Here is a 56,244-nt window from a genome sequence, read left to right as displayed (position 1 = left end):
CCAGGAGCTGCTTCTGGTAGCGCGTGCGGTGCGGTACGACGACCGCGTCGACGCCGGCGAGCGCCCCCTCCCCCAGGGTGTCCTCGAGGACCGCCAGACGGCCGAGGGCGTCGTACAGGAAGTGGTAGTAGTTCTCGGACGTGCCGCGGGCCGTGAGACTGAGCACCGTGCCGGACACGTGCTCGGTGGGGCCCAGCGTGGGACGCAGGAAGATCGGGTGCTCGCGCCAGTCGAACACGCCGAAGTAGGTGCTGGTCTCGTGGTCGAGCACCTTGGTGGGCGTGGTCGCCGCGGCGTAGTCGCCGGTCAGCCGGCCGCCCGCGATCTCGAGCGTGAACGTCGCCGGGACCGTGGTCGCCGGGACCCTCGGCGTCGGGACGGTCGCGGCGTGGATCGCCTCGAACAGCCAGTGCCCGGCGGGCTCGCCCTCCGTGGCCGGCCGGACCCAGGGCTCCTCCGGTCGTCCGGGGTGCAGCACGACGCCCGGCTCGGCGGCCGTCTCCGTCGCGTGCGCGGTGGCGCGCCGTGGCACCCCCCGCGCGCCGAGCAGGGGGGAGATCGCGCGGAAGGCGTGGCCGAGCAGCCGGGTCAACAGCAGGTGGATGCGCTTGAAGAGCGGCCACCACGGGCGCAGCCAGGCGGGGAGGCTCATCGCGTCACCGCGCCACGAGGCGGCGCACGACCGCCCAGACGGGACCGAAGCGCACGACCCGGCCGATCAGCACCCGCATCCACAGCGGCTTGACGATCCGCTTCACCGCGCGCGAGAGACGTCCGTCGATCTGGAGCAGGACCAGCTCCAGCTCGGCCTCCGCCTGCTGGTTGAGCTCGACTCGCGCCGGATGGGCCAGCGGCATCGGCATCGCCTGGGCCGGCATCGGTGCGCGGGCGGTGCGGGTGTGGGTCGCGTCCGGGCCGAAGCCGTCGTTCTCCACCAGGTTGAGCGAGGGCGTGATGGACAGGCCTCGGCGCGACATGATCGTCACCCACCAGTGGTGGTCCCAGCCCCGGGAGTCGCCGTCGCGGTCGCCGGCGACCTGGGTGAAGTGACGCAGGGCGGCCTCGGTCACGAGCGCGTCGCGATCCGGCAGTACCTCGACCGGGCGGACCGCGTCCGCGGTGCGGGGCCGCTGGCCGACCCGCTCCTCGGCGCCGGCGTGGTCGCGCGGGAAGACCGCGCGGTGGGCGTGCCAGCGGTCGGCCCAGGTCGCCCAGCCCCACACGCTCGCCCAGGTCGTGAACGCATAGCTGTCGGCGCCGAACATCGCGCGCGGGATGCCCTTGTTGTCGCCGGCGATCTGCCACACGCGCGTCTCGTCGGCGTACCGGTCGAGCAGCTCGACGCAGAAGTCGAAGAAGGTCGGATGAGGGATGCAGTCGTCCTCGAGCACGATCGCGCGGTCGACCTGGCCGAACACCCAGTCCAGCCCGAGCTCGACATTGGCCTCGAGCCCGATGTTGCGCTCGACGAACCGGGTGTGGACGCGCCCCGGCCAGGGCGCCGAGGTGAGCAGCTCGCGGACCTCCGCGCACCGCGCCGCGTCCTCGGGATGCGTGGCGCGGGGCCCGTCGACCACGAGGAAGACGTCCTCGGGTGCGGCCGCGAGGACCGCCTCGACCGTGCGCCGTACGACGGCGGGGCGGTTGAAGGCGATGATGACGACGGGTGTCCGGAGCTGGGGGGCGGACGGCTCAGGCACGACGGCTCTTCTCTCCGAGTTGGCTGACGAGGCGGTGGGCGGCGGTGGCCGCGCGGCTGTTGACCGCGGTGCGCGCCGCGTGCCGCAGCCGCGGCGAGCGGACCAGACGCCGAGCCAGCGTCGCGGCACGTCCCCCGACCCGGTTGAGCACCAGCTCCAGCTCGCGCTCCACCTCCGGGTGGAGGGCGACCTCGGCCGGGTGGCGCAGCGGGAAGGCCATCTCCTCCGCGGCGTGGTCCCGCTTGCCCGGAGCGACCCCGTGGGTCGCGTCGGCCCCCCAGCCGACGTTCTCCACCAGGTTGACCGCCGGCGAGATCGCGAGACCGCCGAAGGTCATCATGGTCAGCCACCAGTGCTTGTCCCAGCCGTGGGTCACGGTGTCGTCGGACATCGCCGCCTCGGCGAAGTGCTGCTGCGCGGAGCGGGTCACCAGCAGGCCCGGCTGCGGCACGGCGGGGACGGTGCGCACCGGGGCGTCGCCGTCGGCGTGGTCGCGCGGGAACACCTCGCGGTGCCGCTGCCAGCGGTCGGCCCAGGTCGCCCAGCCCCACACGCTCGCCCAGGCGGTGAACGCATAGCTGTCGTCGCCGAAGAGCCGGCGCGGTACGCCGAGCCCGCTGCCGGAGACCTGCCACACCCGCAGATCGGTGCGGTAGCGCTCGAGCAGCTCCTCGGCGTAGCGGAAGAAGGAGGAGCCCGCCTGGCAGTCGTCCTCGAGCACGATCGTCCGGTCGACCCGGCCGAGCACCCAGTCGAGGCCGAGCTCGACGTTCGCCTCGAGACCGAGGTTGGTCTCGGCGTACCGGCGGTGGACCTCGCACGGCCAGTCGACGTCCTCGAGCACGGCGCGGACGGCGGCGCAGCGCTCGACGTCGTCGGCGTTGCCGGGGCGCGGGCCGTCGGCGACGAGGAAGAGCTGCGTCGGCTGCGCGGCCCGGATCGCGGCCAGCGTCCCCGCGGTCAGCTCGGGTCGGTTGAAGGCGATCAGCGTCACGGGGGTGGTCAGCAAGCGGATCCTCGGGGGTGCGGATGCAGCGGTTGGCCGGCGGTGGGGCGTCGAGCGCGCCCGTCGCGAGCTCATTCCACCAGATGCAGAACGACCCGCGACGGATGCGGTTACAGTTGCCCACCGTGCCCCCGATTTCTGCTGACGCGCTCGTCGCCAAGGCCCGCCGTGCCAACCCCGAGCTGGTCGCCGGATGGCTCCGCCGCCGCGCCAAGTCCGGCGCCGCCCGCGCCGGCTTCATGGTCAGCCGCATCGACGAGGAGGGTCGCCGCTACGTCGCGGTGACCCACAACGACGAGGTCGCGCTGCCCCCAGGTGCGGAGGCCGAGCTGCGACAGGACAACCCCCGCCTGGTCGAGCTGCAGGCGACGTACGACGCCCTGGACCTGCCGTCCGCCGTGCACACCCAGTGGCGCCAGGGCTTCTTGAAGAAGAACCTCTCCCTCGCGTGGTTCCGCGGCGACAACGCCTATGTCTGGCAGTTCCGCCAGCTCGGTCACGCGGCCCGCATCCGCATGTACCTCGCGATGCTGGACGTGCAGGAGCGCGACAGGCTCGGGCTCTTCGACAAGCTCGCCGAGGACGGCCTCTTCGGCGCGTTCACCTTCGAGTTCGGCACCCGGCCGCCGGTGAGCCGCGACCTGCTCGACAGCATCAACGAGATCAACTACCTCGACGAGCAGATGGGCCTGTCGTCGATCCAGGGACTGCGGGTCCTCGACATCGGCGCGGGCTACGGCCGCCTGGCCCACCGGATGGCGACGGCGTTCCCCGACCTCGCCGCCTACGACTGCGTCGACGCCGTGGCGACCTCGACCTTCCTGTGCGAGTACTACACCCGCTTCCGCGAGCTGCCCGACACGGTGCGCGTCGTGCCGCTGCACGAGCACGAGAAGCTCGCGGAGCGCTACGACGTCGCGGTCAACATCCACAGCTTCTCGGAGGCCTCACACGAGGCCGTCTGCTGGTGGCTGGACCGGATCGCCGAGCGCGACATCCCCTGGCTGCTCATCGTCCCGAACACCCCCGACGAGCTGCGCAGCACCGAGCTCGACGGGTCGATGAAGCCCTTCCGCCAGGACGTCCTCGACCGCGGCTACGAGCTGGTCGACGACCGTCCGATCCACCAGTCCGACGAGCTGCGCGAGCTCATCGACCTGCACGACCGGTTCTACCTCTTCCGCAAGGTGGCCTGACGCCGCTCCGGTGGTCGAGGTGCGAGGCGCCCCACGGCCTCTCCGGTGGTTGAGGTGCGAGGCGCCCCGCGGCCTCTCCGGTGGTTGAGGTGCGAGGCGCCCCGGCGCCGAGCCTCGAAACCACCACCCCCTCCCCCGGAGGTTTCGAGGCTCCTCGCTAGCGCTCGTCGCACCTCAACCACCGGGGATCGCTGGCGCTCGTCGCACCTCAACCACCGGGGGTCACTGGCGCTCGTCTCACCTCAACCACCGGGGAACCGCCGGGTCACAGCGACCAGGTCGCGAACGCCTGTCCGGTGAGGGCGCGCAGGCGGTCCACCTCGGGCTGCAGGCTGGCGCGCAGCGCCGCCTCGGTGGCGGGGCTCAGCTGCGGGCGCTCGATCCGCTCGCCCGTACGACGCCACGCGAGGTGCACGAGCCGGCCCGCGGCGGGCAGCCGTCGGACCGCCCGCACGAGCGGTCCCCGGCGCAGCGCCATGAGCCACGGCGGGAGCGCCCGCTTCTCCTCGAGGGTGTTGTAGCGCCCCCACTCGTCGGCGCCGATCGCCGGCCGGTCCAGGCCGAGGAACTCGAAGACGCGGCCCATGGTGCCGTCGACGTCGGCACCCAGGTCGGCGAGGTCCACGACGAGCACCCGGTCGGGCCCGAAGCGCTCCCGGTAGGCCTCGACCTGGGTGGCGTAGCGGCTCGACGCGACCAGCGGGCTGGTCGGCTCGTCCGGGTCGGCGAGCTCCTCCTCCAGCGGGCGCTCCGCCGCGTTCCACGCGACCATCTCGACGTGCTCGGCGATGATCCGCTCGACCGGGTCGCGCACCAGGTAGATGATCCGCGCGTCGGGCACCAGCTCGGCCATCCGCTCGGGGACGCCCGGGTAGCAGGGAGCCTTGGAGTAGAACGGCGTCGACTCGAGTCGGTAGCGGGTGCCCGTCGCGAAGCGGTCCTGGTAGGCCCCGACCCAGTCGCGGCAGTCGGGGTCGGTGAAGAAGCGCATCTCCTTCTCCTCCGAGGCCGCGACCTCCGGGTGCACCGCGAGGTAGTTGTGCATGCTCGTCGTCCCGGCCTTCGTCGCGCCGACCACCACGACATTGGGCAGCCGGGCGGGGTCCGGCTGCTGCGGGACGGCGTCGCGGCGTCGTACCCGGTGGCGGGGCGCGACCCGGGCCGTGCAGTTGGGGCAGGCGTCGACGGGACCGCCGTCGGCGGCCAGGGTCCATCCGGTACGGCGCAGCCAGGCCGGGGTGGCGATGGTCAGGACGGGTGGGATGCACAGGTCGCACTGCATCGACACCCGGCCGTGGGCCAGGGGGGTGAGAAGCACGCGGCAGACAATAGGCCCTGTCCGCGGTCTCGATGATCGGCTCCGGCGAAGCGGTGGGCTGTGTAGGCTGCGCCGCGTGCGCCAGGCCCTGACGACCCTTGTCTTCCTCCTGCCGCCGAGCCGGCTCAAGAACCGGCTCCTCCGCCGGCTGGGACATGCCGTTCCGGACACCGCCGTCGTGGGCATCAACCTGGTGCGCCGGGTGGACCGCTTCGAGCTCGGCGAGGGCGCGCTGATCCACCACTTCAACATGTTCCGCGACCTGCGCCTGGTGAGGCTCGGCGACGGCTGCCGGATCATGCTGTTCAACCAGATCGTGGGCGACTCGGGCTACGAGCCCGGCGCCACGCAGACCGACGACCTGCGCACCCTGCGCTTGGGCGACGACTCGCACATCATCAGCCAGCACTACCTCGACTGCGGCGGCGGCATCATCCTCGGCGACAACACCTGGGTCACCGGCATCCGCTCGACGCTGCTCTCGCACGCCTTCGACCCGACCAACGGCGGCGTCATCCTCGAGCCGGTGACGATCGGCGACCGTGCGGTCGTCGCGACCTCCTGCACCATGCTGCCCGGCACCGTGGTGGGCGAGGGCGCCCTGATCGCAGCCGGCTCCACCACGTGGACCGGGCAGGAGGCGAAGGGCGCCCACCTCCACGGCGGCGTCCCGGCGCGCCGGCTCGCCCCGATCGACATTCCCCGGCACGTCTACAACCGCGCCCGTTACCAAGGACCCCGTGGCGTCGTTGGCCCTGCGAACCCCCCATCTGAGTAGAGGTCGGAATGAACGAGATTGAGCCCAGGATCGTCACGATCGTCAAGGACCTGCTGGAGCGGTCGGACCGCGAGGAGACCAGCGTCTCGCTCGGCGCCACGCTGCACGGTGACGACGGACTCGGGCTGGACTCCCTGGAGACCGCCGAGCTGTCGGCCATCCTCGAGGACGAGTTCGGCACCGACCCCTTCGGTGCCGGACTGCTGCCCGAGACCGTCGCGGACATCGTGGCCTTCTACGCCGACGCGACCGCTGCTTCCGCATGACGGGACCCCGCACGGTCATCGTCACCGGCGGTAGCCGCGGTCTCGGCGAAGGCATCGTCCAGCACTTCCTGGACGCCGGCGACCGGGTCGCCACCTGCGCGCGCAGCGAGACCGACGCCGTCCGCGCCTGGCAGGCCGACCCGGCGTACGCCGACCGGTTCCTGTTCCGCAAGGCCGACATGGTCGACCGCGAGCAGTCGACGCGCTTCGTCAAGGACGTCCTCGCACAGTGGCGCTCGGTCGACGTCCTCGTCAACAACGCCGGGGTCGCTCGCGACGGCATCCTCGCGATGTTCAGCGACGACGACTCCGACACGGTGATCGACCTCAACCTGAAGGCGACCATCCACCTGACCAAGCAGGTGGTGCGCAACATGCTCGCCCACGGCGGCGGACGGATCGTCAACATCTCCTCGATCACCGGCCTGACCGGCTACCGCGGCCTGAGCGTGTACGGCGCCACGAAGGCCGCGCTCGACGGCTTCACGCGCGGGCTCGCCCGCGAGATGGGCTCGCGCCGGATCACGGTCAACAGCATCGCGTCGGGCTACCTGCGCACCGAGATGAGCCACGGGCTCGACGACGACCAGCTGAACCAGATCGTCCGTCGTACGCCGGCCGGCCGGCTCGGCGAGCCCGCCGACATCGCCCGCGCGGTCGCCTTCCTCGTCGACGAGCGCAACGACTGGATCACCGGCCAGGTGCTGGTCGTGGACGGTGGCCTGACCGCCTGACGGCGCCTGCGGTGCGGCCAGGGCGCGAGCCCGGCGGGCGAGGCGGGAGGCGCGAGCCCGGCGGTCGAGGTGCGAGGCGCCCCGGCGCCGAGCCTCGAAACCACCGGGCTCGCACCCACCTCAGCCGGTCGGCCCGGCGGCCTCCTCGGCAAGCCGCCGCAGGATCGCGCGGTAGCCCCGGATGAGCGCGTCGCGCTGGTCCGGCGCGACCCGGTTGTCGTCGGTGGAGAAGGTGTGCAGCAGCCGGCCGCGGTAGCTGTTGATGGCGAGGAACACCATCTGGTTGGGCGCGGCCGCGAGCTGGCCCTGGATCGCGGTGAGCCATGCGGGGTCGGTGCCGGGGTCGGTGACGCCGAGGTTGCTCACCACGACGCACGGGTGGCCCGAGGCGAGCGCGCCGGACACCAGGTCGCGTCCGGCGTCGAGGTCCACGACCTTCTCCAGCCGCGCGAGGTGGAAGAACAGCTCGCCCTCGCCGCGGGCGCGGGCCTCGTGGACCGTGGCCCGGATGTCCGCCGACAGCCGCCACAGGTCGGTGACGTCCACCCGATAGGGCTGCGCGAGGACGGCGATCGCCATCGCCTGCGCGCGATCGGGGTCGGTGCTCGGCGCGGCGATGTCCGCCGGCGCCGCGAACTGCAGGGTCACCTCCGGGGCGTCGTCGCGCGCTCCCCCGAGCACCCGCGCCGTCGACGTCAGCAGCGCGGCAGCCACCGTGGAGAACAGGTTGGCCCCGTGCGCGCGGCCGGTCGCCACGAGGGGAGCCACCTCGTCGGGGCCGAGCGCGTCCTGGCGCATCCACGAGCGTCGGGGCACGGACGCGTCGGGCCAGGTGGCCGGCCCGGGCTCGCCGTACGTCGCGTTGCGGGTCTTGAGCTCGCGCAGCAGGTCGATCATCGCGCTCCGGCTCTGCTGCCACGGATGCGTGGCGACCGGCTCGGGCTCGGCGGCGAGCTGCTGCTGCTCGGGCACCTGCTGGCCGTCGAGGAGCCGGACCAGCCACTGCAGCTCGGTGACGCCGATCCGCCCGTCGATGATGGCGTGATGCCCGACCAGCACCACCCGGGAGGTCCCCGTGGCCGGGCTGGTGACGTACCAGCACTGGACCGGCGTGCCGAGGTCGTAGTGCGCGTCGGACAGCTCCTCGATGATCGCCGGCCACTGCTCGGGGTCCGCCTCGCGGGTGCGGAAGACCGCGCCGTCGGGGTCCGGCCCGGGGTCGGCGATGGTCAGCTCCTCGGTGGCCACCGCGCGGGCGACAACGCGTCGCACGCGCAGCTCCTGCCAGGCGCGGGCGACCTCGGCGGGGTCGAAGCAGCGGTCGAGGTCGGCGCTGATGACGGCGTTCACCGGCCAGCGCCGGTCCAGGAAGGTGTAGTACTTCTCCGGGACCGTCATCGGCCGATGGGCACCCACGCGCTCTCCAGGCTCTCGCGACACAGGACGATCCTGCCTCCTGCCTGCGGATCGGCGGACTCCGGGTGGCGCACGGGCGACATGCGCGATACTCGGCGCGGCGCGCCGTTCCCCCCATGCGCGCTCGCGAGAGGAGTCGACACCGATGATCGGGTTGCTGGAGAGGGCCGCTGCCGACCGGCCGGAGCAGGTCGCGGTGGTGACCCCGGAGGTCACCTTGACCTACGCCGCGCTGCGCGACGGCGCGCGCCGCGTCGCCGCCGGCCTCCGCGCACGCGGGATCGAGCGCTTCGCCGTGCTCGAGCCGGACGCAGCCTGGATCCTTCGCCTGCTCAGCGGGGCCGCCGCCGTCGGCAGCGAGCCCTGCCAGTACCAGCCCGACCTGGACGCCGCCCAGTTCGCCGAGCAGGCCGCGGCGCTGGGCCACGACACCGTGGTCACCCGGCGCACCGACCTGCCCGGCTCGCTGCGGGTGGTCCGGCCCGAGGAGCTCGACGCGGACCCGGCCGGCCTGGCGCCGTACGACGGACCGCAGCCGCTGATGATCCGCACGACCGGGACCACCGGGCTCCCGAAGGCCGCACGCCACGACTGGGCCGTGCTGGCACGCCGGAGCGCCGCCACCTCCCCCCGGCCCGAGCAGCGCTGGCTGCTCGCCTACGGACCGCAGCAGTTCGCGGGGATCCAGGTGCTCCTGCACGTGATGGCGGCGCAGGCGACGCTCGTCGCTCCCTTCCCCCGCCAGCCACGTGACGGCCTCGCCGCGCTGCTCGCCGGCGAGGTCACCTGCGTGAGCGCGACGCCGACGTACTGGCGCTTCCTGCTCGCGGAGGCGCGCAGCACGAAGGCCACGCTGCCGCCGCTGGCGCAGGTCACGCTCGGCGGCGAGGCCAGCTCCCCTGACCTGCTCGCCGACCTCGAGGCCGCGTTCCCGACGGCCAGGATCTCGCAGGTCTACGCGTCGACGGAGTTCGGCTCGATCGCGTCGGTCCGCGACGGCCGGCCCGGCCTGGCGACGTCCAGCCTGTGGAGCCCGGAGAACCCGGAGGCGGTGCTGCGGGTGCGCGACGGCGAGCTCCAGGTGCGCGCGGGCACGGGCATGCTCGGCTACGCCGGCGACACCGCGGACGCGCCCGAGGAGGTCGACGGATGGGTGTCGACCGGCGACATGGTCGAGGTCGTCGGCGACCGGGTGCTCTTCCGGGGGCGCTCCTCGGAGATCATCAACGTCGGCGGCGTGAAGGTGCACCCCTTGCCGATCGAGGAGCGGGTCGCCGCGGTCGCGGGGGTCCGGCTCGCCCGGGTCCACGGCCGCAGCAACCCGATGGTCGGCGCCGTCGTCGCCGTCGAGATCGTGCTCGCCGACCAGGCCGAGGAGCGGGAGGTCAAGGAGGCCGTCCGCGCGGCGTGCGCGGACCTCCCCCGCGCCTGGCAGCCCCGCAGCATCAAGGTCGTCGACGAGGCCGAGCTCGCCACGGCGACCAAGGGCGGCAAGATGGTCCGGGGCTGAGCCTGAGCCGCGCCGTCAGGCGCGGTGCTTGCCCGGCGCGACCTTGACCCGGCGCGCCGGGGCGGGCGCGTCGGCCCCGTCCTCGCCGGCCCCGTCGGCCCCGCCGACCTGGCGGAGCTGCGCGGGGAGCTCGGGCAGCGGGCCGCGGCCCTTCCAGATCACGGCGATCCACCAGCACACGGTGGACACCCCGGTGCCCACGGCCATCGCCCACAGCGCCCCCTCGGCGTCGCCCCAGGCGGCGCCGACGACCATGCACGCGCCCACCAGGACGATCGCGACGACGTCGGTGACCATGGCCGCCTGGATCCGGTGGGTGCCGATGAGCGAGGCGCGCAGCCCGCTCTGCGCCGCCATCAGCAGCACCTTGAGGCTCACCGCCAGCATGAGGGGCTCGACGATGTCCCACGCCTCGCCGAGCACGGCCCGGCCGATGACGTCGGGCAGGAACACCAGCACGACCAGGTTGAGCACGCCGACGACGGTCGCGATCGCGATCGCCCGGCGGACGTGACGCCACACCGCCTTGGGGTCGTCTCGCTCCCGGGCGATGTCGGCGGCCGCGGAGGTCCCGACGGCCATCTGCACGGCGGTGCTCGGCGCGCCCAACAGGGTCGCCGCGCGGAAGGCCGCCACGGCGATCGGGCTGCTGAAGAGGGTCATCAGCGACGCAGTGGCGAGCGCCGTACCGCTCGCGGACAGGCCGCTCACCATGGACCGCCAGGAGAAGTCCCAACGCTCGCGCAGCCAGGTCAGGCCCCCGCCGGACGGCGCCCCGCACTGGGCGAAGACCCACAGCGACGCCACCACGCCGGAGCCGGTCCAGGCCGCGATCAGCCAGGTCAGCGAGTCGAGACCGAGCTGCTGGGTCCCGACGAAGCCGACGATGAGCAGCGCGAACCACACCGCGTCGAGGACCACGGCGCCGCCGGGGCGCTGACGGGTGATCGCGAGATAGCGGCCCACGTCGTGGAGGACGAGGAAGGGCACCGCCAGGCCGAACACCACGACCGGTCCGCCCATCGCGCTGTCGGCGGCGACCAGCGCGAGACCGGCCGCGGTGCACAGGACGCTCGCACCGATGCCGAGCACGACGGTCGCCCCGAGGATGGCGCCGGGACGGCTGTCGACGTCCTCGGGGTGCACGAGCGCGGTGGTGGAGATCAGGCTGCGGAAGACCACCTGCACGACGGTGTAGACGAGCACGACCAGGCTGAACCGGCCGAAGTCGATGGGCTCGAACGCGTGGGCCACCCAGATGAGGGCCGCGATGTTCGACAGGCTCGACAGGATCTGGTCGACCGTGACCAGGCTCAGCCGACGCCCCGCAGAGCCCTCCCGCGCGGTCATCCGCGCCACCAGCGGTGCAGCACGCGCCGATCATGTCACGCAGCCGGCACGGTCGTGCCGGTAACGCCCATCCCTCCCCTGCGTTGTGTCATCGTGACCACCGTGGCCCTCAGTTCCGCACTCCACCGAGCACAGGGCTCGGTGCGGGTGCAGCGTCAGCTCAGCAAGATCCGACGACTCCGCAGCCGCCTCGTCAACGCGCCGCTACGGCAGGTCGAGCAGGCCCGACGCCGCCTCGAGGCCGAGGACGTCGACGTCCTGCTCCTCGGCGACAGCTCCACCCTGTGCTGGTCACTGCGCGACACCGACCGCACGCTGCTGCCGGAGCTCCTCGGCCAGCGGCTCGGCAATGTCGTCAACCTGGCCGGACCCGGCTTCGGCTCGAACATCTACGGCGAGGCCACTCGACTGCTGACCACGCTCGACCGCCGTCCCAAGGCCGTGGTCTTCACCCTCGCGCTGCGCACCAGCACCGCGACCCACATCGTCGCGGACCCGATCACCGGATACCACCGTTCGCTCGCCGCGATGGCGAAGGTGCAGGGTGCCCAGCGCCCGGTCCGGTATCTCGGTCGCGGCGGCGCCTACGCCACCGACGAGGAGCGCGACGTCTTCCTCGCCCACCCCGTCGAGAGCCGCTGGAACGGACTGCGCACCATCGGCTGGTACCGCGAGCAGCTGGTGGGGACCGGTCTCCCGCCGTGGCCGATCGAGCTCGAGCGGCTGCGCTTCGACTACTTCTACGGCGAGCAGCTGCGCGCCGACAACCCGCGCCTGGAGTCGCTCACCACGCTCGCCCGCCGCCTCGAGGCGTACGGCGTCCCGACCGTCGGGGTCTGGACCCGCCCCCCGATGCAGCGCGGGGAGATGCACTTCCCCGGGGAGTTCGAGGCACACGTGCGCTCGCACAAGGCGCTCCAGGACGAGGCGCTGGCGCGCGGCTCCGCTGCGATCGGCCCGATGCTCGACATCCACCTTGAGGACGACGACTTCGAGGACAGCTTCAACGCCACCGAGCACTTCGCGTACTCCGGCCGCGTCAAGGTCGCCGACGCGATCGCCGACGCGGTGCGCTCCCGGTGAGCCTGGCACGCCTGCGCGCGTTCGTCCGCCTCCGGCGGGCGCGGCTGCGCGGCTGGCTCGCGCTGTTCCGGATGCTCCTCGCGGCGCTGCGCGGCCGGGTCGACGAGATCTGGGTCGGCGACTCCCACTCGGTCACCTTCAACACCGCGCAGCCGCCCCTGCCCGGCATCCTCCGCACCGCCGAGCGCCGCTGGACCTGGCATCTGGGGCCGCGGGTGATGTACTCCATCGCCCGGGACGACTTCCCGCCCACGCTGCTGCGGACCGCGCGACTGGTCGCCCGCGTCCCCGGCGCCCGGGACGCCGCGTGGTTCTTCTCCTTCGGCGAGATCGACATCCGCTGCCACCTCGCCCCGCGGCTGGCGCAGGGCGCGGACGCGGACTTCGTGGCGACCTACGTCGAGCGGGTCCGGGGGCTCGTCGGCCGTCTCGGCACGCGGACCGGCACGATCGTCGTACCGGTGCCGCCGTGCCTCGACAGCTACGACCACGCCGCGTTCCCCGTCGCCGGCTCCCCCGAGGAGCGGCTCGTCGCCCATGGAGCGGTGCGCACCGCCCTGACCGCGGCGGTCGATGCCACCCCTGGCCTGCGGCTCCTCGATGTCACCGAGGCTCTCGCCGGCCCGGACGGGCTGATGCGCGACGAGCTCACCGACGACGGCTGCCACACCAACGCGGCCGGCCGAGCCGCGGTCCGGCACGAGGTCTCCGTGCTCCTGCGGGCGACGCTGCCCCGACCTAGGGGTTGAGTCGTCAGTTCTGACCCGCCGAGTCGTCGGTTGTGGCCCGCCGAGTCGTCGGTTGTGGCCGGCGGGTTTGCTCGGTGCAGGGTTTGATTTTTCGATTGACGTGGTTGCGCGCCGCTTCGGTTGCGGTGGTTGGTTGATCGCCGCTGTCGGGGCCACGTTGGCTTGCGTCTGACCCCTGGGGTTGCGGTGGTGGAGGGCCTGGCTCTCTTGATCGGTGGCGTTGTTCGTCCCCATGCCCGCAACGCACTTTCCCCTGTCCACAGGCGGGTTGGCGGCGTTTCGATGTGTCGCACGTGGGTGGGAGAATCCAGTCATGGATCTCGGGACCACGCCTCGTTCGACAGCAGCTGTGCTGTCCGAGCTGCGTGCGGGTGTCCAGGACCGTGAAGCCCTGGTTGTCCGGGAGTGGGTCGGGATCGTGGAGTGGGCCAGCCGCCATGTGGTCGCGGGTCCGGAGGGTGCCGCGACGATCACGGACGGCTATCTCGACACCGGTGTCCCCATCGCCGGAGACGGTGCTCCGTTGGTGTCCGAGTTCGGGCTCATGGAGTTGGTCGCGGTGCTCGGCCGCAGCCCGGATGGTGGGCGGGCGTACGTCGGACGGGTGATCGAGTGCGCCTGGCGGCTGCCGCACGTGTACGACGCGGTGGTCGCCGGGCGTCTGGCGCCGTGGCGCGCGGAGCGGATCGCCGAACGCACCCACGGCCTCAACTCCGAAGCCGCTGCCTTTGTGGACCGTCAGCTGTTCGACGCCACCGGTGTCGGCTGGGCCCAGCTGGACCGGCTCGTCACCGAAGCCGTCCTCCGGTTCGACCCCGCCACCGCAGAAGCCGAACGAGCCAAGGCAGCGGACCGGCGACGGTTCGACATCGACCCCCACGTCGACGACCACGGCCTCGTGGAGGTGTCCGGGCTCATGGACGCCGCCGACGGACACGACCTCAACCAAGCCGTCACCCGGCGTGCTGAGGTGCTGGGCCGGCTCGGCGACCACTCCTCTCTCGATGTGCGGCGGTCCAGGGCCGCCGCCGAGCTCGCCCGTGCCGACCTCGCCCTCGACCTCCTGATCCCCGACCCCGACACCGGAGAAGCCATCGCGGTTCCGGGGCGGAAGGTGGAGCTCAACGTCCACATCACCGACACCACCCTCACCGGAGACAACCCGGTCGGTCGGTGGGAGCAGGGCAACGGCCCCCTCTCCTCCGAGCAGATCCGGGAATGGCTGCAGGCCCACGACACCACCATCACGATCCGCCCGGTCATCGACCTCGCCGACCACCTCCCGGTCACCGGGTATGAGGTCCCCGACCGCCACAAGCGAGCCGTCGCGCTGCGCGACCACACCTGCCGCTTCCCGCGCTGCACCCGCCCGGCGACCCGCTGCGACATCGACCACTCCCAACCCCACGCCCAGGGCGGAGTGACCTGTCCGTGCAACGAGGTCCCCCTCTGCCGACGCCATCACCGCGCGAAGACCCACTCGGCCTGGCACTACGACACCCTCACCCCGGGCACCTACCTGTGGACCAGCCCCCACGGCCACGCCTTCCGCGTCGACCACCGCGGCACCCACCCGATCCACACCGCCGACCCACCCGACGAGTAGCCACCCCGCCCCACACCCCGCAGGACCCCCGACCTGCGGGGGCATTGGCACGTTCACCCCCGGTGATCGAGGCGCGAGCAGCCCCAGCGACGCCCCCTCCGGTGGTTGAGGTGCGAGGAGCGCCAGCGACGAGCCTCGAAACCACCCTCCCGCCGGACCGGCGCCGGTGTCAGCGCAGCTCGCCCGGCACCAGCTCGGTGATCGCCTCGAGCCCCTCGGCGTCGTCACGGTGGACGACCGCGACATCCCAGTAGGCCCGCGACCGGGCACGTCCGCCGGGCACGTCGTCGAGGACCCGGCCCTGCGCGGCGACCCGGGCGGTGGAGGTCCGGCCGACCGGGAGACCGCCGTTGTCCCACACCGCGACGTGCTCGTAGCCGAGCTGCGCGAGGCGCGGCCACACGGCCTCGGGATCGAGGTCGGCGAGCCGGGTGAGGTACGGGTCGTACTCGAAGAAGAGGACGGGGTGCGCGTCGTGCCAGGCCTCGGCGATGGCGGGGACGAGGTCGACGTCGTAGCCGTCCGTGTCGGACTTCACGAGCCGGAGCCGGTCGAAGGCGGGGTGGTCGGCGCGCAGCGAGCTCGGCGACACGGTCGGCATGGCGTCGCCGGAGGCGCCCTCGACGAAGCGGGTGGTCCCGCCCGTGCGTACGGCGGTGGTGCCGCCGCCGGCGCCGTCGACGGTGAGCAGGGCCTCGACCACGCTCACCCGCGGATCCCGGTCGACGTTGCGGTGGAGGAAGTCCAGGTACGCCTTGTCGGCCTCGATGCAGAGCACCTGCCCGTCGGCCGCGTTGAGGATCTGTACGGCGGAGTCGCCCACGTTCGCGCCGACGTCGAGGACCGTCAACGGACCCGAGGCCGCGAGCAGCCGGGCCAGCTCGACGAGGTTCTGGCCGTACGTCTCCTGCCACGCGGCGTAGTCGGGCAGGCGGTGCGACCACGGCAGCACCAGCTCGACGCCCTGGACGTCGCGTACGACGGGCCGGAACGGGAAGCGGTCGCGGATGATCCATCCGATGCGGCGCTTGGCGGTGGAAGCAAGGGTTCCGAGTCCGGTCACTCGCCGGATGCTAGGGCATCGAGCGCCCTAGGATGTGCCGCATGTCGGGCTCTCCCCCAAATGCCACCGCGACCTCGGCCCTCGATGCGGCCCGCGCCTACTACTCCCACGAGCTGGGCCAGGGGGTCGACCGGTTCTACCTCGAGGCTCGCACGACGTGCCCGTGGTGCGGCGACGACCGCCTCGAGCACCGTACGACGACGCGCGACCTGCGCCAGTTCAAGCCGGGTCGCTTCCGCCTCGACGAGTGCCGCGGGTGTGGGCACGTGTTCCAGAACCCGGCGCTGAGCGACGAGGGGCTGTCGTTCTACTACCGCGACACCTACGACGGCCTCAACGCCGAGCGCGCCGAGGCCAACCTCGGCTCGATGGGCGAGGTCTACCGCCGCCGGGCCTCGACCGTCCGCGACCACCGCCCGGACACGCCACGCCGCTGGCTCGACGTGGGTACGGCGTCCGCGCACTTCCCCGCCGCTGCCGCCGAGCTGTTCCCGGGGACCGTCTTCGACGGCCTCGACATGTCCGACGGCGTGCTCTCGGGCCATCGCGCCGGGCGGATCGCGACGGCGTACCAGGGCCAGCTGCCGGAGCTGGCGCCCCAGCTGGCGGGCACGTACGACCAGGTCAGCATGTTCCACTACCTGGAGCACACGAGGGACCCGCTGGCCGACCTGGACGCGGTGGCCACCGTGCTGAGCGACGACGGCTGGGTGCTCATCGAGCAGCCCGACCCGCAGGCCCGCTCCGCGCGCCTGTTCGGCTCGTGGTGGGCCGGGTGGAACCAGCCCGAGCATCTGCACATGGTGACCCTGCCGAACCTGACGAAGGCGCTCGAGGAGCGCGGCTTCGAGGTGGTCGAGGTCGTGCACCGCGAGGCGCACATCCCGCTCGAGGCGTTCATCGTCCTCGCCACGATCCTCAACCGGATCGCGCCCGGCGAGGAGGTCCCGTGGCGCGACGGCAGGCCGCCGCGCTTCGCCCGGGCCCGCCGACTGCTCGGCAAGCTCCTGGCCGCGCCGTTCGTGCCGCTCGCGCGGCTGGTCGACAACGTGGTGCTGCCGCGGCTGCTGCACAGCTACCACGCCTACCGCGTCCTGGCCCGCAAGAAGCCGGCCTGACCCGGCAGGAGCTGGCTCCGAGATCGCTCCGCCCCGGCACCTGTTTGTGCCGGGTCGGGTCAGCCGTCGAGCTCGCGCTTGTGCTGGACCAGCCGGCCCAGGTGCTCGATGTCGGCGTCGACCATGAGCTCGGCGAGCTCCTTCGCCTGGGTGCCGGCCGTCCAGCCCAGCACCTCGCGCGCCTTGGTGGCGTCCCCGATGAGGGCGTCCACCTCGGTCGGGCGCTCGAAGGACTTGTCGTAGCGGACGTGGTCCTCCCAGTTCAGGCCGGCGTGCGCGAAGGCGTACTGGCAGAACTCCCGGACGGTGGTGCCGACACCCGTCGCGAGCACGTAGTCCTGGGGCTCGTCGTGCTGCAGCATCCGCCACATGCCCTCGACGTACTCGGGGGCGTAGCCCCAGTCGCGGACGGCCTCGAGGTTGCCGAGGTCGAGGTGGTCGGTGATGCCGAGCTTGACCGACGCGACGCCCAGGGTGATCTTGCGGGTCACGAAGCTCTCGCCGCGGCGCGGCGACTCGTGGTTGAACAGGATGCCGGAGACCGCGAACAGGTCGTAGGCCTCGCGGTAGTTGACCGTGACCCAGTGCGAGTACAGCTTCGCCGCACCGTACGGCGAGCGCGGGTAGAACACCGTCGACTCGTCCTGCGGCGGCGGGGTGGCGCCGAACATCTCGGAGGTCGACGCCTGGTAGAAGCGGCAGTCGAGCTTGGCGGCCCGGATCGCCTCGAGCAGGCGCAGGGTGCCGACCGCGTCCGTCGACGCGGTGTACTCGGGCAGCTCGAAGGACACCTTGACGTGGCTCTGCGCGCCGAGGTTGTACACCTCGTGCGGCTCGATGTCGCGCAGCTGGTTGCTCAGGCTGACCCCGTCGGTCAGGTCTCCGTAGTGCAGGTGGAGGTCCGCCGTGCCGTGCAGGTGGTCGATCCGGCTGCGGTTGAGCGTCGAGGACCGGCGGACCAGCCCGTGGACCTCGTAGCCCTTGCCGAGGAGGAGCTCGGCGAGGTAGGAGCCGTCCTGGCCGGTGATCCCGGTGATGAGTGCGCGCTTGGTCACGGGGGCACAGTATCGTCGCGCCTCGTGCATCTGGTCGTGGATTCCGTAGTCGTCCGTACCGGAAGCGTGACGATCGTGATGGAGCACCTCGTCCGCGCCTGGGCCGAGGCCTTCCCCGAGGACCGGATCTCGGTGCTCTTCGGCCCCGAGGGCCAGACCTTCCCGCTTCCCGAGGGCGCGCACGCCGAGGTCCTCGACCAGCCGGGCGGTCCGCTCGGCGGCCTGTGGCTGCGGTCGGTGGCGGTACGACGCGCGGCGCGCCGCCTGGGCTCGGACGCCGTCCTGGCGGCGGTGCCCGCCAGCGGGCTGCTGGGCTCGCGCAGCCCGCGCGGCGTGATCCTCTACGACCTGCGCTTCGAGCTGCGACCGGAGCAGTTCAGCCGCCGGACCCGGGTCGCCCGCAAGGTCTCCTGGCTGTGGAGCATGCGCCTGGCCGACCGGATCTTCACGATCTCCGACCGGACGCTGCACGACCTGCGCGACCTGCACCCGAGCCTCGCCGGCCGCGCCGAGACCGCGGCGCTCGGCTCCGACCACGCCCTCGCGTGGCCGCGCCCCACGGATGGCGGCGACGGGCCGTACGCGATCGCATTCGGCCACTACGGCAACAAGAACGCCAACGCGGTCATCGACGGCTGGGCGCGCTTCTGCACCGAGCACGCCGCCGAGGCCGACGGCTGGCGCCTGCGTCTGGTCGGCATGGGGGCGCGCGACCGTGCCGCCGCCGAGGAGCAGGTACGCCGCCTCGGCATCGGCGACCGCATCGAGTTGATGCCGTGGCTCGACGACGACGCCTTCGCCCGCGCGTTCGCGGGCGCCGGGCTGGTCGTCTTCCCGTCCGACTTCGAGGGCTTCGGGCTCCCCGCCGCGGAGGCGATCCGGCTCGGGATCCCGGCCGTCATCTCGACCGATCCCGCCCTCGCCGAGGTCACCGGCGGCCACGCCGTCACCGCCGCTGCGACCACCCCGGACGCCCTGGCGGAGGCGTTCAGCGCTGCGCTGGCGCTCACCGCCGAGCAGCTCGCCGCCGGCCGCGCGTTCGCGGAGTCGTTCACCTGGCGGCACACGGCCGCGGTGATCCGGGCTGGTCTGTCCTGACCGGCCACGCGTCGCCGCCGGACGCCCTACCCTTGCCCCGACCCGTCCCAGCCTCGGAGGACCCGATGCCCGTTTGCCCGGCCTGCGCCGGTACCCGTGTCCGCACCGGCCCGGCCTCCGGAGCCACCGGACGCCAGATCACCGCGTGCCGCGACTGCGGCGTCCACTACTGGGCCGACCACGAGGCGGCCGAGCGGCAGGAGGCGATCGCCACCCAGGCCGAGCTGACGGCGGAGGGCTACAGCGACTGGGTCGACATCAAGCGCGAGCAGGCCGGCCCGGAGGCGTGGCGCGACGCGATCGCCTGGATCCGCAACGCCCTGCCCGCCGACGCGGGGCATGGCGGTCCGCCGGTCATCTACGACGTCGGAGCCGGCGACGGCCACTTCCTGAGCCTTGCGCGCGACGAGGGTGGCTTCGCGGTGACCGGCAACGAGATCGCGAAGGGCGCCGTGGAGCTCGCGAAGGAGCGCTACGACGTCGACCTCGACCTCGGCGTCCTCGAGGACCTCGGTCACGTCGAGGACGTCGACGCCGCGACCCTGTGGTGCGTGCTCGCCCACGTGCCGGACGGGGACCAGCTCCTCCGCGAGGTCCGCACGATGCTGCGGCCCGGCGGCGTCCTCTTCCTGCAGACGCCGCACTGGACCGCCGCGGACGGTGCCGCCCTCGGGGTCAAGAACCTGACTCGTGGCCGGGTCAGCAAGGTCCCGGACCGCAGGATCGCCCAGCACCACTGGATCCTGCACACGCGGCGCAGCATCACCGCCCAGCTGAACCGGCTCGGCTTCGTCGACGTGGTGGCCGAGCCCAAGCTCCGCTACACGCTGACCTCGCGCGCCTACTTCGCGTCGATGAACCCGCCCGCGTGGACCATCGGCCCAGCCTCGTGGCTGCTCGACAAGGCGGTCGCCAGCCGGCTGGCGCCGCGGATCGTGCTCGACGTCCGCGCCCGGAAGGGCTGAGCGCTCAGGCCGTGATCCGGGCCGGCGCGAGGTAGTCGAGGGCCGCCGGTACGCCGGTCCGTAACCGGGCCAGGTCGACGGCGACCATGTGCTCGACGAGGGCGTCGAAGCCGACCCGGGCCCGCCAGCCGAGCGCGGCGGCCGCCGGCTCCGGGTCGGCGACGAAGGCCGCGGTGTCGGACGGGCGCAGCAGCGCCGGGTCCTGCACCACCCGGTCGCCCGGCTGACCCAGGCCGGCGGCCTCGAACGCGCGCTCCAGCAGGTCCTGCAGCGTGTGCACCCGGCCGGTGCCGAGCGGGAGGTCGAGCGGGACGTCGTGGGCGAGCTGGAGCCGCATCGCCTCGACGTACTCGCCGGCGAAGCCCCAGTCGCGGCGCACGTCGAGGTTGCCCAGGCTCACGCTCGCGCGGCGTCCGAGCGCGATCTCGGCGGCGCTGAGCGTGATCTTGCGGGTGACGAACTGCGGCGAGCGCAGCGGGCTCTCGTGGTTGTGCAGCACGCCGCACACGGCGAACAGGTCGTGCTCGGCGCGCGCCGCGCGGACCACCTCGTCGGCCGCCGCCTTGGCCCGGGCATAGGGGCTGTCGGCGGCCGTTCCGTGGACCTCCGCCGAGGAGGCCTGGAACAGCCGGGCGTCGCGGCCGCGCCGAGCGCGCAGCCGGAGCAGGGCGGCGACGAGGTGCTCGACCGGCGCGGCATTGGTCGCCGCGGTCCGCTCGGGCTCCTCCCAGCTGCGTCCCACCGAGCTGAGAGCGGCCAGATTGTAGACCTCGTCGGGCTCGACCGCGGCCACCAGGGCCTCGAGCGCCGTGCCGTCGCGGACGTCGACCGGGCGCAGGTCGACGTCGCCGAGGTAGACCCGGCGCGGGTCGTCGGCGGCGAAGCCCGGCGCGACCGTGCCGACGACCACCATGCCGGAGGCGCGCAGCGAGCGGGCGAGGTAGATCCCGTCCTGCCCCGCGACACCGGTGACGAGGGCGGTACGCACGCGGCCACTGTACCCACGCGGCCACCGGTCCGACCGGGCCATCGCGCCGGGATCTTCGTCCCGGTTTCGCGACCCGCTCCGGATTCGCGGATCGAGGCCGTGACGCACCCGGGGGCGTCTCGTTGGTCCAAGGACGCTGGGGGGCGGATCCAATCGATAGAGGAGTGCTCATGAACTCGGGCCCAGTTGATGTTCTCGTCGCCGGCGGCGGCGGATTCATCGGAGGTCACCTCGTCGCCGACCTCCTCGCCCAGGGCAAGACCGTGCGATCGGTCGACGTGAAGCCCCTCGACGAGTGGTACCAGGTGCACCCCGACGCGCAGAACGCCGTCGCGGACCTCTCGCTGCTCGAGCAGGCCGAGGAGGCCACCAAGGGCGCCCGCGAGGTGTACATGCTCGCCGCCGACATGGGCGGCATGGGCTTCATCGAGAACAACAAGGCGCTGTGCATGCTGACGGTGCTGACCAGCACCCACATGCTCCAGGCAGCGCAGAAGTACGACGTCGAGCGCTACTTCTACTCCTCCTCGGCCTGCGTCTACGCGGCCGACAAGCAGACCGACACGTCGGTCACCGCGCTCAAGGAGTCCGACGCCTACCCGGCCATGCCGGAGGACGGCTACGGCTGGGAGAAGCTCTTCTCCGAGCGGATGGCCCGCCACTTCCGGGAGGACTTCGGCCTGACCACCCGCATGGCCCGCTACCACAACGTCTACGGCCCCGAGGGCACCTGGACCGGCGGCCGCGAGAAGGCGCCCGCGGCGGTGTGCCGCAAGATCGCCGAGGCGGTGATCTCCGGCAGGCACGAGATCGAGATCTGGGGCGACGGCGAGCAGACCCGGTCGTTCATGTACATCGACGACTGCGTCCGCGGTTCGCAGATGATCCTCGCCAGCGACCTGGAGGAGCCGATCAACCTGGGCTCGGCGGAGCTGGTCTCGATCAACCAGCTCTACTCCATCGTCGAGGAGATCGCCGGCATCAAGTGCGAGCGGAAGTACGACCTCTCCGCCCCGCAGGGCGTGCGCGGGCGCAACTCCGACAACACCATGATCAAGGACGTCTTCGGCTGGGAGCCGTCGATCAGCCTCGCCGACGGTCTCGCCAAGACGTACGCCTGGGTCTACGACCAGGTCAAGCGCGCCCAGGGCTGAGCGGGCAGACGGCACGGTGCGGATCCTCGTCCACGACCACAGCGGGCACCCCTTCCAGGCCGAGCTCAGCCGCGAGCTGGCCCGGCGCGGACACGACGTCACCCACTCCTACGTGGAGGGCTACGTCTCCGGGAAGGGGCGCCTCGCGGCGGCGCCCGGCGAGCGGATCACCTTCGAGGGCATCGGCGGCGCCCGTCCGGTCGACAACCAGCGGCTCGCCCAGCGCCTCGTGCGGGAGGTGAGCCGGGGCTTCCACCTGGTGCGCCATGTGCGCCGCGTGAACCCCGACATCGCGATGATGTCCAACGTCCAGATCCCGACCTTGGTGATCTTCGCGTTCGTCATGGCGGCCCTCCGCCGGCCGTGGGTCCTGTGGCACCAGGACGTGTACGCCGTCGCGGTGCGCTCCTTCGCCGGCAGCAAGCTGCCGCGGCGCTTCGCGCTCGTCGCCTGGGCGTTCGAGGTGGCCGAGCGCTGGTGCTCCCGGCGTGCGGCGGCCATCGTCGTGATCGCGCCGTCGTTCGTGCCGGTCCACGAGAAGTGGGGTACGGCCGACAAGGTCACCGTCATCCCGAACTGGGCGCCCCTGGACGAGATCGTGCCGACCGAGCGCACGAACGACTGGGCGGTCGAGAACGAGCTCGACGGCGTCGCGACCCTGCTGTACTCCGGGACGCTGGGCCTCAAGCACAACCCCGCGCTGCTGGTCCGGCTGGCCCGCGAGGTCCGCGACCGCGGCACGCAGGTGCGCCTGGTGGTCGTCAACGAGGGCCCCGCCGTGGAGGTGCTGCGCGCGGAGGCCGAGCGCCTCGACGTACCGGTCACGCTGCTGCCCTTCCAGCCCTACGAGCGGCTGCCGGAGGTCCTCGGCAGCGGTGACGTGCTCGTCGTCCTCCTGGAGCAGGAGGCCGGCGCGTTCTCGGTCCCGTCCAAGACGCTGTCCTATCTGTGCGCCGGGCGGCCGGTGCTGGGCCTGATGCCGGGCGAGAACCTCGCCTCGGCCCTGGTCACGCGCGCCGGAGGGCTGGTCCTGCCTCCGCAGGACGACTCGCTCGCCGAGGCCGCGGCCTGGGTCGGCAAGGTGGTCGAGGACGCCGACCTGCGCGTCGAGCTCGGGGAGGCCTCCCGGGACCTGGCGGAGCAGGAGTTCGCACTCGAGGGATGCGCCACCAGGTTCGAGCGCCTGCTGGCCGAGCAGGCGGGGGTCGCGGCGAGTGATCGGCAATCCCTCGCAAAGTTTGTCTGAGATCCGTATCTCAACGGCTCCCCCGTCGTTGAGAGGTTCGCGGGACAGCCTCACCCGCATTCGGGGACACATCTCTGCTGGAGGTAACGGGTGAAGAAGCGGACGTTCGACGTCGTCGTCATCTGCCTGACCGCTGTGGTGTGGGTGCCTGTCGTGGCCCTCTCCGCGCTGGCCGTGCTGGTGCTGTCCGGTCGACCGATCTTCTACAGGTCGCGGCGCTGGGTGGGGCCCGGCACCGCCATCCAGATGGTGAAGCTGCGGGTCATGGTGCCGAACGCCAACAAGGTGACGGCGCCGGTCGAGGCGGGACGCTTCCTGAACACCCCGCCGGACTCGCCGCTGTACACGCCGGTCGGCCGGGTGCTCGACCGGCTCGGGCTCAACGAGATCCCGCAGTTCATCCACGTGCTGCGCGGCGAGATGAGCATCGTCGGCGCCCGCCCGCTCACCGACGTCGTCCGCACCGCCCTCAGCGAGCAGCACGGCGACATCGACTCCCGCTGGGTGACTCCGGCCGGACTGACCGGCCTCCCGCAGCTGATCGGCCGGCACGACATCGACGACCAGCAGCGGCTGGCCCTCGAGTCCGCCTACTCCCTGCGCACGGCCACCGCCCCGAGCCTGCGGCTGGACTTCATGATCCTGCTGCACACGGTGCTCATCACCTTCGGGCTGCGCAAGCCGATGACCTACGAGAAGGCGATGCGCCTCGCCGAGCCGCGCCGTCACCGGGTGCACGCGCCCGAGCTGGCGCACCCGCGCTACGTGGCTCCGGCCGCCGCCGAGGCCGACGTGGCCTGAGCGCACCGACGACGACATACCACGAACCCCGGGCCGTCGGCCCGGGGTTCGTGGTGTGTGGTCGTCGCGTACGACGGGCGCGCTCAGCGCATCCGGATCGCGAGGTGCCCGAAGTAGTGCCAGGCCGACGCCAGCACGTCGTACTCGCGCATGTACGCCGAGCAGTAGTTGTCGAGCGCCTGGAACTCGTTGAGCACCGAGGAGAACTCGTCGAAGATCACGATCGTCCCGGGCACCAGCAGCGCGTCGAGGCGGGTCAGCACGTAGAGCGCCGACGAGTACAGGTCGGAGTCGACGTGCAGCACGAGCTGGCCCTGCGGCTCGAACTTCTCCAGGAAGGAGTCGAGCGTGTGCTGGAACCAGCCGGGCACGAACGAGACCCGGTCGTCGTCGATGTCGGGCAGGGCGCCGTCGACGTCGAAGTGCGACTTGACCATCTGGCCGTCGAAGCGCTTCCAGTCCTCCGGCAGGCCCTCGAAGGAGTCGAAGCCGTAGAAGCGCGACTCCGGGTTCTTGTTCAGGCTCGACCAGTGCCGGATCGACTCGCCCTGGAACACGCCGAACTCGAGATAGTCGATCGGGGCGTCGCCGATCAGCTGGGCGTGCACGTGGTCGTACATCTCGGTCCGCTCGGCGAACGCCGGCGTGCCGTCCGGGACGTGCTCGCGGCGCCACGTCTCGATCTTCGGGAGGTTGACCAGGGTGTCGAGACGGCGGCTGTCGACGCCCACCTTGGCGATCGCGACCTTGGACTTGATCCGGAAGCCGGCGAGGGCGCTGTGGAGGGAACGTGCCACGGGAGTGCTCCTGTCGATGGGGGGAGGGCAGGTCAGTGGTCGCGGACCACGAGGACGTCGCACTGCAGCAGGCGCCCGGTGGGGTCCGAGAACCCGGTCTCGAGGCTCTGCAGCCGGTAGCCGTGCTCGCGCAGCACCGCGACGGTCTGCTCGGCGAGCTGCTGGCCCTCGTAGAGCTCGACGAAGGAGACCTCGAGCTGGAGGCCGTCGAAGCGTCCGAGCAGCTCGCCCGCGCCCGCCATCACCTCGGCCTCGTAGCCCTGGGTGTCGATCTTGAGCAGCGTGCGGGCCGGGTCGACGGCGTACTGCTCGACGAGCGCGGCGACCGTGGTCACCTCGACGCGCTCGACCGCGACGTACGCCGAGTCGGGCGCGCCGTCGAGGTGCGCCTGGGTCATGCCGAGGATGGAGGAGGAGTACGAGTTCGCGGCGACGTTGATGTCGGTCTGGCCGGGCTCGCGGCCGACCGCGGCGTTGACGGTGTGCCAGTGCGGGTCCTTCGCGGCGCGCCGCGACAGCTCGCCGTAGGCCCCGGACAGGGGCTCGCAGCTGACGATCCGGCCGGCGTAGCCCGAGCGGCGCAGGCCGAGGGCGTACTGGCCGACGTTGGCGCCGACGTCGAGGACGGTGTCGATGCTGCGGGACTCGAGAGTGCGGGCGACCTGGCGCGTGAACACGCCCCGGCTCACATCGAGGTCGAGGCGGTGCAGCCCGCCGCGGACGGCCAGCTTGGCCCGCTCGCGCAGGCGGTTCTTCAGGCTCTGGTCGGGGCCGTTGCTCATCGGGGGGTCTCCGTCACGGGGGTGGCAGGAAGGGCGGTCGAGGACGCGTCGTTCGGCTCGTCCGGATGGTCCGGGTCGGTGTCGCGCTCCTTGCGCATGTTCATCGCCAGGAGGATCACCGGCGCCATCGGCACCCAGAGGGTCCGGTCCTCCAGGGCGGGGACGGTGGGTGTGATGGCGATGAACGCCCACGCCAGGTAGGCGATGCGCCGATTGGGATGGGTGCCGATGATCGGCCGCGCCAGCACGAAGAGCACGATGAGGTAGCCGAGCAGCCCGACCACGCCGATGCTCGCGGCGACGCCGAGCACGACGTTGTGGACGTAGATCGCCTCGGCGAACCCGTTCCCCACGATCGGGTGCTGGAAGAACATGTCGATGCCGAAGTCCTGCGCGTTGCTCCGCGCCTGGTCCGCCACCAGCGCGTCGCCCGTTCCGGCCAGCCGCGCCAGAGCCGAGGTGTCGCCCGTCGAGTCGATGAGCAGCGGCAGCGAGAAGACGCCGATCGCGAGGGCCAGCGCCAGCACGAAGCCCTTGACGGCCGAGCGCTCCACGAACGGCACCATGATGATCAGGCCCGCGACCACGGCCGCCGCGGCCCGGCTGCCGCTCGTCACCACCGACAGGACCGCCGCACCGGCGCAGGCGGCGACGACCAGCCGGTACCAGACCGACTCGCCCCGCCGCCACAGGTACATGAGCGCGGCGAAGGCCATCACGCCCGCCTCGCCGAAGGCGTTCGGATGGTGGGTGAGGCCGACGCTGCGGCCGGCGATCGACTCGCCCACCGGGGAGTAGAGGGTGCTCAGCGTGTGCCCGGCGACATAGCTCCACAGCAGCAGGTCGACCGTGCGCCAGCCCGGCGACCAGATCGCGAGCAGGCCGACCAGCCCCACCAGGACGATCAGCCACTGCACGAACTGGAGCACGCTGATCACCGGCGCCGGGGAGAACACCGTCGAGAGCGTGCCGGTCGTCAAGATGATGAGGACGCCGACGACATAGCCGAGCGGCAGGCGCACGGGCCGACCGATGACGGTCGGCAGCAGCAGCACGACGGCGATGCCGAACACGAGGTCGGTGGGCGTGATCGGCATGTCCTCGCTCGGGGCGAGGCCCTTGTACATCGGGGCGGTCGCGAAGGCGGCGACCATCGCCAGCAGCGCCATCCGCTGGCGTCCGATGACGGCGAGCGCCGCGACGAACCCGGCCACCGCCACGCCGAGCGCGGCCGCGATCGGGCCGCGCGCCGAGGCGGCCGCGAGGACGACGGCCAGCAGGACCACGAGGACCGTCACCACGCGGCGCTCGACGACGCCGGTGCTGCCGTCGCCCCTGGCCGCCGTGGGCGGTCGGGCGGTGGTCTGGTTCGGCACTGGTCTCCTCGTCGGCTCCGCTGTCGTCGTACCGACAACGGCGGAAGGGAGTCTAGGCGACGCGCGACTTCCGCCGCGGCGGATCAGCCACCCGCGAACGGAGGCAGGAACTCCACGGTCTCCCCCGGCCGTACGACGACTGCCGCCGGGTCGCCGGACGAGACGGGGCGCTCCCCCACGAGGACCGAGCAGACGCCGACGACCTCGGCCAGCCGGCTCTCGGGGTGCCGCGCCACCACCGCGTCGCGCAGCTCGGTGAGGGACACGGGCCCGTCGACGACGACGTCCTCCTCCGCGATCCCGGCCGCCGCGCGGGCGGCGGCCCAGTACCGGACCCGGATGACCTGTGTCTCACTCACCTCGACGACCCTTCCCCGTTGACTGTGTATTTCGGTATCGTCCCTCACCTGAAAACTGGCCGGGGCCCAACGTTGCGTTTCGGTGTCGACTCGGTGCCGCCGTCACACGGCGCGCCGGCGAGGAGGCCAGCGTGAACCATCCCACGACGTTCCCGCACTGCCCCGCTCCGCCCGCCCGGCGGCCGACCTCGCGGGGGCCCCGATGAGCACGCTGCTGCTGCTGACCAGCGCCCTGCAGCCCTCGGCCGAGGTGCTGCCCGGTCTCGCGCTGCTCGGCCACCAGGTGCGCATCCTGCCCGCCGAGGGCAGCGCCCTGCTGGACGCACCCGACTCCGACCTCGTGCTGGTCGACGGGCGGCAGGACCTGGCCGGAGCCCGGGACCTGTGCCGACTGATCCGCACGACCGGCACCGACGTCCCCGTCGTCCTCATCGCGACGGAGGGCGGCCTCGCCGTCGTCCACCACGACTGGGGGATGGACGACGTCGTCCTGCACACCTGCGGGCCGGCCGAGCTCGAGGCCCGGATCCGGCTCGCGATCGGACGCCTCGCCGCGGCGCGCGACGCGGCCGATCCCGACGCCCACCTGATCCGCTCCGGGGAGGTCGTGGTCGACGAGGCGACCTACACCGCGAAGGTCGGCGGGCGCGCGCTCGACCTCACGTTCAAGGAGTTCGAGCTCCTCAAGTTCCTCGCCCAGCACCCCGGCCGGGTGTTCAGCCGGCAGCAGCTGCTGCAGGAGGTCTGGGGCTATGACTACTTCGGCGGCACCCGCACCGTCGACGTCCACGTCCGCCGGCTGCGCGCCAAGCTGGGCCCCGAGAACGAGACCCTCATCGGCACCGTGCGCAATGTCGGCTACCGGTTCGTGCTGCCGAGCAAGGACGACGCCGCCGCGGACGAGTCCGCGAGCTCGCGGGTGACGGCCGAGGGCTGAGCGTCCTCGGCCCCCTCGGCCCACTCGGCCCCCTCGGCCGTGGCCATCGCTCACCGGTTCTCCGTGGCGGCGCCCTTCTCGTCGAACCTCTCCTGCGGGTGCATGAGGCGCACCACCTGCTCGCGCAGCGCCGGCCCGAGCTCGCCCCACCCGTCCTTGTAGCCGTAGACCGACGCGAGGGAGCGGGCGTCGTAGTCGCCGTTGAAGATGTCGACGTCGGCACAGGTGATCAGCGACGGATGGGCCACGCCGACCGCTGCCGAGACCCGGGTCAGCTCCTTGCGCAGGGTACGCAGGTAGACCGCGCACCGCTCCGCCTTCGAGTCCGGGTCGAGCCCCCGCACCAGCCAGGGGTTCTGGGTGGCCACCCCCGTCGGGCAGTGGTCGGTGTGGCACTTCTGGGCCTGGATGCACCCGATGGAGAGCATCGCCTCGCGCGCGACGTTGATCAGGTCGGCGCCGAGCGCGAACGCGACGACCGCGTTGTCGGGCAGCCCGAGCTTGGCCGAGCCGATGAAGGTCACGTCGTCGGTCAGCCCGAGCTCGGCGAAGGTGGCGTAGACCCGCGAGAAGCCCATCCGGTAGGGCAGCGAGACCGCGTCGGCGAAGATCAGCGGCGCCGCGCCCGTGCCGCCCTCGCCGCCGTCGACGGTGATGAAGTCGACGCCGCGCTCACGCGGCGACATCAGTCGCGCGAGCTCCTCCCAGAAGTCCATCGCGCCGACCGCGGACTTGATGCCCACCGGCAGCCCCGTCTCGTCGGCGAGCATCTCCGCGAAGTCCAGCATCGAGTCCACGTCGTGGAAGGCGGTGTGCCGCGACGGCGACGAGCAGTCCTTGCCCTCCGGGATGCCACGGATCCGGGCGATCTCGGCCGTCACCTTCGCCGCCGGCAGCAGACCGCCCAGGCCCGGCTTGGCGCCCTGGCTGAGCTTGATCTCGAGCGCCTTGACCGGCGCGCTGGCGATCATCTCCTTCAGGCGCGGCAGCGAGAACGCCCCGTTCTCGTCGCGGCAGCCGAAGTACGCCGTACCGATCTGCACGACGAGGTCGGCACCGTTGCGGTGATAGGGCGAGATCGCCCCCTCGCCCGTGTTGTGCAGGCACCCGGCCGCCGCCGCGCCCTTGTTGATCGCCGTGATCGCGTTCGACGAGAGCGACCCGAAGCTCATCGCCGACACGTTCACGACCGAGCCCGGGCGGAAGGCCTTCGCCCGGCGGCGCGGGCCGCCGAGGACCTTGGCCGAGGGCAGCGTCCAGTCGTGGTCCTGGTCGCTGGGGAGCCGGTCGGCGAAGGTGCGCTGCTTGATGTACGCCTGGCCCTGCACGTGCTCCACGTCGGCGTCGGTGCCGAACCCGAAATAGCTGTTCTCCTCCTTGCTGGAGGCGTAGATCCAGGTCCGCTGGTCGCGGCTGAACGGCCGCTCCTCGTCGTTGCTGGTCACGATGTACTGGCGCAGCTCCGGGCCGATCCGCTCCAGCCAGTAGCGCGCGTGACCGATCACGGGGAAGTTGCGCTGCAGGGCGTGCTTCTTCTGGGCGAGGTCACGGGCGGCGAGCGCCCCGAGCGCCACGGCGGCCCCGCCCACGGCGTGGCTCAGCTTCATGCAGCAGTCCTACCGTGACGCAGCGTCACGCGCAAACGCCTGGCGAGGAGCCGGATAACGTGGGGCGGGTGACCTCGGCACTGGACCTGCTCTCCGACCGGCCCGCCCTCGACGCGATCGCCCGGGTGCGGGAGGCGAGCCGCGCGGTGGACGGCACCGACCCTCTGGACGAGGCGGCCGTCCTGCGTCTGCGGCACCACGGGCTCGCCGGCATCGGCGCCTGGGTGAGCGAGGAGGCCTTCGCCCTGCGCCGGGGGACCGAGCTCGACCTCGCGGTCGCACCCGCGGCGCGGGGACGTGGGCTGGGTGCGGCGCTGGGCGAGCTGGCCGTCACCGAGCCTGGGCTGCTGACCGCGTGGTCGCACGGCGACCACCCGGCCGCCGCCGCGCTCGCCGCACGCTGGGGGTTCGCCCGGACCCGCGAGCTGTGGGTGATGCGCCGGCCCGCCGGCGTACCGCTGCCGGCGGTCGAGCTGCCCGCGGGCGTCCTGATCCGCGACTACGGATCGAGCGACGCCGAGGCGCTGCTCCGGGTCAACGCCGCGGCGTTCGCGCACCACCGCGAGCAGGGGGCGCTCGACGCGGCGGGGCTCGCCGAGCGGATGGCCGAGCCGTGGTTCGACCCCGCGGGGCTGCTGCTCGCCGTCGACGAGGAGGGCGACCTCCTCGGCTTCCACTGGACCAAGCAGCACGACGCCGCCCTGGGCGAGGTGTACGTCGTCGGCGTCTCCCCCACCGCCCAGGGCCGCGGACTCGGCCGGGTGCTCACGGTCGCCGGCCTGCACCATCTCGCGGCCCGGGGCGTCGCCGAGGTGCTGCTCTACGTGGAGTCCGACAACACGCCCGCACGCCGGCTGTACGAGGATCTGGGCTTCCAGCATGCCGCCGCGGACACCCACGTGCAGTACCAGCGCCCGGAACTCTCCGCGTAACCCCATGACTGCTGAGTAGATTTACCCATCATGAGCTCTGTCAGCGACGGCGAGCCGGATCCCGAGGGCTCCCGGCTCGCTGGCGCGCGTCCTGGCCGCGGTCGGGGACGGAAGGGTCTGTGGCGGCGCCACGACGACGAGCTCCCGGCCGTCGGCGACCTCGAGCCCGAGGACGTGGAGGAGTTGCTGCGGCGCAGCAACACCTCGGTGCCCCCCGAGGACGAGGGCGGCGACGAGGGGAACGGCACGGACGACGCGGCGGCGGGCGACGCGGACATCGTCTCGCGGGTCGGCAACCGGTCCGGTGTCGCGCCCGACACCGGCGACGCCGACGACATCGACTGGGACGCGATGGTCCAGCCCCACGCGCCCGTCGCGGACGACGACCGCGACGCGGCCGGCTCCGACCGGTTCGGCCCAGGGCCCGCCACCGACTGGGCGAGCGTCATCGACCGCTCCCTGAGCCGGCCGAGCCCGGAGATCGCGCCGCACGAGGTCGCCGACGCGGACCCACCCACCGAAGCACTCACCCCGCCGACCGATCCGCCCAGCAGCGGGTTCTGGATCGACGCGCGCCGTGACGAGGCGCCGGAGGCCGCCGCCTCCCCGCAGGCCGACCCCCTCAGCGGGGAGTTCTGGATCGACGCGCGCAGCGAGGAGACCGCGGGGGCTGCGGCGCAGGACGTCACTCCCGACCTCGACAGCCCCGTCGACAGCCCCGTCGACAGCCCCGTCGACGCCGACGGCCCGTCCGCGCCGGCCGCGCCGGCCGGTCCCGCGGACGCCACGCCGGACCCGGCGGAGGGCGAGCCGGAGCCTCAGGCGCCCTCGGCGCCCCGCGTCCACCGCGCGACCGACGAGGAGGCGGGCCAGTGGGTCATCGCCGCCGCCGTCGACGGCGGGTTCTCCGAGCCCACGCCCGTCCCCCAGCCCAAGGGCCTGGCCCGGCTGCGCCGTCGCCCGGGCGCGGGCGCCGCTCCGCGCCCGGAGGCCCGCCCGCTGCCGGAGGTCGTCGAGCCTCCGCTGCTGGAGGAGCCGATCCCGCACATCGACCGCTCCCAGGACGTGCCGCGCCGGCCTGAGGAGGTCCTGGCCCACGCCCGGGCCGAGATCGAGGCCGAGCTGGTGGCGCCGGCGGAGACGGCGGACGGGGCCGAGCCCGGGGAGACGGGCACGCGCGACAACGCGGAGGTCGTCGCCGCCCTGGCCGCGCGGCTGCGCCGCGACGCCGAGCTCGCCGCGGCCGAGCAGGCCGCGGAGCGCCTCGCCGCGGAGGAGGCCGCACGCCTCGCCAACGAGGCGCGCGCCGAGGCGGACCGCCTGGCCAACGCCGCCTCCGCGCGCCGCGAGGAGGCCGAGCTCCATGCGATCGAGCAGGCCCGGCTCGCCGCCGAGGCCCACGCCGCCCGCGAGGCCGCCGAGGCCCGGGCGCGGGTGATGGCCGAGGCCGCCGCGGTCAGCGCCGCCGAGCACGCCGAGTTCGCGCGCCGCGTCCTCGAGGAGCGAGCGGCCGCGGAGCGGACGTCCGCGGAGATCGCCCAGGCCCGGGCGCTCGCCGAGGAGGCCGCCCGCCAGCAGGCCGCCCTCGCACAGGACGCCCACCGCGCGGCGGAGGCCGCCGAGGAGCGAGCGCGCCTGCTCGCCGACCAGGCGGCCGCGAGCGCGGAGGAGCACGGCGCGCTGGCCCGTCAGGCCGTCGAGGAGCGGGCGATCGCGGAGCAGGCCGCCGCCGAGCACGCCCGCCTCGCGCAGGAGGCCCAGGAGTCACGTCGCGCGGCCGAGCAGGCCGCCCTCGAGCAGGCCGAGCTCGCGCGGCTGGCCCTCGAGACCGCGGAGGCGGCCGAGCGCCGGGCCGAGGAGGCCGCCGCGCGCGCCGAGCAGCAGTCCGCAGCGCGGGTGGCCGCCGACGAGTCCGCCATCGAGCTGGCCCGCCGGGCCCAGGAGGCCCACGAGGCCCGACGCCTCGCCGAGGAGGCCGCGCGCCAGCAGATCGAGCTCGCCGCCGAGGCACAGGCGGCCGCGGCTTCCGCGCACGCCTCCGCAGCCGAGCTGGCCGCCGCCCATGCGAGCACCGTCGAGGCGCTGCGCTCCGACCTGGTCCAGGCCGAGGAGCGCGCGCTCGAGCACGCCCGCGCCCGCGCCGAGGCCGAGGCACGGGCCGCCGAGCTGGCGCGGGAGCGGGAGCGGGCCCTCGCCGACGCCGCCGCGTTGGCCCAGCAGGTCGCCCAGATCCGAGCCCATCTGGGCCCGGACGCCCCGCTCGAGCCGCCGGTCGTGCCCGCGGCCGACCTGCCCGCGTCCGCCGCGCCGGAGCCGGTCGTGGAGCCGGAGCCGGTCGTGGAGCCCGAGCCCGTCGTGGAGCCGGAGCCGGTCGTGGAGCCGGAGCCGGTCGTCGAGCCCGAGCCCGTCGTCGAGCCCGAGCCGGTCGTCGAGCTCGAGTCGGTCGTCGAGCCGGAGCCGGTCGTCGAGCCCGAGCCGGTCGTGGAACCCGAGCCCGTCGTCGAGCCCGAGCCCGTCGTCGAGCCCGAGCCCGTCGTCGAGCCCGAGCCCGTCGTCGAGCCCGAGCCCGTCGTCGAGCCCGACCCGAGTCCCGAGCCGGACCGGGGCGACCGCATCGACGAGCTCATCGAGGCCGAGCCGGCCACCGACGTGCCGCCCGCCGGTGACCTCGCCGCCCAGATGGCGCAGATCCGCGCCCGCCTGGCCGAGGAGAGCGTCCCGCTCCCCGTCCTGGAGCCGGAGGCGCAGCAGCCGATCGACCCCGATGCGCTCGGCGGGCACGCCGAGCGGTCGCCGTCGCTGCTGGAGCAGTGGCGCGCCGGGGCGAACGTGTCCGCGGAGAGCGAGCAGGCGGCCGACGAGACCGAGGAGTTCCTCGACGACGTCGAGACCCGCGATGCCGCCGTCGACGACCACGACCCGCTCACGGCCCCGCTCACCGAGGTCGACCGTCGCGCGCAGGCCGCATCGGTCCCCGAGGCCGAGCCCCTCGTCGAGCCGGAGCCCGTCGTCGAGCCGGAGCCGGTCGTCGAGCCGGAGCCCGTCGTCGAGCCGGAGCCCGTCGTCGAGCCCGAGCCCGTCGTCGAGCCCGAGCCCGTCGTCGAGCCCGAGCCCGTCGTCGAGCCGGAGCCCGTCGCCCAGCGCGAGCCGAGCCCCGCCCCGGCCGCCGCTGCCCCGGTCAAGCGCGTCCCCTTCCACGCCAAGCGCGGCAGCGACAGCCTGGCCCCGCTCGCCATCCTCATCGCCATCGGGCTCGCGGCCATGGTCGGGCGGATGGCGATCAAGGGCACCCTCGCCGACGACATCGCCTTCAGCGCGACGTTGACGGTGGTGGCCGCCGTGCTGCTCGGCTACGCCCTCAAGGCGAGCAACTCCTCGCGCAGTGTGCACATCGACGAGACCGGCGTCCTCAAGGTCACGCAGGGCGACACGAACAGCACCTTCGACCTGACCAGCCCGAACACCAAGATCGAGCAGACCGGTACGCCGGGCTCCCGCACCTGGCGTGTCCTCATCCTGCGCCGCAGCATGTCGCCGGTCGTGATCGACAACCGGATGGTCGACGCGCACACCTTCCTGGAGGCGCTGCGCCAGTGGCGTCCGGACCTATGACCCACGACGTCGACCCGGTGGTCGCGCTCCGGCTCGAGCGCGACGACCTCGCGCGCCGCCTCGCCGAGAGCCAGGACGAGGTGGCCCGGCTGCGTGCGGAGCTCGCGAGCGCTCGCGCCGAGCAGGACGAGACCCTCTCGCTGTTCGAGGGCGAGCCGCTGGCCGGCGACCGGCTCACCGGCGACGGGAGCGACCCCCGCGTGCTCTCGATCGTGCTCGGCGCGACGGCCGTCGTCGCCGGGATGGTCGTCCTGCTGACCGTCCTCAACGGCAAGATCGGCACCCCGTTCGGCATCGCGATGGTGCTCGTGACCATCGCGCTCGCCTGGGCCGCCGCCCGCACCCGCGTCGTACCGGTCGAGGTCAGCGTGGTCCGCGGGATCGTCTACATCGAGCAGGGCGAGAGCACGCACCGCTTCGACCTGCGCAAGCCCGAGACCCGGGTCGAGATGGTGGGCCGACCGGGCGATCGGGACTGGGCGGTCCGCTTCCCCCGCAAGGGCATGGAGCCGTTCGTGATCGACGCCTCGATGGTCGACGCCGAGGAGTTCGTCCGGCAGGTGCGCGAGCACCGCCCCGAGCTCTGAGCCGGCAGCTGTAACTAACTGTTGTTGCCACTACCTGACCCGTAGACCGGTGCGGTAGTGGCAACGACAGTTAGTTACAGCTGGCCTCCCCCGCCGCCCTCACCCGGATCCGAGCGCCGCCCGCAGCCGCCCCGCGATCTCGCGTACGGCGGCCCGGCTGCTGCGGCCCACGCCGAGGATGTTCAAGAACCCGTGGATCTGGTCGACATAGCGCCGCAGCTCGACGTCGACGCCGGCGTCGGCGAGGCGGCGGGCGTAGTCCTCCCCCTCGTCGCGCAGCGGGTCGAAGCCGGCGGTGACGACATGGGCCGGCGCGAGGCCGGCGGGGAGGTCGACGTCCAGCAGCCTGGTGCGCTCGTCGGCCTTGTCCTCGGGCCGGGGCAGGTAGGTCTCGTTGAACCAGGCCATCGACTCGGCGGTGAGGTAGAGGCCCTCCCCGAACAGGCGCAGGCTCTCGGTGTCCCGGGCGTTGTCCACGCACGGGTAGACGAGCAGCTGGAAGGCCAGGGGCAGACCGGTGCGCGCCGCGACGATCGCCGTCCAGGCGGCGATGTTGCCGCCGGCCGAGTCGCCGGCGACGCCGATCCGCGCGGGATCGGCCCCCAGCTCCTCGGCGTGCTCGTGCACCCAGCGCAGCGCGGCCTCGGCGTCGTCGAACGCCGCGGGGAAGGCCGCCTCGGGGCCGACCCGGTACTCCACGGCCAGGACGCGGACGCCGGACTCCTCGGCGAGCAGCCGGCACGGCGCGTCATGGGAGACGAGGTCGCCGTACAGGAAGCCGCCGCCGTGGAAGAAGACGAGCAGGCCCGAGCCCGACGGCCGGGACGGCACGTAGAGGCGCGCCGGCAGGTCGGCGACGGCGAGGTCGCGGATGCTGCCGATCGGCTGCCGCCCGCCCACCAGGACCGCGTTCTCGCGCATGTCCGTGCGCCCCTTGACCAGGCTCGTGCCGGCCAGGTCGCTCTTGCGGGCCAGCCGCTGCAGCCGCAGCATCACCTGCAGGTCCGGCGCGAGCGTCTGCCCGTCCAGCACCAGGGGCCGCCCGGAGATCAGTCGCTGCGCCTGCGGCGGCAGGCCCATCAGCGTCGCCAGGGCACGGGACTCGACCGCGGATCGGATGCTCACGCGCTCAACATACTTCGGGTACGCCGCCCCGGCCGGGCCCGTCCATCGTCACCCGCCGTTCACCCGCGGGTGCCACACTCGCGACATGTCGCCCGAGCCGCAGCCGACGTCCCTCCTGCCGGAGGCCGAGACCGGCGTGCCGGTGGCCGTCCCCGACCTGGAGCCCGCGGACGACGGGTACGTCCCCGACCCTGAGCTGGTCGCCCGCATCGCCGCCACCGACCAGCGCTTCTTGGACCGGGAGCTGTCCTGGCTGCGCTTCAACGAGCGGGTCCTCGAGCTCGCGGAGGACACCGAGCTGCCCCTCCTGGAGCGGGCCCGGTTCCTTGCGATCTTCACCAGCAACCTCGACGAGTTCTTCATGGTCCGGGTGGCGGGGCTCAAGCGCCGCATCGCCACGGGCCTGGCGGTCCGGGCGGCCAGCGGCCTGATGCCGCTGGAGGTGCTCCAGGCGATCTGGCGCCGCTCGGAGGACCTGAGCCAGCGCCAGGCACGGCTGTTCCACGACGAGATCATCCCCGCGCTCGGCGCGGAGGGCATCGAGATCGTGCGCTGGAGCGAGCTGGACCGCGAGGAGCAGAAGGAGTGCAAGCGGCTCTTCAAGGAGCGCATCTTCCCCGTCCTCACCCCGCTCGCCGTCGACCCGGCCCACCCGTTCCCGTACATCTCCGGGCTCTCGCTCAACCTCGCCGTCGTGCTGCGCAACCCGAAGACGGGCAAGGAGCTCTTCGCCCGCGTCAAGGTGCCCTCCAACTTCGACCGCTTCGTGGCGCTCGGCAACGCCCGGTTCGTGCCCCTCGAGGACGTCATCGGCGCCCACCTGCGCCGGCTCTTCCCCGGCATGGAGGTGCTGGAGGCGCACACCTTCCGGGTCACCCGCAACGAGGACCTGGAGGTCGAGGAGGACGACGCGGAGAACCTGCTGACAGCACTCGAGAAGGAGCTGCTGCGCCGCAAGTTCGGCCCGCCGGTGCGCCTCGAGGTCGAGGAGTCGATCGCGCCCTCGGTCCTCGAGCTCCTGGTCTCCGAGCTCGACATCAGCGAGAGCGAGGTCTTCCGCCTGCCCGGGCCGCTCGACCTGCGCGGACTGCACTCGATCGCCGACCTGCCCCGCGAGGACCTGAAGTACCCGTCCTTCGTGCCGAGCACCCATCCCCGGCTGGCCGAGTTCGAGTCCTCCGCGCCCGTCGACGTGTTCAAGGCGCTGCGCCGCCGCGACGTCCTGCTGCACCACCCGTACGACTCGTTCGCCACGTCGGTGCAGCGGTTCATCGAGCAGGCGGCGGCCGACCCGCACGTGCTCGCGATCAAGCAGACCCTCTACCGCACCTCCGGCGACTCCCCCATCATCGATGCCCTCATCGACGCCGCGGAGGCCGGCAAGCAGGTGCTCGTGCTGGTGGAGATCAAGGCCCGCTTCGACGAGCAGGCCAACATCCGCTGGGCGCGCAAGCTGGAGCAGGCCGGATGCCATGTGGTCTACGGCCTGGTGGGCCTCAAGACCCACTGCAAGCTGGCCATGGTGGTCCGCGACGAAGGCGAGCAGGCGGGCGGCATCCGGCGCTACACCCACATCGGCACGGGCAACTACAACCCGAAGACGTCGCGGATGTACGAGGACCTGGGCCTGCTGACGACCGACGAGACGATCGGCGAGGACGTCGCCCACCTCTTCAACAACCTCTCCGGCTGGTCGCGCAAGGCCACCTACGACGAGCTCCTCGTCGCCCCCGACTCGGTCCGGGCAGGGCTCGTCGACCAGATCCACGCGGAGATCGAGCACCACAGGGCCGGGCGGCCCGCCGGGATCCGGTTCAAGGCCAACTCGGTCGTCGACGAGGAGACCATCGACGCGCTGTACCTCGCCTCCTGCGAGGGGGTTCCGGTCGAGCTCCTCGTGCGGGGCATCTGCGCGCTGCGCCCCGGCGTCCCCGGGCTGAGCGAGAACGTCCGCGTGCGCTCCGTCCTCGGCCGCTTCCTCGAGCACAGCCGGGTCTTCTCCTTCGAGGGCGGCGGCACGCCGACCACCTGGATCGGCTCCGCGGACCTGATGCACCGCAACCTCGACCGGCGCGTCGAGGTCCTGGTGCGCCTGCCGGAGGCCAGCCGCGACGACGTACGCCGCCTGCTGGACCTCGCGTTCGCCCCCACGACCCAGGCCTGGGAGCTCGGCTCCGACGGCGAGTGGAAGCGCAACTCCGGCGAGGTGCACCTCCAGGAGCGCCTCATCGAGCAGCAGCGCCGCCGTCGTACGACGAGCTGAACCTGCCCCTGACCTGCGACAACGCGTCGCAGTGCTCCGCGCCACAGCCGCAGCGGCGGCCCGCAGTTGCGTTCACGCGCTCGTGGTCCCCTAGCATGAGGCCGTTCGCCACCGCCTCAACGGGAGTCCATGTGGGTCTACGTCTGCGTCCGGTCGATACCTCCTTCTACGACCTCTTCACCCAGTCGGCCAACCACCTGGTGGGTGGGGCCGAGCTCCTCGCGGAGATGCTGTCCGAGACCTCGGACAAGGCAGGCGTCGCCGAGCGGATGCGTGCCGCCGAGCACGCCGCCGACGAGACGACCCACGAGATCGTCAAGAAGGTCAACAGCACCTTCGTGACGCCCTTCGACCGCGAGGACATCTACGCCCTCGGGTCGGGCCTCGACGACGTCATGGACATGATGGACGAGGCGGTCGACCTGATCCTCCTCTACGAGGTCGAGTCGCTGCCGCCCGAGCTCTCCGAGCAGGTCGAGGTGCTCCAGCGGTGCGCCGAGCTGACCGCGTCCGCGATGCCGCGCCTGCAGTCCATGAAGTCGCTCGACGACTACTGGATCGAGATCAACCGCCTGGAGAACACCGGCGACCGCAACCACCGGCGGACCCTGGCCAAGCTCTTCTCCGGCGAGTACCCCACCATCGAGGTGCTCAAGCTCAAGGACATCGTCGAGTCGCTCGAGGGCGCCATCGACGCCTTCGAGAAGGTCGCCAACACGGTGGAGCAGATCGCCGTCAAGGAAAGTTGATCCCGAACCCGTGGACATGACCCTCGCGATCGTGATCACGGTCGTCGTCGTCGCCCTGGTCTTCGACTACACCAACGGCTTCCACGATGCAGCCAACGCGATCGCCACCTCTGTCTCGACGCGCGCGCTCACGCCGCGCGTCGCGCTCGGCCTCGCCGCGATCATGAACTTCGTCGGCGCCTTCCTCGGACAGAAGGTCGCCCACACGGTGAGCGACACGATCGACCCTCCCGACACCAACCACGGTCTGATCATCGTGATGTCAGGGCTGATCGGGGCGATCGCGTGGAACCTGATCACCTGGTACTTCGGCCTGCCGTCCTCCTCCTCGCACGCCCTCATCGGCGGCCTGGTCGGCTCGGCGCTGGCCGCCGGGGTCGGCGTCTCGTGGAGCACGGTGCTCGAGAAGGTCGTCATCCCGATGTTCGTCTCGCCGCTGTTCGCCTTCGGCATGGGCTTCCTGGTCATGCTCGCGCTGCTGTGGATCTTCCGGAAGGCCAACCCGCACAAGGCCAACCGCGGCTTCCGGATCGCCCAGACCGTCTCCGCTGCCGCGATGGCGCTGGGCCACGGCCTGCAGGACGCCCAGAAGACGATGGGCGTGATCTTCCTGGCCCTGCTGACCGGCGGGTACGTCGGCGCGAACGACGAGCTGCCCCTGTGGGTGATCTTCTCGGCGGCCGCCGCGATCTCGGCCGGCACCTGGGCCGGCGGCTGGCGGATCATGCGCACCCTGGGCCGCCGGATCATCCACCTCGACCCGCCCCAGGGCTTCGCGGCGGAGTCGGTGGCGGCGTCGGTGCTGTACACCACGGCGTACGTCTACGAGGCTCCGATCTCGACGACGCACACCATCACCTCCGCCGTCATGGGCGTGGGCGCCACGAAGCGCCTGTCCGCGGTGCGCTGGGGTGTCGCGCGCACCATCCTGGCCGCATGGGTGCTCACCTTCCCGATGGCCGCGTCCGTGGCCGCGCTCAGCTACGCGATCATCCACGGCATCACCCGCCTCTGAGGCGGCTCACCCCACCGTGAGGCTGTAGCCGCGGCCCCGGATCCGGCGTACGTCGGCGACCTCGCCGAGCCGGCTGCGCAGCCGGGTGACGTGCATGGCGATGGTGTTGCCCCCGGGCCGCCGTCCGTCGCTGCCCCACAGGGCGGCGCGCAGCTCGTCGTCGGTGACCACTCCGGGCGAGGCGAGCATCAGCGCGCGCAGCAGCTCGAACTCCTTCAGAGGCAGGTCCGCGATCCGCTCGCCGTCGACCCGCACGCTGTAGGCGGTCGCGTCCAGCACGAGCGGCCCGACCTCGAGCCGCGCGTGCTCGGCGAGCGAGCGCGGCGCGTGGGTCAGCAGCTCCCACAGGTGCTGCGGCGCGTACGGTCGCAGCACGACCGCCGAGGCCCCGGCGAGCATGAGCGGCCCCACACCGTCCGCTCCCGAGCTCTCCAGCCTGCACGCCCCGGCGATCACGTACGGCGCGCCGTGCTGCCGGATCACGCCGACGAACTCAGCGGCCGGGATCCCCGGCGCCTCCGGGGTCACCACGACGGCGTGGGGGTCGGTCCGGCCGAACTCCACCAGCCCGTCCAGGGTCGAGCCGACCCAGGTGACATGGACGCCGCGCCCTGCCATCGCCTCGGCCAGCGCGCCCCCGTCGTCGCTGGGGTCGACCACCAGGAGCTGTGCCCCTGCCGACTCGACCCAGCGGTGGAGATAGGCGCGCACCGACTGGCGACGGGCGTCCCGACGCCCGTCCGAGGTGCCCATCATCGCCCGAGACGGCCGGCTCAGCCGAAGCGACCGGAGATGTAGGCCTCGGTGGCCGGGTCGTCGGGATTGGCGAACATCTTCTTGGTCGGGTTGAACTCGACCAGGTGGCCGGGCTCGCCGGTGGCCTTGAGGTTGAAGAAGCCGGTCTCGTCCGAGACGCGCGCCGCCTGCTGCATGTTGTGGGTGACGATCACGATCGTGAACTCGTTCTTGAGCTCGTGGATCAGGTCCTCGATCGCCGAGGTCGAGATCGGGTCCAGGGCCGAGCAGGGCTCGTCCATGAGCAGGACCTGCGGCTCGACGGCGATCGCGCGCGCGATGCACAGGCGCTGCTGCTGACCACCGGAGAGGCCCATGCCCGGCTTGTTGAGCCGGTCCTTGACCTCCTTCCACAGGTTCGCCCCGCGCAGCGACTTCTCGACGACGTCGTCGGCGGCGGACTTCTTCATCTTGCCCGCGTTGAGCTTGAGCCCGGCGAGGACGTTGTCGTAGATCGACATCGTCGGGAAGGGGTTGGGGCGCTGGAAGACCATGCCCACCTGGCGGCGTACGGCGACCGGGTCGACGCCGGGCTCGTACAGGTCCTGGCCGTCGACGACGATCTTGCCCTCGACCCGCGCGCCCGGGATCACCTCGTGCATGCGGTTGAGCGAGCGCAGGAAGGTCGACTTCCCGCAGCCCGAGGGCCCGATGAAGGCGGTGACCGCGCCGGCGCGGATCGTCATGTTGACGCCCTCCACCGCGAGGAAGTCGCCGTAGTAGATGTTGACGTCGGAGACGTCGATGCTCTTGGCCATGGTTCTCAACCCTTCTTGGGCGCGAAGATCTTGCCGATGATGCGCGCAACGAGGTTGAGCACCATCACGATGACGATGAGGATGAAGGCGGCGCCCCAGGCGATCGCCTCGGCGGGGGCGTCGCCCCGCAGGTTCTGGCCGTAGATGAGGACCGGGAGGGTCGTCATCGCGCCGTCGAACAGGTTCATGTTGGTGCGGTCGGTGGCGCCGGCGATGAGGAGCAGCGGCGCGGTCTCGCCGATGACCCGGGACACCGCGAGCGTGATGCCGGTCAGGATGCCGCCGAGGGCCGTCGGGAGCACGATCCGCACGATCGTCTTCCACTTCGGCGTGCCCAGTGCGTACGCCGCCTCGCGCAGGTCGTCGGGCACGAGCAGCAGCATCTCCTCGGTGGCCCGGACCACGATGGGGATCATCAGCAGGGACAGCGCCACCGAGCCGCCGATGCCGGACACATAGGCCGGGCCGAAGAGCAGCGTGAAGAGGGCGAACGCGAACAGGCCGGCGACGATCGACGGGATGCCCGTCATGACGTCGACCAGGAAGGTGATCGCCTTGGCGAGCTTGTTGCCCTTGCCGTACTCGATCAGGTAGATCGCCGCCATCACGCCGACGGGCACCGAGATGACCGCGGCGCCGAGCGTGATCAGCAGGGTGCCGATGATCGCGTGGTAGACGCCGACCGGCTGGTCGATCTGCGTCTTGAAGAAGGAGTAGCTGAGGAAGACGCCGTCGACCCGCTCCGCCCCCTTGCTGATGACGCGCCAGATCAGCGACACCAGCGGCACCACGGCGATGGCGAAGGCCGTCCAGATCAGGCCGGTCATCAGGCGGTCGGTCGCACCGCGCCGGCCCTCGACGCCCAGCGACCAGACCGGCAGCACGACGAGGAAGGCGAGCACGCCGAGCACCACGGCGCTGACGACGCCGACGCCGAGCACGAGCAGCAGGGCACCGAACGCCAGAGCGATCACCCCCACGATCGCGGGGGCCTGGCGCGGGAGCCGCGGCTGGACGAGCGGGACGTGGACCCGGGTCTGGACCTCTTCGAGGGTGCTCATCGGGGTCCCCTTGGAGTTGCGAGCCGGAGGAGCGAAGCGGGGGAGACGAGGAACTTCATGGGGTGGTTCATCGTGCCATCCGCCTCTCGCTGCGGCCCACGATCCAGCGGGCGAGGAAGTTGACGAGGAAGGTCATCAGGAACAGCACCAGCCCGGTCGCGACGAGGACGTTGAGCAGGTCCGCGCTGCGCTCCTTGTACTTGAGCGCGATGTTGGCGGCGATCGAGGTCGGGCTCGAGGTGGCGATGATGTTCCACGACAGGTCGAAGCCGACCGAGAGCACCATGGTGACCGCCATCGTCTCGCCGAGCGCGCGGCCCAGGCCGAGCATCACGGCGGAGACCATGCCGGAGCGGGCGTACGGGAAGACCGTCATCCGCACCATCTCCCAGCGCGTCGCGCCGAGGGCGAGGGCGGCCTCCTCGTGCAGCCGCGGCGTGCGCGAGAAGACCTCGCGGGTGATGGCGGTGATGATCGGGAGGATCATGATCGCGAGCACGATGCCGGCGGTGAGCACCGAGCGGCCGGCGGGGTTCGGCTCGCCGAACAGGTTGCCCACGACCGGGACCGGCCCGAGCTTCTCGTGCAGCCACACGTGCATGGGCACCAGCTGCTTGGCGAGGAAGAACGCTCCCCACAGCCCGTAGACGACGGACGGTACGGCCGCCAGCAGGTCGATCACGTAGGCGACCGGCGCCGCGATCCACCGCGGCGCGTAGTGGCTGATGACCAAGGCGATGCCGAAGGAGAGGGGGACGGCGATGATCAGCGCGATGACCGAGGCCGTGAAGGTGCCGACGAGCAGCGGCACGACGTACCCGAGGAAGCTCTCGGCGTGCGGCCCGTACACCTCGGCCGGCTTGGTGAAGCCGGAGGCGCCCTTGGCCGCGAGGAAGACGAAGACGCCGGCCAGCGCGGCCAGGATGGTCAGGCCCGCCGCCAGGGCGGCGCCGGCGAAGACGCGGTCGCCGACACCGGCGCGCGCCTTGGCCCAGTTCGCGGAGGCGTCCTCGACCTCGGCGGGGGGTGCTGTCACTGCTGTCACCTCATGCTCGGGTGCTGCTCGGGGATGTGCCGTGAGGGGTGAGGACGCCGGTCGGGCGTCCTCACCCCTCACGCGGAGGTCACTTGGCGGAGATGCCCGCCACGATCTCCTGGGCCTGGCTGGCCGTCTCGGGCGCGAGCTGGGCGGAGCCGGCGAAGTCGGCCGCCTCGGCCTGGCCCTCGTCGGACACGATGTAGCTCAGGTAGCCCTTGACGTTGTCCGCCTCGGCCTGGTCCTCGTAGGTCTCGCAGGCGATGAGGTACGAGAGCAGGATGACCGGGTAGGCGCCCGCCTCGGTCGTGTTGCGGTCGACGTCGACGGCGATGTCGGTCTCGTCACGGCCCTCGACGGTCGGCGAGACCGCGACGGTCTTGGCGGCACCCTCGGGCGACGGGGCGACGTACTCCTCGCCGACCTTGACCGAGACGACGTTCAGGTCACCGGTCTGGCTGGCGTCGGCGTACCCGATCGCGCCCTCGGTGTCGCCGATCTGCTTGACGACACCGGACGTGCCCTCGGCGGAGAGACCGCCGGAGACCGGGAAGGCGTCCTCGGCCTCGTAGCCCCACGCGTCCGGCGCGACCTTGCCGAGGTAGTCGGTGAAGTTCTTGGTCGTGCCCGAGTCGTCGGCGCGGTGGACCGGCGAGATCTTCAGGTCGGGAAGCGTCACGTCGGGGTTCTGGTCGGCGATCGCCTGGTCGTTCCAGTTCGTGATCTTGCCGTCGAAGATCTTCGCGATCGTGGTGGCGTCGAGGTTGAGGGTGTCGACGTCCGGGATGTTGAAGGCGACCGCGATCGAGGAGATGTACGCCGGGACCTCGATGACGTTGCCGCCGCAGCGCTCCTTGGCGGCGTCGAGCTCCTCGTCGGCGATGTAGGAGTCGGAGCCCGCGAAGGACAGCGCGCCGCTGACGAACTGGCTGCGGCCGTCGGTCGAGCCGAGCAGGGCGTAGTCGATCGTGAGGCCGTCGTTCTGGCCCTGGAAGGCGGTCTTCCACGCCTCCTGCGCCTTCTCCTGCGACGTCGCGCCGCCACCCTTGAGGTTGCCGCTGAGGCCGCCGGACTCGCCGGTGTCACTGCCGCCGTCCTCGTTGGACGCGCCGCAGGCGCTCATCAGCAGGGCAAGGGCAGCGACGCCGGGGACGGCAGCGCGGCGGATGGACTTGAGGTTCAAGGAACTGCCTCTCGGAGGTGAGGGGCTGCGCGTTCCCGCCCCTCGTACGTACTGGACACCGGGGAAGTTAGGCAGCGTCGGTAACGCATCTCCCCGGTCGATCTGAACGAACGGTGAACACTGGCGGTCGGGGTGGGGGCACCCCGTGATCGAGGCCTCACCAAGGTGATCTAAGGTAAGGCTTATCTAATCAACTCACCCTGACGAGAGGTCCCCCGTGAACCCCAAGAAGCTCCTGGCGTCCCTCGGTGCGCTCACCCTCGCCGCCGGCCTCGCCGCCTGCGGCACCGAGGACGGCGACAAGGCGGACCGCGCCTCCGCCGGCGGCTCCGGCGCCTGGACGCCGGTGACCGTCGAGCACGCCTTCGGCTCCACCGTGATCGAGGAGAAGCCGGAGCGGGTCGCCACCATCGACTTCGCCAACCAGGAGGTCCCGCTCGCCCTCGGCATCGTGCCGGTCGGCATGTCCGAGATGACCTGGGGCGACGACGACGGCGACGGCGTCCAGCAGTGGACCGAGGACAGGCTGGAGGAGCTCGGCGCCGAGACCCCGGTCCTCTTCGACGAGTCCGACGGCTACGACTTCGAGGCCATCGCCGAGACCGAGCCCGACGTCATCCTGGCCGGCTACTCCGGCATGAGCGAGGACGACTACAACACCCTCAGCGAGATCGCCCCGGTCGTCGCCTACCCGGACCACCCCTGGGCGACCGAGTGGCGCGGCTCCATCCTGCAGAACGCCAAGGGCCTCGGCATGGAGGAGGAGGGCGAGCAGCTGGTCGCCGACCTCGAGAAGACCATCGCCGACGCGGTCGCGCAGCATCCCGAGCTCGAGGGCGTGACGGGCATGTTCATGACCCACGTCGACCCGTCCGACCTGAGCGAGATCAACTTCTACAGCGCGGCGGACACCCGCTCGAAGTACCTGCTCGACCTCGGCATGGAGATCGCGCCGAGCATCGTCGAGGCCAGTGGGGACAGCGGCGACTACGCAGGCTCGATCAGCGCGGAGCGCGCCGACGAGCTGGCCGACGTCGACGTGATCATCACCTACGGCGGCCAGGAGCTCGTCGACGCGCTCGAGGGCGACCCGGTCCTGTCCCAGCTGCCCGCGGTCAAGAACAACGCGATCGTGAACCTCGACGGCGAGGGCAAGGCCATCGGCACCGCGGCCAACCCGACCGCGCTCTCTGTGCCCTATCTCGTCGAGGAGTACGTGACGCTGCTGGCGAAGGCCGCGGCGTACACGACCCGGTGAGCACGACCCATCCGGTCGAGGCGCCCGTCGGGACCGCTGCGCTGCAGCGGTCCCGGCGGGCGCGCGGCGCGTGGCTCGCCGGGCTGACCGTGGCGCTCCTGGCGGCCTGCGCGCTCTCGATCGTCCTCGGCTCGCGCGACGTGGGCTGGAGCGACATCTGGGCCGGTCTCACGGGCGACACCGACAGCTTCGCCCGGGCGGCCGTCGCGAAGCGGGTGCCGCGCACGGCCCTGGCCGTGATCGCAGGCGCCGCCCTCGCGGTGTCGGGCCTGGTGCTCCAGGGCGTCACCCGCAACCCGCTCGCCGACCCGGGGATCCTCGGCATCACGACCGGCGCCTCGTTGGCGATCGCCGTCGGCATCGCCTGGTTCGGGCTGTCCACGGCCACCGGATACATCTGGGTCGCGATCCTCGGCGCCGCCGTCACGGCGGTGTTCGTCTGGACCGTCGGCTCCCTCGGACGCGGCGGCAGCACGCCGCTCAAGCTCACCCTCGCGGGCGCGGCCACCGCGGCGGCGCTCTCGTCCTTCGTCACGGCAGTGGTGCTGCCCCGTCCCGACATCTCGGAGAACGTGGTCTCCTGGCAGATCGGAGGCGTCGGCGGCGCCACGGACGACAAGATCTGGCAGATGGGGCCCTTCCTGCTGGTGGCCGCCGTGCTGTGCCTGTGGTGTGCCCGCGGCCTCAACATGCTCGGTCTCGGCGACGACCTCGCGGCCGGGCTGGGCGAGCACGTCCTCCGTACCCGGCTGCTCGCCTCCCTCGGCGCCGTCGTCCTCGCCGGCGCGACGACCGCGATCACGGGGCCGATCGCCTTCGTGGGTCTGGTCGTCCCCCACTTCTGCCGGCTCCTCGTCGGCGTCGACCACCGCTGGCTGGTCCCGTTCAGCGCGGTCGGCGGTGCGATCCTGCTGGTCCTCACCGACGTCGTCGGTCGGGTGGTCGCGCCCCCGTCCGAGGTCGACGTCGGGATCATCACGGCGCTCATCGGCGCCCCGATCTTCATCGCCGTCGCGCGTCAACGGAGGGTGAGGGAGCTGTGAGCACGATCGAGGGGACCGCCGTCGCACGCGTCCGGCACGGGCGGCGCGCCCGGAGCCGACGCCGGGCGACGCTGCTCGCCGTCCTCGTGCTCCTGGTCGTGGCGGCGTACGTCGCCAGCCTGATGCTCGGCTCCACGGTGTACCCGATCCAGGACGTGGTCGCCGTGATCCTGGGCCAGGAGCCTCCTGGGGCGCAGTTCATCGTCGGTCGCCTCCGGCTGCCGCGCGCCAGCCTCGCCGTGCTCGTCGGGCTCAGCTTCGGACTGGCCGGCGCCACCTTCCAGACCCTGCTGCGCAACCCCCTCGCCAGCCCGGACATCATCGGCGTCACCGAGGGCGCCAGCGCCGCCGCCGCGGTCGCCATCGTGACCTTCTCGCTGAGCGGCATCGTCGTCTCCTGGGTCGCCGTCGCCGCGGGCACCGGGGTCGCCCTGCTGATCTACCTGCTGGCCTACCGCCGCGGCGTCGCCGCCGGGACCCGCCTCATCCTCATCGGCATCGGAGTCGCGGCGATGATGCAGAGCGTCATCTCCTGGCAGCTCGAGCGGGCTCGCAACGTCGAGCTCGCCGAGGCCCTGCGGTGGCTGACGGGCAGCCTGAACGGCGCGCTGTGGCGCGACGTGCTCCTCGTCCTCGTCGCGCTCAGCCTCCTCGGCGGCGTCATCCTGGTCCAGGCACGCCACCTGACGGCGTCCCAGCTCGGCGACGACGCTGCCGCAGCGCTGGGCGTCCGCGTCGAGCGGATGCGCCTGGTCACCATGGTCGCCGCCGTGGGCCTGGTCTGCTTCGCCACCGCGGCCGCGGGACCGATCGCCTTCCTCGCGTTCCTGTGCGGTCCGATCGCCGCCCGGGTCGTCGGCCACCGCGGCTCCCTGCTCGTCCCCGCCGCGCTCGTCGGGGCCCTGCTCACGCTCGTCGCCGACTTCGCCGGCCAGCATGCCTTCGGCACCCGGCTGCCGGTCGGCGTCGTCACGGGGGTCCTCGGCGCGCCGTATCTCATCTACCTGATCGTCCGCGTCAACCGGGTCGGAGGAAGCACATGAACCCGTCAGCCACCGCACGGCCGCCCGCACGGCCGCCCCGCCTCGAGATCGAGCGGCTCACGCTCGGGTACGGCGACCGTGAGGTCGTCCACGGCCTCGACCTCGTCATCGCGCCGGGCGAGGTGACCGCGATCGTCGGTCCGAACGCCTGCGGCAAGTCGACCCTGCTGCGCTCGATGACGCGGCTCCTCGCGCCCCGCGCGGGCCGGGTGCTGCTGGACGGCGAGGCCCTGCACACGCTGCCCGCCCGCCAGCTGGCCCTCCGGCTGGGACTGCTGCCCCAGTCGCCGATCGCGCCGGAGGGCATCACGGTCGGCGACCTCGTCGGCCGGGGACGGCACCCGCACCAGCGGGCCTTCGCCCGCTGGTCGCACGCCGACGACGTGGCCGTGGCCGCGGCGCTGGAGGCGACCGGCACGCTCGACCTCGTCGACCGCGCGGTCGACGAGCTGTCCGGCGGCCAGCGCCAGCGGGTCTGGATCGCGATGGCGCTGGCCCAGGAGACCGAGATCCTCCTCCTGGACGAGCCCACCACCTATCTCGACGTCAGCCACCAGGTCGAGGTGCTCGACCTGCTCACCGACCTCAACCGCGCCCAGGGCACCACCATCGTGATGGTGCTCCACGACCTCAACCTCGCGGCGCGCTACGCCGACCACCTGGTCGCGCTCCGGGAGGGGACGCTCTACGCCGCGGGCCGTCCGCAGGACGTGCTGGACCCGACGCTGGTCGAGGACGTCTTCGGACTGCCGAGCACCGTCATCGAGGACCCCGTGTCCGGCAAGCCTCTGATGGTCCCGATCGGCCGCCACCACGCCACTGCGGCGGCGCGCTGACCGGCCGGACGCATCGGGCGGGTCAGCGCGGGCGGTGGCGCTCCACCGCCACCACGCGGCCCTTGCGCACGTGCAGGACCAGCATCTCGCCGGTGTCGAGGCCGGCGTCGGGGTCGACCTCGATCCCCGCGGCGTCGTACACGAGCGGCAGCACGGGGCGATGCGTGCACAGCACCCCGCCTGCCTGGACGTCGAAGAGGTCCTCGACGACCCGCTCCACCGCCTGCGGCGTGGCGTGCTCCTCGCTGAGCCGCGGGCGCAGGTCCAGCGGGAGGCCGGCGGTCTCCGCGTAGGGACGCACGGTCTGCACGCAGCGGGTGCTGGTCGAGGTGAGGATCCGGGTGACGTCGTACGCCGCCAGCAGGGGAACCAGTCGGTCGGCGTCCAGCTCGCCGACCTTGACCAGCGTCCGGCCCGAGTCGGGGCCCCGCCACGCGCTCCGCGCGCGGGCCTGCCCGTGGCGCAGCACGACGACGGCGTGGGTCCGGCGTCGCACCCGCAGCGCGCGGGCGAGCGTCTCCCGGTCGTGCTCGTAGGTCAGCCGACCGGGTGCCTCGGCCACCGGCACCCAGGCCACCTCGTCGATCTCGTCGTTGGGCCGGTACGCCGCCACGTCGTCGTCTCCGACCACCCGGCCGGTCCAGTAGTGCACGGTCTTCGTGCGCTGTCCGACCGGGTAGCGCTGGGACGGCAGCGGCGGGCCGAGCCGCACGTGGAGACCGGTCTCCTCCGCGACCTCGCGCACCGCGGCCGCGACCGGGTGCTCGCCGCGGTCCAGCTTGCCCTTGGGGAACGACCAGTCGTCGTACTTCGGACGGTGCACGAGGAGCACCTCACGTCGGGGACGGAACACGACCACGCCGGCAGCGAGGATGTCGGGCACGGGGCCCAGCGTAGGGCCCGGGGACCTAAGGTACGGGCATGCGCCGCCGCTGGATCGTGCTCACCGTGGTCGCGGCCCTCGTCGTCGCGGCGGCGGTCGTGCTGGTCGGGCGGCTGCTCGGCGGGGACCGCTCCCGGCTCGCGGAGGCCCTCGCGCTGGCACCGTCGTCGGCCGTCCGGTTCAGCTGGACCGACTGGGCCGGGGTGCGCGAGGAACTCGGCGCCGAGCTGTCGGCGTCCTCGTCCGGGACCGACGTGGACGACCTCCTCGCGGAGGCGTTCGACCGGGACCTGTCGTCGACGACCGCGCTCGACGAGTCGGCCGCGACCCTGCAGGAGGAGCTGGGCTTCTCCCCCGCGACGATCGACTGGGAGCTGTTCACGCAGGGCCCGGACGGAGCGATGGTGATCATGGGCCTGCCGGACGGCTTCGACCTGGCGGGGCTGCGCGAGCGGCTGCGCGCGGTCGGCTTCTCCGAGCCCGACGACGCCGCCGGCGTCTGGCGGGGCGGGGTCGACCTCCTCGAGGGGCTGGGCGGGCCGGTCACCCCGGAGCTGGCCGCGCTGCAGGTCGACGAGGAGGCCGGTCTCCTGGTCGGCAGCGACGACCCGGCCTTCCTCGAGCAGCGCGCCGACCTGGCCCGCGGCCACGACGACGACGGCGTCAGCGAGGTGGCCGACGCGGTCGGCTCGGCGCTGAGCGCCGCGGTGGCGACCGGTGACCAGGCCTGCTCGTCGCTGGCGATGACCGACGCCGACCCCGCCGACCGGACGCGCGCGAGCGAGCTGGTCGAGCAGGCGGGCGGCGTCCACCCCCTGACCGGCTTCGCCATCGCGGCACGAGCCGGCGGCGAGGTCCGCGTGGCGATGGCCTTCGAGACCGAGGACCAGGCCCGGGCCGACGCCGACAGCCGGTCCCGGCTGGCCGCCGGCCCCGCCCCCGGGCAGGGCGGCAGCTTCCCCGAGCGGTTCACCCTCGGCAAGGGTGACGTGGTCGCCTCGGGCCGGGTGCTCACGATGGACCTGACCCCCGTCGAGGGCTCGTTCGTCGTCTCGGACCTCAGTCACGGGCCGGTGCTCTTCGCGACCTGTTGACGGGGCGAGGCCAGCTGTAACTAACTGTTCGTGCTGCTACCTGACCCGTCTACTGGTGCGGTAGCAGCACGAACAGGTAGTTACAGCTGGATCCCGACCGCGCGCCGACGGCTCAGTGCAGGACCCCGAGGATCCGGTCGATCTCCTCCAGCGAGAGGCGGTCGTCGGAGGCGCTGGCAGCGATGATGAGGTTCGTCGTCAGCTCGACCTCGCTGAGCAGGTCACCGTCCTCGAGGGTGACATCGAACTGGTCGGACATCCTTCCCCTCCCTCGAGCCGTACCCAGCGCGGTATTCCGATCCCATGATCCCCCGCGGGCCCCGGACCAAACCCAAAAGTTCCGGAAAAGTTTGACCGCTCGCGGCGCCGCTGAAAACGGCGTGAGGCCCCGCCGGGCGGCGGGGCCTCACGGAAGACGAGGTCTCCTCGGACGAGTGGTCAGAGGGGACGGACGTTCTCCGCCTGCGGGCCCTTGGGGCCCTGGGTGACGTCGAACTCGACCTTCTGGTTGTCCTCCAGCGACTTGTAGCCGTTGGTCTGGATCGCCGAGTAGTGGACGAAGACGTCGTCGCCGCCACCCTCCTGCTCGATGAAGCCGAAGCCCTTCTCGGCGCTGAACCACTTGACGGTGCCCTGAGCCATGTTGCTCGTCACTCCTCGTATCGGGGCGAGAGCCGCCACCTCGACGGCCCGCAGCGGCTGCGATGACACGTCGCTCCGATGCGTGATGCCAACACCACAAACCAGATACGCCGTCGGCCACAGACTCCGCAGGCGTTCACCTTCGAGAACTGCAGCCGCTGCGATGTCGACCCTACCAACCGGGGACGAGGGCGGAACCTCCCTGTGGGCACGAACTTCGGATCGCCCATGAAGGTTCTGCAACACACCGATGACGGCCCGGAAAACCGCGCCGGCACTGGTCATCCTCCGCTCAGGGGTGCGCCGCCGCCCGGCCGGCACGGCGGCCGAAGAAGGTGCCGTCTCCGAGCGACGTGCCGCTGACGTAGCCCTCGCCGTGGATGCCGGAGGTGGCCCGTCCCGCGGCGTACAGACCGGGCACCGGCACGCCCGCGACGTCGAGGACGTGGCCGTCCACGGAGGTGCGCAGGCCGCCCAGGGTGAACCCGGAGACGCCCGTGCCGCCGCGGGGGCCGGTGCCGTCGGGGTCGAATCCGCGCCGGGCGTCGACGGCGGCGTACGGCGGCTCGAGCGGGCGCAGCCAGCGCGGGTCCTTGTGGAAGAGGCTGTCCTCACCGGCGGCCGCGTCGTGGTTGTAGCGGGCGACGGTGTCCTCGAGGGAGCCGGGCGGCAGGCCGAGCTCGGACTCGACCTCGGCGAGGGTCTCGGCGACGACGGCCGGCCGGACGCCCCAGCGCTCGCGCTCGGGGACGTCCTCCCATCCCTTCTCGTCCACGAGCGTGAACCACGGGCCCGGCCGGTGCAGGACGGCCGCCTGGCTGAAGCGGCCCGGGTAGACGTCCTCGTTGACGAAGCGCTGGCCGCGGCCGTCCACGAGCAGGCCGCGTACGGCGAGAGCGGGCACCACGGACAGCGCGATCTGCGTCGCCGCCATCCGGCGGACGGACCCGCCCGCGGCGATGCCGAGCCGGATGCCGCTGCCGTCGTCGAGACCGTCGCTGACGACCCCGTGCCCGACGAGCACGGGCGCATGGTCGGCGACCATCGCGGTGTCGTCGGCGAAGCCGCCGGTCGCCAGGACGACCCCGCGCCGCGCCCGGTAGGTGACCTCCTCGCCGAACCGGCGGGCGCGGACGCCGGTCACCCGGCCGGTCCCGTCCTGGAGGAGCCCGGTGGCGCGGGTGTCGGGATGGATGTCCACGCCTGCGTCGCGGGCCGCGGTCGTCAGCCGGTCCATGAGCAGCCAGCCGCCGTAGCCGTCGGTGGCGGGACGGTGGCCGCGCGGCACGGGGCGGGCCACGGTGGTGAACGGCCAGGCGTTCTCCCCGAGCCACATCAGCCCGTCGGCGGTGGGGGGCAGCCAGGACACCCCCTCGAAGAGGCTCGGGTTGAAGGCGAGCCCGAGGGAGCAGAGCCAGTCGAAGTGCTCGACGCTGCCATCGCAGTAGAGCCGCAGCTTGTCCGCGTCGGGGTGCGGACCGAGCGCCTCGCGGAGGTAGGCGTACATCTGGTCCGGGTCGTCGTCGACGCCGCAGGCCCGCTGCAGCGCCGTACCGCCGCCGAGGTAGAGCTCGCCGCCGGACACCGCGGACGACCCGCCCGGTGCGGCCCGGTCGAGCGCGACGACGGAGGCGCCGGCGCGGGCCGCCTCGATCGCCGCGGAGGCGCCGGCACAGCCCATGCCGACGACCACGACATCAGCCACGACATCGGCCACGACATCGGCCACGACATCGGCCAGGACGTCCGTCTCGACGTCCACGTCGCTCACCGGGGGACGAAGGCGGCGAGGGGCTCGGAGCCGGACCAGTCGTGGCCCCAGTAGCTGTCCGCCGTGATCTCCTCGGCGGTGTACGACGTCTCGTCGACGAGCATGCCGTCCCAGCCGTACTCGATGTCCCAGCCGCCGGGCGCCCGGACGTAGAACGAGATCATCTTGTCGTTGGTGTGCCGGCCCAGCGTCGAGGAGATCGAGAACCCGCGCCTGTTCACCTCGTCGAGCGCCCGGCCGACGGCGTCGAGCTCGTCGACCTCGACCATCAGGTGGACCATCCCGGGTGCCTCGTCGTGCGGCGCGGGGCAGATGGCCAGGCTGTGGTGGCGGCGGTTGATGCCGAGGAACTGGATCCGGCGGTCGCCGGGGACCTTCATCGAGCCGCGGGGCAGGAAGCCGAGCACCTCGGTGTAGAAGGCGGTGGTCTCCTCGGGCGCCGTCGTCGGGAGGACGACGTGGCCCATGCCCTCGGCACCGGTGTGGAACCGCTGCGCCCACCTGGTGACGACCGGGCTGTGGTCCAGGACCGGCCCGCAGAACACCTCCAGCACGGTGCCCGCCGGGTCCTCGAACGCGATCGCCTGCTCGACGCCGCGCTCCGCGCACTCCTCGGCGCTCAGCGTCTTGACCCCGCGGCCGGAGGCCTCCACGTCGACGGCGACCCGCGCCAGGGCGGCGCTGTCGCGCACCTCCCAGCCGACGGCCTGCACCCGGTCGGTCTCCCCCGGCAGGACGAGGAGCCGCGCTCGGCGCTCGTCCATCCGCAGGTACAGCCCGTCCGGGTCGGGGCCGGTGCCCTCGGCGAAGCCGAGGGCGTCGATGGTGAGCTCGCGCCAGCGAGCCAGGTCCGTGGCCTGGACCCGCAGGTAGCCGAGTCCGCGCAGGTGGGTCATGGGTGTCTCCTCAGATCATCGAGCGGAGCGGACCGGCCGGCGGCTCGAGACCGAGGTCGCCGAGACCGGCCGCGTGGAAGGTCGGGCCGGGGACGTGGATCGCGTGGGCGAGGCCGGTGTGCGCGTCGCGCCAGAAGCGCTGGATCGGGTTGTCCATCCGCATCGCGTTGCCGCCCGAGCGGGCGACGACCTCGTCGAGAGCGCGGACCGCGCGCCAGGCCGCCTGCACCTGGGTACGACGCCCGGCCGCGCGCTCCGCGAAGGTCGGCGCGTGGCCGCGGGCGACCGCGTCGTACATCCGGGTGACGTTGTCGACCAGGGCGGCGCGCGAGGCGGCGATGTCGGCAGCGGCCTCACTCAGGGCGTAGAGCGCGTAGGGGTCGTCCTTGCTCGCCGCGCCGGAGACCGTCGTACGCGAGGCCTGCCAGGCCGCATGGTGGGCGAGGGCGCCCTCGCAGATGCCGATGACCGCCGAGGTGATGCCGAGCGGGAAGACGCAGGAGAACGGGACGTGGTAGCCGGTGTCGGTGAGACCCGCCTCCTTCGCCGCGATGCCCTCGGCGACCTTCGTGTACTCCAGCACGCGGTAGGAGGGGATGAAGGCGTCCTCGACGACGATGTCCTTGGAGCCGGTGCCGCGCAGGCCGACGACGTCCCAGCTGTCGGGCACGATCGTGTAGTCCGCGCGCGGCAGGATCACGTGCATCATCGTGGGCGGCATGACCGGCGCACCGTGGGCGTCGCCCATCATGGCGCCCAGGAAGATCCAGTCGCAGTGGTCGGTGCCGGAGGAGAACTGCCAGCGCCCCCGTAGCGTCCAGCCGCCGTCGACGGGGGTCAGCACGCCCATCGGCGCGTAAGGCGAGGCGATCCAGGTGTCGGGGTCGCTGCCCCAGACCTCCTCCTGGACCCGCGGGTCGGCCATGGCCATCTCCCACGGGTGGACGCCGACGATGCCGGCGACCCAGCCGGTCGCGCCTTCGAGCTGGGCGATCCGCATGACCGTCTCGGCGAACTCGGCCGGGTGGGCCTCGTAGCCGCCGAAGGCCTTGGGCTGCAGCAGCCGGACGACGCCCGACTCCTTCAGCACCTTGGCCGCCTGGTCGTCGAGCTGGCCGAGCTGCTCGTTGGCCGGACCGAGTGCCGCCAGCTCGTCGGAGTGCTCCTCGATCGCGGCGAGCACGGTGCCGCTGGTCTGGTCGGTCATGCGAGTTCCTTCCGAGGCGGGCAAGGGGTGGAGACGGGTGTCGGAGACGACCTCACGCTCCCAGCGGTCGGGGGTGCGTGGAGGTCGTCTCCCGCTGACCGGGACCGGGCTTCAGGGGCGGGTGAGGAACGCGAGCACGGCCGCCTCCCACGCCGTCTGCTGCTCGATCATCGCCCAGTGCCCGCAGCGCGGAAGGACGTGCAGCTCGGCGTTCGGGATGGTGCGCATCGGCACCAGCGCCATGTCCACGGGGCTCACCCGGTCGTCGCGGCCCCAGGTCAGCAGGACCGGCACGGCGATCTTGTGCAGCATGGCCCAGTACGGCGGCCGGTCGCTCGCCGCGGCCATCCGCGCGCGAGCCGCGTTCGCCTCGCGGCCGTACATCCGCCGCGCGGAC

The 56,244-nt window shown here is 72.4% G+C and carries 53 protein-coding genes (2 of these 53 only partly in view); 26 read left to right on the top strand and 27 right to left on the bottom strand.

What is annotated here, in order from left to right; genetic code table 11:
• The 3 genes in view from ACJ5H2_RS03235 to ACJ5H2_RS03225 are tightly spaced (at most 4 nt apart) and all read right to left on the bottom strand, a layout consistent with a single transcriptional unit that may run on beyond the window.
• Window positions 1-652 carry the 5' portion of a glycosyltransferase family 61 protein gene (locus ACJ5H2_RS03235; RefSeq protein WP_408898124.1) on the bottom strand. Its footprint begins 584 nt before the window's first position, so 652 of the gene's 1,236 nt are visible here — the first part of the coding sequence; it begins with the start codon at window positions 650-652; its stop codon lies beyond the left edge, outside the window.
• A 4-nt stretch (window positions 653-656) separates the two neighbouring features.
• The gene (locus ACJ5H2_RS03230) at window positions 657-1,700 is read right to left on the bottom strand and encodes a glycosyltransferase (RefSeq protein ID WP_408898123.1); all 1,044 of its coding nucleotides are present in this window, start codon (window positions 1,698-1,700) and stop codon (window positions 657-659) included.
• Window positions 1,693-2,709, bottom strand: a complete 1,017-nt coding sequence (locus ACJ5H2_RS03225) for a hypothetical protein (protein WP_408898122.1) — start codon at window positions 2,707-2,709, stop codon at window positions 1,693-1,695. The genes ACJ5H2_RS03230 and ACJ5H2_RS03225 overlap by 8 nt, the downstream gene beginning before the upstream one ends.
• A 122-nt stretch (window positions 2,710-2,831) precedes the next feature.
• Here ACJ5H2_RS03225 and ACJ5H2_RS03220 point away from each other — a divergent pair, with 122 nt between their 5' ends.
• Window positions 2,832-3,902 carry a hypothetical protein gene (locus ACJ5H2_RS03220; protein ID WP_408898121.1) on the top strand — a complete coding sequence of 357 codons (1,071 nt, stop codon included), beginning with the start codon at window positions 2,832-2,834 and terminating at the stop codon, window positions 3,900-3,902.
• Between the two features lie 265 nt (window positions 3,903-4,167).
• On the opposite strand, the gene ACJ5H2_RS03215 is transcribed toward ACJ5H2_RS03220, so the two are convergent.
• Window positions 4,168-5,220: a sulfotransferase family protein gene (locus ACJ5H2_RS03215; protein WP_408898120.1), complete on the bottom strand. Its 1,053-nt coding sequence runs from the start codon at window positions 5,218-5,220 to the stop codon at window positions 4,168-4,170.
• A 76-nt stretch (window positions 5,221-5,296) separates the two neighbouring features.
• On the opposite strand from ACJ5H2_RS03215, the gene ACJ5H2_RS03210 reads away from it, so the two are divergent.
• Genes ACJ5H2_RS03210 through ACJ5H2_RS03200 form a run of 3 tightly spaced genes read left to right on the top strand, consistent with a single transcriptional unit; the run spans window position 5,297 to window position 6,998 of the window.
• Window positions 5,297-5,998, top strand: a complete 702-nt coding sequence (locus ACJ5H2_RS03210; RefSeq protein ID WP_408898119.1) for an acyltransferase — start codon at window positions 5,297-5,299, stop codon at window positions 5,996-5,998.
• A gap of 8 nt (window positions 5,999-6,006) precedes the next feature.
• Complete coding sequence (locus tag ACJ5H2_RS03205) at window positions 6,007-6,264, top strand: phosphopantetheine-binding protein (RefSeq protein WP_408898118.1); 258 nt, start codon at window positions 6,007-6,009, stop codon at window positions 6,262-6,264.
• Complete coding sequence (locus ACJ5H2_RS03200; protein ID WP_408898117.1) at window positions 6,261-6,998, top strand: SDR family NAD(P)-dependent oxidoreductase; 738 nt, start codon at window positions 6,261-6,263, stop codon at window positions 6,996-6,998. The genes ACJ5H2_RS03205 and ACJ5H2_RS03200 overlap by 4 nt, the downstream gene beginning before the upstream one ends.
• Window positions 6,999-7,118: 120 nt before the next feature.
• Here ACJ5H2_RS03200 and ACJ5H2_RS03195 read toward each other — a convergent pair whose 3' ends face one another.
• Entirely contained in the window at window positions 7,119-8,396 is a 1,278-nt protein-coding gene (locus ACJ5H2_RS03195) for a hypothetical protein (RefSeq protein ID WP_408898115.1), read from the bottom strand.
• Window positions 8,397-8,559: 163 nt separating this feature from the next.
• On the opposite strand from ACJ5H2_RS03195, the gene ACJ5H2_RS03190 reads away from it, so the two are divergent.
• A complete protein-coding gene (locus ACJ5H2_RS03190) occupies window positions 8,560-9,924 on the top strand; it encodes a class I adenylate-forming enzyme family protein (protein ID WP_408898114.1) in 1,365 nt (454 codons plus the stop codon).
• Window positions 9,925-9,939: 15 nt separating this feature from the next.
• Here the strand turns inward: ACJ5H2_RS03190 and ACJ5H2_RS03185 are convergent, their stop codons facing one another.
• Window positions 9,940-11,274 (bottom strand): hypothetical protein, encoded by a 1,335-nt coding sequence (locus ACJ5H2_RS03185; protein WP_408898113.1) that lies wholly within the window; start codon window positions 11,272-11,274, stop codon window positions 9,940-9,942.
• 102 nt (window positions 11,275-11,376) lie between these two features.
• Between ACJ5H2_RS03185 and ACJ5H2_RS03180 the strand changes: the two genes are divergently transcribed.
• From ACJ5H2_RS03180 to ACJ5H2_RS03170, 3 genes are all read left to right on the top strand, one after another.
• Window positions 11,377-12,357 (top strand): hypothetical protein, encoded by a 981-nt coding sequence (locus ACJ5H2_RS03180; protein ID WP_408898112.1) that lies wholly within the window; start codon window positions 11,377-11,379, stop codon window positions 12,355-12,357.
• Window positions 12,354-13,106 (top strand): SGNH/GDSL hydrolase family protein, encoded by a 753-nt coding sequence (locus tag ACJ5H2_RS03175; RefSeq protein ID WP_408898111.1) that lies wholly within the window; start codon window positions 12,354-12,356, stop codon window positions 13,104-13,106. Before ACJ5H2_RS03180 ends, ACJ5H2_RS03175 begins: the two co-directional genes overlap by 4 nt.
• A 313-nt stretch (window positions 13,107-13,419) precedes the next feature.
• Window positions 13,420-14,712, top strand: a complete 1,293-nt coding sequence (locus ACJ5H2_RS03170; RefSeq protein WP_408898110.1) for an HNH endonuclease — start codon at window positions 13,420-13,422, stop codon at window positions 14,710-14,712.
• 169 nt (window positions 14,713-14,881) lie between these two features.
• Here the strand turns inward: ACJ5H2_RS03170 and ACJ5H2_RS03165 are convergent, their stop codons facing one another.
• Window positions 14,882-15,775 (bottom strand): FkbM family methyltransferase, encoded by an 894-nt coding sequence (locus ACJ5H2_RS03165; RefSeq protein WP_408898109.1) that lies wholly within the window; start codon window positions 15,773-15,775, stop codon window positions 14,882-14,884.
• A gap of 41 nt (window positions 15,776-15,816) precedes the next feature.
• On the opposite strand from ACJ5H2_RS03165, the gene ACJ5H2_RS03160 reads away from it, so the two are divergent.
• Window positions 15,817-16,893, top strand: coding sequence for a class I SAM-dependent methyltransferase (locus ACJ5H2_RS03160; RefSeq protein ID WP_408898108.1), 1,077 nt, complete (start codon window positions 15,817-15,819; stop codon window positions 16,891-16,893).
• 59 nt (window positions 16,894-16,952) lie between these two features.
• Here the strand turns inward: ACJ5H2_RS03160 and gmd are convergent, their stop codons facing one another.
• Window positions 16,953-17,948 carry a GDP-mannose 4,6-dehydratase gene (gene gmd, locus ACJ5H2_RS03155; RefSeq protein ID WP_408898107.1) on the bottom strand — a complete coding sequence of 332 codons (996 nt, stop codon included), beginning with the start codon at window positions 17,946-17,948 and terminating at the stop codon, window positions 16,953-16,955.
• Window positions 17,949-18,026: 78 nt separating this feature from the next.
• Here gmd and ACJ5H2_RS03150 point away from each other — a divergent pair, with 78 nt between their 5' ends.
• Entirely contained in the window at window positions 18,027-19,046 is a 1,020-nt protein-coding gene (locus ACJ5H2_RS03150) for a glycosyltransferase (RefSeq protein ID WP_408899583.1), read from the top strand.
• Between the two features lie 65 nt (window positions 19,047-19,111).
• Window positions 19,112-20,011: a class I SAM-dependent methyltransferase gene (locus ACJ5H2_RS03145; protein ID WP_408898106.1), complete on the top strand. Its 900-nt coding sequence runs from the start codon at window positions 19,112-19,114 to the stop codon at window positions 20,009-20,011.
• A gap of 4 nt (window positions 20,012-20,015) precedes the next feature.
• On the opposite strand, the gene ACJ5H2_RS03140 is transcribed toward ACJ5H2_RS03145, so the two are convergent.
• On the bottom strand, window positions 20,016-20,999 hold the full coding sequence (locus ACJ5H2_RS03140; RefSeq protein ID WP_408898105.1) for a GDP-mannose 4,6-dehydratase: 984 nt from the start codon (window positions 20,997-20,999) through the stop codon (window positions 20,016-20,018).
• Between the two features lie 170 nt (window positions 21,000-21,169).
• Between ACJ5H2_RS03140 and ACJ5H2_RS03135 the strand changes: the two genes are divergently transcribed.
• The 3 genes from ACJ5H2_RS03135 to ACJ5H2_RS03125 all read left to right on the top strand — a co-directional run bounded on the left by ACJ5H2_RS03135 (window position 21,170) and on the right by ACJ5H2_RS03125 (window position 24,200).
• Window positions 21,170-22,153, top strand: coding sequence for an NAD-dependent epimerase/dehydratase family protein (locus tag ACJ5H2_RS03135; protein WP_408898104.1), 984 nt, complete (start codon window positions 21,170-21,172; stop codon window positions 22,151-22,153).
• A gap of 16 nt (window positions 22,154-22,169) precedes the next feature.
• Window positions 22,170-23,399 (top strand): glycosyltransferase family 4 protein, encoded by a 1,230-nt coding sequence (locus tag ACJ5H2_RS03130; protein WP_408898103.1) that lies wholly within the window; start codon window positions 22,170-22,172, stop codon window positions 23,397-23,399.
• Between the two features lie 90 nt (window positions 23,400-23,489).
• Window positions 23,490-24,200: a sugar transferase gene (locus ACJ5H2_RS03125; RefSeq protein WP_408898102.1), complete on the top strand. Its 711-nt coding sequence runs from the start codon at window positions 23,490-23,492 to the stop codon at window positions 24,198-24,200.
• A gap of 83 nt (window positions 24,201-24,283) precedes the next feature.
• On the opposite strand, the gene ACJ5H2_RS03120 is transcribed toward ACJ5H2_RS03125, so the two are convergent.
• The 4 genes from ACJ5H2_RS03120 to ACJ5H2_RS03105 form a co-directional block, all read right to left on the bottom strand.
• Window positions 24,284-24,997, bottom strand: coding sequence for a TylF/MycF/NovP-related O-methyltransferase (locus ACJ5H2_RS03120; protein ID WP_408898101.1), 714 nt, complete (start codon window positions 24,995-24,997; stop codon window positions 24,284-24,286).
• Window positions 24,998-25,029: 32 nt separating this feature from the next.
• Complete coding sequence (locus tag ACJ5H2_RS03115) at window positions 25,030-25,779, bottom strand: FkbM family methyltransferase (RefSeq protein WP_408898100.1); 750 nt, start codon at window positions 25,777-25,779, stop codon at window positions 25,030-25,032.
• Window positions 25,776-27,155 carry an O-antigen ligase family protein gene (locus ACJ5H2_RS03110; protein WP_408898099.1) on the bottom strand — a complete coding sequence of 460 codons (1,380 nt, stop codon included), beginning with the start codon at window positions 27,153-27,155 and terminating at the stop codon, window positions 25,776-25,778. The genes ACJ5H2_RS03115 and ACJ5H2_RS03110 overlap by 4 nt, the downstream gene beginning before the upstream one ends.
• Window positions 27,156-27,238: 83 nt before the next feature.
• Window positions 27,239-27,514 carry a MoaD/ThiS family protein gene (locus ACJ5H2_RS03105; RefSeq protein ID WP_408898098.1) on the bottom strand — a complete coding sequence of 92 codons (276 nt, stop codon included), beginning with the start codon at window positions 27,512-27,514 and terminating at the stop codon, window positions 27,239-27,241.
• 202 nt (window positions 27,515-27,716) lie between these two features.
• Here ACJ5H2_RS03105 and ACJ5H2_RS03100 point away from each other — a divergent pair, with 202 nt between their 5' ends.
• The gene (locus tag ACJ5H2_RS03100; RefSeq protein ID WP_408898097.1) at window positions 27,717-28,451 is read left to right on the top strand and encodes a response regulator transcription factor; all 735 of its coding nucleotides are present in this window, start codon (window positions 27,717-27,719) and stop codon (window positions 28,449-28,451) included.
• A gap of 50 nt (window positions 28,452-28,501) precedes the next feature.
• Here the strand turns inward: ACJ5H2_RS03100 and ACJ5H2_RS03095 are convergent, their stop codons facing one another.
• Window positions 28,502-30,058, bottom strand: a complete 1,557-nt coding sequence (locus ACJ5H2_RS03095; protein ID WP_408898096.1) for an FMN-binding glutamate synthase family protein — start codon at window positions 30,056-30,058, stop codon at window positions 28,502-28,504.
• A gap of 68 nt (window positions 30,059-30,126) precedes the next feature.
• On the opposite strand from ACJ5H2_RS03095, the gene mshD reads away from it, so the two are divergent.
• From mshD to ACJ5H2_RS03080, 3 genes are read left to right on the top strand one after another with little or no spacing between them, the layout of a single operon-like run.
• Window positions 30,127-30,990 carry a mycothiol synthase gene (mshD, locus tag ACJ5H2_RS03090; RefSeq protein WP_408898095.1) on the top strand — a complete coding sequence of 288 codons (864 nt, stop codon included), beginning with the start codon at window positions 30,127-30,129 and terminating at the stop codon, window positions 30,988-30,990.
• Between the two features lie 30 nt (window positions 30,991-31,020).
• Window positions 31,021-34,602, top strand: coding sequence for a hypothetical protein (locus ACJ5H2_RS03085; protein WP_408898094.1), 3,582 nt, complete (start codon window positions 31,021-31,023; stop codon window positions 34,600-34,602).
• Entirely contained in the window at window positions 34,599-35,189 is a 591-nt protein-coding gene (locus ACJ5H2_RS03080) for a hypothetical protein (protein ID WP_408898093.1), read from the top strand. Before ACJ5H2_RS03085 ends, ACJ5H2_RS03080 begins: the two co-directional genes overlap by 4 nt.
• A 99-nt stretch (window positions 35,190-35,288) precedes the next feature.
• Here ACJ5H2_RS03080 and ACJ5H2_RS03075 read toward each other — a convergent pair whose 3' ends face one another.
• Window positions 35,289-36,314 (bottom strand): alpha/beta hydrolase, encoded by a 1,026-nt coding sequence (locus ACJ5H2_RS03075; RefSeq protein WP_408898092.1) that lies wholly within the window; start codon window positions 36,312-36,314, stop codon window positions 35,289-35,291.
• Between the two features lie 85 nt (window positions 36,315-36,399).
• Between ACJ5H2_RS03075 and ACJ5H2_RS03070 the strand changes: the two genes are divergently transcribed.
• From ACJ5H2_RS03070 to ACJ5H2_RS03060, 3 genes are all read left to right on the top strand, one after another.
• Complete coding sequence (locus ACJ5H2_RS03070; RefSeq protein ID WP_408898091.1) at window positions 36,400-38,577, top strand: RNA degradosome polyphosphate kinase; 2,178 nt, start codon at window positions 36,400-36,402, stop codon at window positions 38,575-38,577.
• Window positions 38,578-38,708: 131 nt separating this feature from the next.
• Window positions 38,709-39,326, top strand: coding sequence for a DUF47 domain-containing protein (locus tag ACJ5H2_RS03065; protein WP_408898090.1), 618 nt, complete (start codon window positions 38,709-38,711; stop codon window positions 39,324-39,326).
• A 16-nt stretch (window positions 39,327-39,342) separates the two neighbouring features.
• Entirely contained in the window at window positions 39,343-40,341 is a 999-nt protein-coding gene (locus ACJ5H2_RS03060) for an anion permease (RefSeq protein ID WP_408898089.1), read from the top strand.
• Between the two features lie 6 nt (window positions 40,342-40,347).
• On the opposite strand, the gene ACJ5H2_RS03055 is transcribed toward ACJ5H2_RS03060, so the two are convergent.
• The 5 genes from ACJ5H2_RS03055 to pstS form a co-directional block, all read right to left on the bottom strand.
• The gene (locus tag ACJ5H2_RS03055) at window positions 40,348-41,097 is read right to left on the bottom strand and encodes a response regulator transcription factor (protein ID WP_408898088.1); all 750 of its coding nucleotides are present in this window, start codon (window positions 41,095-41,097) and stop codon (window positions 40,348-40,350) included.
• A gap of 17 nt (window positions 41,098-41,114) precedes the next feature.
• A complete protein-coding gene (gene pstB, locus ACJ5H2_RS03050) occupies window positions 41,115-41,894 on the bottom strand; it encodes a phosphate ABC transporter ATP-binding protein PstB (protein WP_408898087.1) in 780 nt (259 codons plus the stop codon).
• Window positions 41,895-41,899: 5 nt separating this feature from the next.
• Window positions 41,900-42,955 (bottom strand): phosphate ABC transporter permease PstA, encoded by a 1,056-nt coding sequence (gene pstA, locus ACJ5H2_RS03045; protein ID WP_408898086.1) that lies wholly within the window; start codon window positions 42,953-42,955, stop codon window positions 41,900-41,902.
• A 67-nt stretch (window positions 42,956-43,022) separates the two neighbouring features.
• Window positions 43,023-43,991, bottom strand: a complete 969-nt coding sequence (pstC, locus tag ACJ5H2_RS03040; protein ID WP_408898085.1) for a phosphate ABC transporter permease subunit PstC — start codon at window positions 43,989-43,991, stop codon at window positions 43,023-43,025.
• An 88-nt stretch (window positions 43,992-44,079) separates the two neighbouring features.
• On the bottom strand, window positions 44,080-45,174 hold the full coding sequence (gene pstS / locus ACJ5H2_RS03035; RefSeq protein WP_408898084.1) for a phosphate ABC transporter substrate-binding protein PstS: 1,095 nt from the start codon (window positions 45,172-45,174) through the stop codon (window positions 44,080-44,082).
• 217 nt (window positions 45,175-45,391) lie between these two features.
• On the opposite strand from pstS, the gene ACJ5H2_RS03030 reads away from it, so the two are divergent.
• The 4 genes from ACJ5H2_RS03030 to ACJ5H2_RS03015 are packed head-to-tail and all read left to right on the top strand — an operon-like array spanning window position 45,392 to window position 49,354.
• Complete coding sequence (locus tag ACJ5H2_RS03030) at window positions 45,392-46,432, top strand: iron-siderophore ABC transporter substrate-binding protein (RefSeq protein ID WP_408898083.1); 1,041 nt, start codon at window positions 45,392-45,394, stop codon at window positions 46,430-46,432.
• A complete protein-coding gene (locus ACJ5H2_RS03025; protein ID WP_408898082.1) occupies window positions 46,429-47,475 on the top strand; it encodes a FecCD family ABC transporter permease in 1,047 nt (348 codons plus the stop codon). Before ACJ5H2_RS03030 ends, ACJ5H2_RS03025 begins: the two co-directional genes overlap by 4 nt.
• Complete coding sequence (locus ACJ5H2_RS03020) at window positions 47,472-48,518, top strand: FecCD family ABC transporter permease (protein WP_408898081.1); 1,047 nt, start codon at window positions 47,472-47,474, stop codon at window positions 48,516-48,518. Before ACJ5H2_RS03025 ends, ACJ5H2_RS03020 begins: the two co-directional genes overlap by 4 nt.
• Entirely contained in the window at window positions 48,515-49,354 is an 840-nt protein-coding gene (locus tag ACJ5H2_RS03015; protein ID WP_408898080.1) for an ABC transporter ATP-binding protein, read from the top strand. The genes ACJ5H2_RS03020 and ACJ5H2_RS03015 overlap by 4 nt, the downstream gene beginning before the upstream one ends.
• A gap of 22 nt (window positions 49,355-49,376) precedes the next feature.
• On the opposite strand, the gene ACJ5H2_RS03010 is transcribed toward ACJ5H2_RS03015, so the two are convergent.
• Window positions 49,377-50,237 (bottom strand): NUDIX hydrolase, encoded by an 861-nt coding sequence (locus ACJ5H2_RS03010; RefSeq protein WP_408898079.1) that lies wholly within the window; start codon window positions 50,235-50,237, stop codon window positions 49,377-49,379.
• Window positions 50,238-50,275: 38 nt separating this feature from the next.
• Between ACJ5H2_RS03010 and ACJ5H2_RS03005 the strand changes: the two genes are divergently transcribed.
• Window positions 50,276-51,331: a hypothetical protein gene (locus tag ACJ5H2_RS03005; RefSeq protein ID WP_408898078.1), complete on the top strand. Its 1,056-nt coding sequence runs from the start codon at window positions 50,276-50,278 to the stop codon at window positions 51,329-51,331.
• A gap of 112 nt (window positions 51,332-51,443) precedes the next feature.
• Here the strand turns inward: ACJ5H2_RS03005 and ACJ5H2_RS03000 are convergent, their stop codons facing one another.
• The 6 genes from ACJ5H2_RS03000 to ACJ5H2_RS02975 all read right to left on the bottom strand — a co-directional run.
• A complete protein-coding gene (locus tag ACJ5H2_RS03000; RefSeq protein WP_408898077.1) occupies window positions 51,444-51,590 on the bottom strand; it encodes a hypothetical protein in 147 nt (48 codons plus the stop codon).
• A 179-nt stretch (window positions 51,591-51,769) separates the two neighbouring features.
• Window positions 51,770-51,973: a cold-shock protein gene (locus ACJ5H2_RS02995; protein WP_036550836.1), complete on the bottom strand. Its 204-nt coding sequence runs from the start codon at window positions 51,971-51,973 to the stop codon at window positions 51,770-51,772.
• 292 nt (window positions 51,974-52,265) lie between these two features.
• Window positions 52,266-53,744 (bottom strand): FAD-dependent oxidoreductase, encoded by a 1,479-nt coding sequence (locus tag ACJ5H2_RS02990; protein ID WP_408898076.1) that lies wholly within the window; start codon window positions 53,742-53,744, stop codon window positions 52,266-52,268.
• Window positions 53,741-54,640 carry a VOC family protein gene (locus ACJ5H2_RS02985; protein WP_408898075.1) on the bottom strand — a complete coding sequence of 300 codons (900 nt, stop codon included), beginning with the start codon at window positions 54,638-54,640 and terminating at the stop codon, window positions 53,741-53,743. Before ACJ5H2_RS02985 ends, ACJ5H2_RS02990 begins: the two co-directional genes overlap by 4 nt.
• Before the next feature lie 10 nt (window positions 54,641-54,650).
• Window positions 54,651-55,847: a hydroxylase gene (locus ACJ5H2_RS02980; protein ID WP_408898074.1), complete on the bottom strand. Its 1,197-nt coding sequence runs from the start codon at window positions 55,845-55,847 to the stop codon at window positions 54,651-54,653.
• Window positions 55,848-55,958: 111 nt separating this feature from the next.
• On the bottom strand, window positions 55,959-56,244 hold the 3' portion of the coding sequence (locus ACJ5H2_RS02975) for an alpha/beta fold hydrolase (RefSeq protein WP_408898073.1). The gene runs 572 nt beyond the window's last position; the window shows 286 of its 858 coding nt (coding positions 573-858); its start codon lies off the right edge, out of view; it ends in the stop codon at window positions 55,959-55,961.

The organism is Nocardioides pymetrozini (assembly GCF_046058985.1).
In the GTDB taxonomy this organism is placed as follows: domain Bacteria; phylum Actinomycetota; class Actinomycetes; order Propionibacteriales; family Nocardioidaceae; genus Nocardioides.
The sequence above is the reverse complement of the archived record's forward strand: the minus strand, read 5'-3'. Positions and strand labels throughout refer to the sequence as shown.

Excerpts from the sequence above, each read along its gene's own strand:
- ACJ5H2_RS03205 (WP_408898118.1), top strand. The coding sequence starts at position 6,007 with ATGAACGAGATTGAGCCCAGGATCGTCACGATCGTCAAGGACCTGCTG.
- ACJ5H2_RS03200 (WP_408898117.1), top strand. The coding sequence starts at position 6,261 with ATGACGGGACCCCGCACGGTCATCGTCACCGGCGGTAGCCGCGGTCTC.
- ACJ5H2_RS03195 (WP_408898115.1), bottom strand. The coding sequence starts at position 8,396 with ATGACGGTCCCGGAGAAGTACTACACCTTCCTGGACCGGCGCTGGCCG.
- ACJ5H2_RS03190 (WP_408898114.1), top strand. The coding sequence starts at position 8,560 with ATGATCGGGTTGCTGGAGAGGGCCGCTGCCGACCGGCCGGAGCAGGTC.
- ACJ5H2_RS03185 (WP_408898113.1), bottom strand. The coding sequence starts at position 11,274 with ATGACCGCGCGGGAGGGCTCTGCGGGGCGTCGGCTGAGCCTGGTCACG.
- ACJ5H2_RS03170 (WP_408898110.1), top strand. The coding sequence starts at position 13,420 with ATGGATCTCGGGACCACGCCTCGTTCGACAGCAGCTGTGCTGTCCGAG.
- ACJ5H2_RS03160 (WP_408898108.1), top strand. The coding sequence starts at position 15,817 with ATGTCGGGCTCTCCCCCAAATGCCACCGCGACCTCGGCCCTCGATGCG.
- ACJ5H2_RS03150 (WP_408899583.1), top strand. The coding sequence starts at position 18,027 with ATGGAGCACCTCGTCCGCGCCTGGGCCGAGGCCTTCCCCGAGGACCGG.
- ACJ5H2_RS03145 (WP_408898106.1), top strand. The coding sequence starts at position 19,112 with ATGCCCGTTTGCCCGGCCTGCGCCGGTACCCGTGTCCGCACCGGCCCG.
- ACJ5H2_RS03135 (WP_408898104.1), top strand. The coding sequence starts at position 21,170 with ATGAACTCGGGCCCAGTTGATGTTCTCGTCGCCGGCGGCGGCGGATTC.
- ACJ5H2_RS03115 (WP_408898100.1), bottom strand. The coding sequence starts at position 25,779 with ATGAGCAACGGCCCCGACCAGAGCCTGAAGAACCGCCTGCGCGAGCGG.
- ACJ5H2_RS03100 (WP_408898097.1), top strand. The coding sequence starts at position 27,717 with ATGAGCACGCTGCTGCTGCTGACCAGCGCCCTGCAGCCCTCGGCCGAG.
- ACJ5H2_RS03095 (WP_408898096.1), bottom strand. The coding sequence starts at position 30,058 with ATGAAGCTGAGCCACGCCGTGGGCGGGGCCGCCGTGGCGCTCGGGGCG.
- ACJ5H2_RS03085 (WP_408898094.1), top strand. The coding sequence starts at position 31,021 with ATGAGCTCTGTCAGCGACGGCGAGCCGGATCCCGAGGGCTCCCGGCTC.
- ACJ5H2_RS03080 (WP_408898093.1), top strand. The coding sequence starts at position 34,599 with ATGACCCACGACGTCGACCCGGTGGTCGCGCTCCGGCTCGAGCGCGAC.
- ACJ5H2_RS03070 (WP_408898091.1), top strand. The coding sequence starts at position 36,400 with ATGTCGCCCGAGCCGCAGCCGACGTCCCTCCTGCCGGAGGCCGAGACC.
- ACJ5H2_RS03060 (WP_408898089.1), top strand. The coding sequence starts at position 39,343 with ATGACCCTCGCGATCGTGATCACGGTCGTCGTCGTCGCCCTGGTCTTC.
- ACJ5H2_RS03055 (WP_408898088.1), bottom strand. The coding sequence starts at position 41,097 with ATGATGGGCACCTCGGACGGGCGTCGGGACGCCCGTCGCCAGTCGGTG.
- pstB (WP_408898087.1), bottom strand. The coding sequence starts at position 41,894 with ATGGCCAAGAGCATCGACGTCTCCGACGTCAACATCTACTACGGCGAC.
- pstA (WP_408898086.1), bottom strand. The coding sequence starts at position 42,955 with ATGAGCACCCTCGAAGAGGTCCAGACCCGGGTCCACGTCCCGCTCGTC.
- ACJ5H2_RS03015 (WP_408898080.1), top strand. The coding sequence starts at position 48,515 with ATGAACCCGTCAGCCACCGCACGGCCGCCCGCACGGCCGCCCCGCCTC.
- ACJ5H2_RS03005 (WP_408898078.1), top strand. The coding sequence starts at position 50,276 with ATGCGCCGCCGCTGGATCGTGCTCACCGTGGTCGCGGCCCTCGTCGTC.
- ACJ5H2_RS03000 (WP_408898077.1), bottom strand. The coding sequence starts at position 51,590 with ATGTCCGACCAGTTCGATGTCACCCTCGAGGACGGTGACCTGCTCAGC.
- ACJ5H2_RS02995 (WP_036550836.1), bottom strand. The coding sequence starts at position 51,973 with ATGGCTCAGGGCACCGTCAAGTGGTTCAGCGCCGAGAAGGGCTTCGGC.
- ACJ5H2_RS02985 (WP_408898075.1), bottom strand. The coding sequence starts at position 54,640 with ATGACCCACCTGCGCGGACTCGGCTACCTGCGGGTCCAGGCCACGGAC.
- ACJ5H2_RS02980 (WP_408898074.1), bottom strand. The coding sequence starts at position 55,847 with ATGACCGACCAGACCAGCGGCACCGTGCTCGCCGCGATCGAGGAGCAC.